General features: G+C 69.6%; 52 protein-coding genes, 1 pseudogene and 1 riboswitch (2 of these 54 cut by a window edge). Of the genes and pseudogenes, 9 read left to right on the forward strand and 44 right to left on the reverse strand.

Annotated elements, in window-relative coordinates:
• Both ACIRF8_RS26415 and rlmN read right to left on the reverse strand, forming a co-directional pair.
• Positions 1-548 carry the 5' portion of a thiamine ABC transporter substrate binding subunit gene (locus tag ACIRF8_RS26415; RefSeq protein WP_404218418.1) on the reverse strand. The gene continues 541 nt to the left of window position 1, outside the view, so only the first 548 of its 1089 coding nucleotides appear in the window; it begins with the start codon at positions 546-548; its stop codon lies beyond the left edge, outside the window.
• Positions 549-626: 78 nt separating this feature from the next.
• A riboswitch (TPP riboswitch) is annotated at positions 627-743 on the reverse strand.
• A 30-nt stretch (positions 744-773) separates the two neighbouring features.
• A complete protein-coding gene (gene rlmN / locus ACIRF8_RS26420) occupies positions 774-1880 on the reverse strand; it encodes a 23S rRNA (adenine(2503)-C(2))-methyltransferase RlmN (protein WP_404218420.1) in 1107 nt (368 codons plus the stop codon).
• A 310-nt stretch (positions 1881-2190) separates the two neighbouring features.
• Between rlmN and ACIRF8_RS26425 the strand changes: the two genes are divergently transcribed.
• Together ACIRF8_RS26425 and ACIRF8_RS26430 are read left to right on the forward strand one after the other, a co-directional pair.
• On the forward strand, positions 2191-3915 hold the full coding sequence (locus ACIRF8_RS26425) for an ATP-dependent nuclease (protein ID WP_404218422.1): 1725 nt from the start codon (positions 2191-2193) through the stop codon (positions 3913-3915).
• Positions 3916-4294: 379 nt separating this feature from the next.
• Positions 4295-5257: pseudogene (locus tag ACIRF8_RS26430) on the forward strand (tyrosine-type recombinase/integrase); the annotation flags it as partial.
• A 448-nt stretch (positions 5258-5705) separates the two neighbouring features.
• On the opposite strand, the gene ACIRF8_RS26435 reads toward ACIRF8_RS26430, so the two are convergent.
• From ACIRF8_RS26435 to rpsB, 5 genes are all read right to left on the reverse strand, one after another.
• On the reverse strand, positions 5706-6884 hold the full coding sequence (locus tag ACIRF8_RS26435; RefSeq protein ID WP_404218425.1) for a phosphatidate cytidylyltransferase: 1179 nt from the start codon (positions 6882-6884) through the stop codon (positions 5706-5708).
• A gap of 32 nt (positions 6885-6916) precedes the next feature.
• Positions 6917-7474: a ribosome recycling factor gene (frr, locus tag ACIRF8_RS26440; protein WP_356493230.1), complete on the reverse strand. Its 558-nt coding sequence runs from the start codon at positions 7472-7474 to the stop codon at positions 6917-6919.
• 179 nt (positions 7475-7653) lie between these two features.
• A complete protein-coding gene (gene pyrH / locus ACIRF8_RS26445) occupies positions 7654-8424 on the reverse strand; it encodes a UMP kinase (RefSeq protein ID WP_404218427.1) in 771 nt (256 codons plus the stop codon).
• A 167-nt stretch (positions 8425-8591) separates the two neighbouring features.
• Entirely contained in the window at positions 8592-9428 is an 837-nt protein-coding gene (tsf, locus tag ACIRF8_RS26450) for a translation elongation factor Ts (RefSeq protein ID WP_404218429.1), read from the reverse strand.
• Positions 9429-9545: 117 nt separating this feature from the next.
• The gene (rpsB, locus tag ACIRF8_RS26455; RefSeq protein ID WP_404218431.1) at positions 9546-10463 is read right to left on the reverse strand and encodes a 30S ribosomal protein S2; all 918 of its coding nucleotides are present in this window, start codon (positions 10461-10463) and stop codon (positions 9546-9548) included.
• A 279-nt stretch (positions 10464-10742) separates the two neighbouring features.
• On the opposite strand from rpsB, the gene ACIRF8_RS26460 reads away from it, so the two are divergent.
• Positions 10743-11291 (forward strand): murein hydrolase activator EnvC family protein, encoded by a 549-nt coding sequence (locus tag ACIRF8_RS26460; protein ID WP_404218433.1) that lies wholly within the window; start codon positions 10743-10745, stop codon positions 11289-11291.
• A 12-nt stretch (positions 11292-11303) separates the two neighbouring features.
• Here the strand turns inward: ACIRF8_RS26460 and ACIRF8_RS26465 are convergent, their stop codons facing one another.
• The 18 genes from ACIRF8_RS26465 to proS form a co-directional block, all read right to left on the reverse strand.
• On the reverse strand, positions 11304-11861 hold the full coding sequence (locus tag ACIRF8_RS26465; RefSeq protein WP_404218435.1) for a TetR/AcrR family transcriptional regulator: 558 nt from the start codon (positions 11859-11861) through the stop codon (positions 11304-11306).
• Positions 11862-11987: 126 nt separating this feature from the next.
• Positions 11988-12827, reverse strand: coding sequence for an RNA polymerase sigma factor WhiG (gene whiG / locus ACIRF8_RS26470; protein WP_404218437.1), 840 nt, complete (start codon positions 12825-12827; stop codon positions 11988-11990).
• A gap of 390 nt (positions 12828-13217) precedes the next feature.
• On the reverse strand, positions 13218-14399 hold the full coding sequence (dprA, locus tag ACIRF8_RS26475) for a DNA-processing protein DprA (protein WP_404218439.1): 1182 nt from the start codon (positions 14397-14399) through the stop codon (positions 13218-13220).
• Positions 14396-16015 carry a YifB family Mg chelatase-like AAA ATPase gene (locus ACIRF8_RS26480; RefSeq protein ID WP_404218442.1) on the reverse strand — a complete coding sequence of 540 codons (1620 nt, stop codon included), beginning with the start codon at positions 16013-16015 and terminating at the stop codon, positions 14396-14398. Before ACIRF8_RS26480 ends, dprA begins: the two co-directional genes overlap by 4 nt.
• Positions 16015-16374 carry a YraN family protein gene (locus ACIRF8_RS26485; RefSeq protein WP_404218776.1) on the reverse strand — a complete coding sequence of 120 codons (360 nt, stop codon included), beginning with the start codon at positions 16372-16374 and terminating at the stop codon, positions 16015-16017. The genes ACIRF8_RS26480 and ACIRF8_RS26485 overlap by 1 nt, the downstream gene beginning before the upstream one ends.
• 186 nt (positions 16375-16560) lie before the next feature.
• Positions 16561-16869: a DUF2469 domain-containing protein gene (locus tag ACIRF8_RS26490; RefSeq protein ID WP_005311352.1), complete on the reverse strand. Its 309-nt coding sequence runs from the start codon at positions 16867-16869 to the stop codon at positions 16561-16563.
• Positions 16870-16924: 55 nt separating this feature from the next.
• Positions 16925-17434, reverse strand: a complete 510-nt coding sequence (locus ACIRF8_RS26495) for an NUDIX hydrolase (protein ID WP_404218444.1) — start codon at positions 17432-17434, stop codon at positions 16925-16927.
• A complete protein-coding gene (gene lepB, locus ACIRF8_RS26500; RefSeq protein WP_404218446.1) occupies positions 17427-18167 on the reverse strand; it encodes a signal peptidase I in 741 nt (246 codons plus the stop codon). The genes ACIRF8_RS26495 and lepB (ACIRF8_RS26500) overlap by 8 nt, the downstream gene beginning before the upstream one ends.
• Before the next feature lie 90 nt (positions 18168-18257).
• A complete protein-coding gene (gene lepB, locus ACIRF8_RS26505; protein ID WP_404218448.1) occupies positions 18258-19118 on the reverse strand; it encodes a signal peptidase I in 861 nt (286 codons plus the stop codon).
• A 4-nt stretch (positions 19119-19122) separates the two neighbouring features.
• Positions 19123-20235 (reverse strand): signal peptidase I, encoded by a 1113-nt coding sequence (lepB, locus tag ACIRF8_RS26510; protein ID WP_404218450.1) that lies wholly within the window; start codon positions 20233-20235, stop codon positions 19123-19125.
• Positions 20228-20935 (reverse strand): signal peptidase I, encoded by a 708-nt coding sequence (gene lepB / locus ACIRF8_RS26515; RefSeq protein ID WP_404218452.1) that lies wholly within the window; start codon positions 20933-20935, stop codon positions 20228-20230. Before lepB (ACIRF8_RS26515) ends, lepB (ACIRF8_RS26510) begins: the two co-directional genes overlap by 8 nt.
• Before the next feature lie 66 nt (positions 20936-21001).
• On the reverse strand, positions 21002-21352 hold the full coding sequence (gene rplS, locus ACIRF8_RS26520) for a 50S ribosomal protein L19 (RefSeq protein WP_015657568.1): 351 nt from the start codon (positions 21350-21352) through the stop codon (positions 21002-21004).
• A gap of 132 nt (positions 21353-21484) precedes the next feature.
• Entirely contained in the window at positions 21485-22306 is an 822-nt protein-coding gene (gene trmD, locus ACIRF8_RS26525; protein WP_404218454.1) for a tRNA (guanosine(37)-N1)-methyltransferase TrmD, read from the reverse strand.
• Positions 22303-22893 (reverse strand): ribosome maturation factor RimM, encoded by a 591-nt coding sequence (gene rimM / locus ACIRF8_RS26530; protein ID WP_404218456.1) that lies wholly within the window; start codon positions 22891-22893, stop codon positions 22303-22305. The genes trmD and rimM overlap by 4 nt, the downstream gene beginning before the upstream one ends.
• A gap of 128 nt (positions 22894-23021) precedes the next feature.
• Positions 23022-23261 (reverse strand): RNA-binding protein, encoded by a 240-nt coding sequence (locus tag ACIRF8_RS26535; protein ID WP_324767399.1) that lies wholly within the window; start codon positions 23259-23261, stop codon positions 23022-23024.
• A 2-nt stretch (positions 23262-23263) separates the two neighbouring features.
• A complete protein-coding gene (gene rpsP / locus ACIRF8_RS26540; protein WP_399063212.1) occupies positions 23264-23689 on the reverse strand; it encodes a 30S ribosomal protein S16 in 426 nt (141 codons plus the stop codon).
• A gap of 189 nt (positions 23690-23878) precedes the next feature.
• On the reverse strand, positions 23879-24475 hold the full coding sequence (locus ACIRF8_RS26545; RefSeq protein WP_404218459.1) for a hypothetical protein: 597 nt from the start codon (positions 24473-24475) through the stop codon (positions 23879-23881).
• Between the two features lie 259 nt (positions 24476-24734).
• Entirely contained in the window at positions 24735-26150 is a 1416-nt protein-coding gene (proS, locus tag ACIRF8_RS26550) for a proline--tRNA ligase (protein ID WP_404218461.1), read from the reverse strand.
• 254 nt (positions 26151-26404) lie between these two features.
• Between proS and ACIRF8_RS26555 the strand changes: the two genes are divergently transcribed.
• Positions 26405-27268: an SAM-dependent methyltransferase gene (locus ACIRF8_RS26555; protein ID WP_404218463.1), complete on the forward strand. Its 864-nt coding sequence runs from the start codon at positions 26405-26407 to the stop codon at positions 27266-27268.
• Positions 27269-27276: 8 nt separating this feature from the next.
• Here ACIRF8_RS26555 and ftsH read toward each other — a convergent pair whose 3' ends face one another.
• The 6 genes from ftsH to ACIRF8_RS26585 all read right to left on the reverse strand — a co-directional run bounded on the left by ftsH (position 27277) and on the right by ACIRF8_RS26585 (position 37108).
• The gene (gene ftsH / locus ACIRF8_RS26560; RefSeq protein WP_404218465.1) at positions 27277-29217 is read right to left on the reverse strand and encodes an ATP-dependent zinc metalloprotease FtsH; all 1941 of its coding nucleotides are present in this window, start codon (positions 29215-29217) and stop codon (positions 27277-27279) included.
• A gap of 174 nt (positions 29218-29391) precedes the next feature.
• Complete coding sequence (ffh, locus tag ACIRF8_RS26565; protein WP_404218467.1) at positions 29392-30948, reverse strand: signal recognition particle protein; 1557 nt, start codon at positions 30946-30948, stop codon at positions 29392-29394.
• Between the two features lie 127 nt (positions 30949-31075).
• Positions 31076-33580: a [protein-PII] uridylyltransferase gene (locus ACIRF8_RS26570; protein WP_404218778.1), complete on the reverse strand. Its 2505-nt coding sequence runs from the start codon at positions 33578-33580 to the stop codon at positions 31076-31078.
• Between the two features lie 39 nt (positions 33581-33619).
• Positions 33620-33958: a P-II family nitrogen regulator gene (locus tag ACIRF8_RS26575; RefSeq protein ID WP_100595057.1), complete on the reverse strand. Its 339-nt coding sequence runs from the start codon at positions 33956-33958 to the stop codon at positions 33620-33622.
• Entirely contained in the window at positions 33955-35307 is a 1353-nt protein-coding gene (locus ACIRF8_RS26580; RefSeq protein WP_404218469.1) for an ammonium transporter, read from the reverse strand. Before ACIRF8_RS26580 ends, ACIRF8_RS26575 begins: the two co-directional genes overlap by 4 nt.
• 319 nt (positions 35308-35626) lie before the next feature.
• Positions 35627-37108, reverse strand: a complete 1482-nt coding sequence (locus tag ACIRF8_RS26585) for a hypothetical protein (protein WP_404218471.1) — start codon at positions 37106-37108, stop codon at positions 35627-35629.
• Positions 37109-37589: 481 nt separating this feature from the next.
• On the opposite strand from ACIRF8_RS26585, the gene ACIRF8_RS26590 reads away from it, so the two are divergent.
• On the forward strand, positions 37590-38258 hold the full coding sequence (locus tag ACIRF8_RS26590; RefSeq protein ID WP_404218473.1) for a bifunctional DNA primase/polymerase: 669 nt from the start codon (positions 37590-37592) through the stop codon (positions 38256-38258).
• 149 nt (positions 38259-38407) lie between these two features.
• Here ACIRF8_RS26590 and ftsY read toward each other — a convergent pair whose 3' ends face one another.
• Positions 38408-39616 carry a signal recognition particle-docking protein FtsY gene (gene ftsY / locus ACIRF8_RS26595; RefSeq protein ID WP_404218475.1) on the reverse strand — a complete coding sequence of 403 codons (1209 nt, stop codon included), beginning with the start codon at positions 39614-39616 and terminating at the stop codon, positions 38408-38410.
• Between the two features lie 206 nt (positions 39617-39822).
• On the opposite strand from ftsY, the gene ACIRF8_RS26600 reads away from it, so the two are divergent.
• Positions 39823-41268, forward strand: coding sequence for a cytosine permease (locus tag ACIRF8_RS26600; protein WP_404218477.1), 1446 nt, complete (start codon positions 39823-39825; stop codon positions 41266-41268).
• Between the two features lie 63 nt (positions 41269-41331).
• Entirely contained in the window at positions 41332-42330 is a 999-nt protein-coding gene (locus tag ACIRF8_RS26605; protein WP_404218479.1) for an LLM class flavin-dependent oxidoreductase, read from the forward strand.
• 66 nt (positions 42331-42396) lie between these two features.
• Here ACIRF8_RS26605 and ACIRF8_RS26610 read toward each other — a convergent pair whose 3' ends face one another.
• From ACIRF8_RS26610 to ACIRF8_RS26625, 4 genes are all read right to left on the reverse strand, one after another.
• Entirely contained in the window at positions 42397-43821 is a 1425-nt protein-coding gene (locus ACIRF8_RS26610; RefSeq protein ID WP_404218482.1) for a sugar porter family MFS transporter, read from the reverse strand.
• Between the two features lie 257 nt (positions 43822-44078).
• Positions 44079-47726: a chromosome segregation protein SMC gene (gene smc, locus ACIRF8_RS26615; RefSeq protein WP_404218484.1), complete on the reverse strand. Its 3648-nt coding sequence runs from the start codon at positions 47724-47726 to the stop codon at positions 44079-44081.
• Positions 47727-47959: 233 nt separating this feature from the next.
• A complete protein-coding gene (locus ACIRF8_RS26620) occupies positions 47960-48163 on the reverse strand; it encodes a hypothetical protein (protein WP_404218486.1) in 204 nt (67 codons plus the stop codon).
• A gap of 380 nt (positions 48164-48543) precedes the next feature.
• The gene (locus ACIRF8_RS26625; RefSeq protein WP_404218489.1) at positions 48544-48825 is read right to left on the reverse strand and encodes an acylphosphatase; all 282 of its coding nucleotides are present in this window, start codon (positions 48823-48825) and stop codon (positions 48544-48546) included.
• A gap of 140 nt (positions 48826-48965) precedes the next feature.
• On the opposite strand from ACIRF8_RS26625, the gene ACIRF8_RS26630 reads away from it, so the two are divergent.
• Positions 48966-50084, forward strand: a complete 1119-nt coding sequence (locus tag ACIRF8_RS26630; protein WP_404218491.1) for a CAP domain-containing protein — start codon at positions 48966-48968, stop codon at positions 50082-50084.
• A 124-nt stretch (positions 50085-50208) separates the two neighbouring features.
• Positions 50209-50589 (forward strand): winged helix-turn-helix transcriptional regulator, encoded by a 381-nt coding sequence (locus ACIRF8_RS26635; protein WP_404218493.1) that lies wholly within the window; start codon positions 50209-50211, stop codon positions 50587-50589.
• Here the strand turns inward: ACIRF8_RS26635 and mutM are convergent.
• The 8 genes from mutM to recG all read right to left on the reverse strand — a co-directional run.
• The gene (gene mutM, locus ACIRF8_RS26640) at positions 50562-51431 is read right to left on the reverse strand and encodes a bifunctional DNA-formamidopyrimidine glycosylase/DNA-(apurinic or apyrimidinic site) lyase (RefSeq protein ID WP_404218495.1); all 870 of its coding nucleotides are present in this window, start codon (positions 51429-51431) and stop codon (positions 50562-50564) included. The two genes, ACIRF8_RS26635 and mutM, sit on opposite strands and share 28 nt — an antisense overlap.
• A gap of 108 nt (positions 51432-51539) precedes the next feature.
• Entirely contained in the window at positions 51540-52358 is an 819-nt protein-coding gene (gene rnc / locus ACIRF8_RS26645; protein WP_404218497.1) for a ribonuclease III, read from the reverse strand.
• 7 nt (positions 52359-52365) lie between these two features.
• On the reverse strand, positions 52366-52539 hold the full coding sequence (rpmF, locus tag ACIRF8_RS26650; RefSeq protein WP_030361955.1) for a 50S ribosomal protein L32: 174 nt from the start codon (positions 52537-52539) through the stop codon (positions 52366-52368).
• A 2-nt stretch (positions 52540-52541) separates the two neighbouring features.
• On the reverse strand, positions 52542-53198 hold the full coding sequence (locus ACIRF8_RS26655; RefSeq protein ID WP_404218780.1) for a YceD family protein: 657 nt from the start codon (positions 53196-53198) through the stop codon (positions 52542-52544).
• Positions 53199-53366: 168 nt separating this feature from the next.
• Positions 53367-54467: an ATP synthase F0 subunit B gene (locus ACIRF8_RS26660; RefSeq protein ID WP_404218782.1), complete on the reverse strand. Its 1101-nt coding sequence runs from the start codon at positions 54465-54467 to the stop codon at positions 53367-53369.
• Positions 54468-54567: 100 nt separating this feature from the next.
• Positions 54568-55047 carry a pantetheine-phosphate adenylyltransferase gene (gene coaD / locus ACIRF8_RS26665; RefSeq protein WP_404218499.1) on the reverse strand — a complete coding sequence of 160 codons (480 nt, stop codon included), beginning with the start codon at positions 55045-55047 and terminating at the stop codon, positions 54568-54570.
• A 26-nt stretch (positions 55048-55073) separates the two neighbouring features.
• Positions 55074-55670: a 16S rRNA (guanine(966)-N(2))-methyltransferase RsmD gene (gene rsmD, locus ACIRF8_RS26670; RefSeq protein WP_404218501.1), complete on the reverse strand. Its 597-nt coding sequence runs from the start codon at positions 55668-55670 to the stop codon at positions 55074-55076.
• A gap of 72 nt (positions 55671-55742) precedes the next feature.
• On the reverse strand, positions 55743-56990 hold the 3' portion of the coding sequence (gene recG, locus ACIRF8_RS26675) for an ATP-dependent DNA helicase RecG (RefSeq protein ID WP_404218503.1). The gene runs 960 nt beyond the window's last position; the window shows 1248 of its 2208 coding nt (coding positions 961-2208); the start codon falls outside the window, past its right edge; the stop codon is at positions 55743-55745.

Below are 56990 nucleotides of genomic sequence, written 5' to 3' on the forward strand. Positions count from 1 at the left end.
GACGAGGTGGCCGCGTTCTCGGTGACCAGCAGGTTCTTGTACCGCGGCTCGGCGAGATCGGCGAAGGAGGACGGCGGCTTCAGCTTGTGCTGCGCGAAGTACTTCTTGTCGTAGTTGACGCAGATGGCGCCCGTGTCGACGGGCGTGACGCGGTGTTTGCCGGCGTCGAGCTGGTAGGCGCCCTTGACCGCACCGAGGTTCTTCGCCTCGTACGAGGTGAAGATCCCGTTGTCGAGCGCCCGGGACAGCAGGGTGTTGTCGACGCCGAAGAAGACGTCGCCCTGCGGATTGCCCTTGGACAGGATCGCCTTGTTGACGGCCTGCCCGGCGTCACCGTCCTCCAGGACCTTCACCGTGTAGCCGGACTTCTTCTCGAAGTCCTTCAGTACGTTCTTGGAGACCGCCCACGAGTCGTGGCTGACGAGGGTGACGGTCTTGGAGCCGCCGGCGGAGTCCGTGTCGCCGGACGACCCGCACGCGGACAACGTGACGAACCCGAGCCCCACCGCCACGGCGATGGCCCCGTACGTCGTCTTGCTCGTTCGCATTCGAATTCCTCCTGGAATGACCAGGAGAAGACGCGGCCCTGCCCGGGGACCTCGAAGATCCCGGGCAGGGCGCAACAGCATGAGTGGTGACCGAACTTCCTACCCGGAATGACCCGGGCGAGGTTCAGAGGGTCTGCGGCCTGCCTTGCTCTGGTGCCGCACTCTCAGCGCTGTGGCGCTCCCCTGTCGGAATATGCAGATGTGGGTACTGGTACTGGCGTAAGGCTACCGTTCGGTGGCGGCGAGCTGACCACACGCCCCGTCGATCTCCTGCCCACGGGTGTCCCGGACGGTCACCGGTACGCCGTGCGCGGCGACGGCCTCGACGAACGCCTTCTCGTCCTCGGGCCGCGACGCCGTCCACTTCGACCCCGGAGTCGGGTTCAGCGGAATGAGATTGACGTGCACCGGCTTGCCCCGCAGCAGGCGGCCGAGCCGGTCGCCGCGCCACGCCTGGTCGTTGATGTCGCGGATGAGGGCGTACTCGATGGAGAGCCGCCGCCCCGACTTCGCGGCGTACTCCCACCCGGCGTCCAGCACTTCCCGCACCTTCCAGCGCGTGTTGACCGGTACGAGGGTGTCGCGCAGCTCGTCGTCGGGCGCGTGCAGCGAGATGGCGAGACGGCACTTGAAGCCCTCGTCGGCGAACCGGTGGATGGCGGGCACGAGCCCGACCGTCGACACGGTGATGCCACGCTGCGACAGCCCGAGCCCATCCGGCTCGGGGTCGGTGAGCGCCCGGATCGACTGCACGACCCGCTTGTAGTTGGCGAGCGGCTCGCCCATCCCCATGAACACGATGTTGCTCAGCCGGGCGGGCCCACCAGGAATCTCCCCGTCTCGCAGCGCCCGCATCCCGTCGACGATCTGGTGCACGATCTCACCGGTCGACAGGTTCCGGTCGAGCCCCGCCTGCCCCGTGGCACAGAACGGGCAGTTCATCCCGCACCCGGCCTGCGACGAGATACACATCGTCACCCGGTCCGGGTACCGCATCAGCACCGACTCGACGAGCGTCCCGTCGAACAGCCGCCACAGCGTCTTGCGGGTGGTGTCCTGGTCGGTCGACAGATGCCGCACGACCGTCATCAGCTCGGGCAGCAACGCCTCCCGCAGCTTCTCCCGCGACCCGGCGGGGATGTCGGTCCACTCCGCGGGATCGTGCGCGAACCGCGCGAAGTAGTGCTGCGAGAGCTGCTTGGCACGAAACGGCTTCTCACCGATCGCGGCAACGGCTTCCTTCCGCTCGGCAGGCGAGAGGTCAGCAAGGTGCCGCGGCGGCTTCTTGGCTCCGCGGGGGGCGACGAATGTGAGTTCTCCGGGCTTAGGCATGGCACTCCCAGTGTCGCAGATGAACGGGGGTGACCTGGGGTCGTCGCGTTGGCCGCCTGTCGCTGGCGGTCGCGGTTGGTCACTGTTGAGCGGCCCTGGACGGCCCACAGACGGCCCCGAAGTGGGGGCTTCACGACGGCCTGACCAGCAAACACCTCGTCTAACGCAGGGCGCGGGGCCTTGTGCGGCTGAGTTGGCAAAACCAGGATCATCACACGGGTGCCCGCATCTCCGCTGAATCAGAGCACATGCGAGCCCTTTCGGGAGTAAATTCTTACTACAGCCTGGTTCAACAGCCGATGGAGTCGACATGCCCAGTCTCATCTTCCCTGGCCTTGGCATTTCTGGATACAGAAGCTTCGGGACGGAGATGCAGCACAGCGGGACAATGGGGCCCGTCACTCTGTTGGCTGGTCAAAATAACGCCGGGAAATCGAACTTCCTGCGATTCCTGAAGGGAGTTCTTTTGCAGCAACAACTCGACCTCTCCGCTCTAGATCGCCCGCAGGGTATGCGCGATGTTCCTTGTCAATACTCGATTGCTACACCAGTTCCGAAACTGCTGGCGGCACTCACCAGGGAAGGGGAACGCGTAGAGGAACAGGTTCGTAAACTCCTCACGCACCCGGAACTTCGGAAAACCGAAGATGACTTGGCTTGGTTTACTTATGACGAGCATAAGCAAATTTCGTTAGACCAATTCAAGCCCATCGCGCATGATATCGGCCCAATGGTCGACATGTCTCGAACCGTCACGGGAGGATGGAACGAGGGACCGAATGCCGGCCGAAAAAACGCGCAGGCGGTGTCACAATGGCTTCTCAACAAGGCCGCATCCAAAATCCCAATTGCCAGTATTGAGTCCTTTCGACAGATCCTCCCTTCCCGGGAAGATTCTATGATCGAATCGCATGAAGGGGTCGGGCTGCTTGGGAAGCTCCAAAAATTGCAGAATCCGAGCGCGGAAGATTACCTGCGCGACTCTGCACGTTTCTCCTCCGTAAATCGCTTCCTGCAAAACGTGCTGGACGATGCGACCGCACGCCTAGAAGTGCAACACAATGCATCCAAGTTGAATGTGCATCACGCTGGTAAGGTGCTCCCTCTGGAGCACCTTGGTACTGGAATTCATCAGGTCGTGATCCTTGCTGTCGCGGCAACAGTCCTGGACGGCACGGTAGTTTGCATCGAAGAACCAGAGGTGCATCTACATCCTGTACTCCAGCGCAAATTTATCCGCTACCTGGCGAATGAGACGAGCAACCAGTACGTAATTGCTACCCATTCGGCGCATCTTCTCGATTATCGAAGAGCTTCGGTGCTGCACGTCTGGCATGACGGAGAGCACACTCGATTGACTTCAGCTTGCGCACCAGCAGAGCTTTCTGACATCTGCTCGGACTTGGGATATAGACCGTCTGATCTATTGCAGACGAACTCAGTAATTTGGGTGGAAGGCCCATCGGATCGAGTGTATCTAAAACACTGGATCGAGCAGGTCGACAGTGACCTAATCGAAGGAATCCATTATTCCATTATGTTTTACGGTGGGGGATTGCTTAAACATCTCACGTCGGAAGATTCGGAGGTTTCCGACTTTATTCGCCTACGGCGACTTAATAGGCACCTAGCTATCGTAATCGATAGCGATAAGAACCATGCAAGAGCACGTATAAATGAAACAAAGAAGCGGGTTCGAGACGAGTTCAACGGAGATCGCGTCCAAGGATTCGCCTGGATCACCGACGGGTACACCATCGAAAACTATGTTCCAGCAGCAATCTTGAAAGACGCTGTGAGCAGAGTGCACCCCAAAGCCGCGCCCCTTGCCTGGGACGGAGACAAGTGGTCGAATCCCTTGCAGCTTGTGGGGAGACGAGGCGGTGTCGCTTCACCCGACAAAACCAAAATTGCACGCCTCGTCTGCGAGAGGTGGACGACTCCCCCCTCGCCACGAGAGCACCTGGGAAAAATGGTGAGAGAATGCGTCGAATTCATCAAAAGAGCCAACGCAGGAGTCGAACAGGAATATTAGAACTGTTTCAATCTTCTGCGAGCAGATCACCAGAGGTCGGTGGAGCGGCTTTGGGCGGGAGCTGCCATGGGGCGAGTGATCATGGCCCCGTAAGCTGATGGCGCGTCGGGCAGTTTGTGGAGCTGCCCGGTAAAACACGACATTGGGGCCATGATCTTCGAGGCTCGCCCCTTGGTGGCTGCCTAAAGCCGTGGAGCCGAACGGCCCCAGCCACGACGGGTTTCCACCATCCTCAAGGGTGCTGCCTGGCAGCGTTGGCCCGTCGATCCCCTCCACCATGATGCGGCCTGATCGGTATCACAAAGCGTCTTTTCCCTCTGGTTGGCAACCCGCCTGTAGCCCCCACGTCCCCGTAGTTATGAGGCCCTCGTTCCACACTGCCAACGTGTCAAGCCAGATCGTCACCGAACAACGGCTACGCCTGCATGCCTTCCCCGTCATCGGTTCTCGCCCGCTGAACTCGTTCTGCCCTGAGCACATCCGGCAACTCACGAGCACCCTGGAGGCCAACCCCGCGGTGAGCGACGCATACGCACGCAACATCTACGGCGACGTTCGTGCTGTGCTGAGTGCGGCCGTGGGCGATAGTCTCCTGTCCCGGCACCCCTGCTCTGCGAAGTCTGTCCGTCCGCCGACGGTCGCGCGTCGACGTGTTGTGCCCTGGCTGCCCACACAGGTGAAGGCCGTTCGTTCGGCTCTCCCCGAGCGCTACCGGACCATGGTGGATACGGGTGCCGGGTGCGGGCTCCGTCAGGGTGAAATCGTCGGTCTGGCTGAGGACGCGATCGACTTCAAGGGCGGCGTCCTGCGCGTGGTCCGTCAGGTGAAGCTCATCCGCGGCAAGGCCGTGTTCGCCGCTCCCAAGTGCGGCAAGGAGCGGGACGTACCGCTACCGTCCTCGGTCGCTGAGACGCTGCGCGTCCACATGGACACCTACAAGCCGGTTGAGACCACGTTGCCGTGGCGGAAGCCGGACGGCCCGAAGGTGTCGGCCCGCCTCCTGTTCACGAATGCCGCGAGCGGGATCGTGTGGCGTAGCAACTTCAACGTCCAGGACTGGAAACCCGCCCTCGCCGTTGCTGGCCTCATTCCGGCTGCCGGACCAGACGGCAAGTACGTATCGGCACGCGAGCACGGCATGCACGCCCTGAGGCACTTCTACGCGTCCGTCCTCCTCGACGCCAGGGAGAGCATCAAGGCCGTGAGTCAGTACCTCGGTCACACCGATCCGGCGCTGACACTGCGGGTGTACGCGCATCTCATGCCGTCGAGTCAGGAGCGCACGCGCAACGCCGTCGACCGTGTATTCCAAGTCGAGCAGTCGGGTACCCGCGAGCAATGACTTCCTACTACGCGGTGTCGGTTCAACTGGCAGAACGCTGGCAAGGCCCCCCGTGGTTCAAGTGGGCCTTCCTAGGTGTGTGGGCGCTCTGTGGTGTGTTCATCCTCTTCAAGCTGCGCCAGAACGGCTGGAAGTTCCCCCGGCGACGCTGACGGGACCAACTGACGGCCCAGAGACGGCCCAGTAACCCACAACGGGCCCCTGATCCGCGCTTAACGCGCAGGTCGGGGGCCCTTCTGCTGCCCGGCTACTGCTAGTTCTCCGGGCTTAGGCATGGCTCATCCAGTGTCGCACGCGCCGCCCGTCACCCCAGAATCGTGCCGAACACCAGGTCGACCCGCGCCCCGTCCACCCATGAACCGGGCCCTACGACAACGACAACGACAGCGGGCCCCCACCCGAAGGTGAAGGCCCGTGTCGAAGCGGAAGCGGCGAAGGGGCGAGGGGGCTACGAACCCACGAACAGCACCAGCAGCAGCCAGACCACCGGCGCGGTCGGCAGCAGGGAGTCCAGGCGGTCCATGATGCCCCCGTGCCCGGGGAGCAGCGTGCCCATGTCCTTGATGCCGAGGTCCCGCTTGATCATGGACTCGCCGAGGTCGCCGAGGGTCGCGCTGGCCGCGACGCAGACGCCGAGGACCAGCCCCTGCCACCAGGTGCCGTCGTCGACCAGGAACTCCATGCACAGCACACCGGCCGCCATGGCGAACGTCACCGCGCCGACCAGGCCCTCGCGGGTCTTGCCGGGGCTGATGCGCGGCGCGAGCTTGTGCTTGCCGAAGCGCCAGCCGATCGCGTACGCCCCGGTGTCGCTGACCACGGTGAGGATCAGGAACGTCAGGACGCGCCACGCCCCGTCGTCCGCAGTGAGCATCATGGCCACGAAGGTGGCGAGGAACGGCACGTAGAACGCGGCGAAGACCCCCGCCGTGACGTCCTTCAGGTAGCCCTCGGGCGGCTCGGTCATCCGCCACACCAGGACGGCCAGCGCGGTCAGCGCCATCGCCACCCAGGCGCCCTCGGCGCCGCGGACGTAGCCGGCGACGACCATGGCCGCGCCACCGACGGCGAGCGGCACCAGCGGCGCCTTGATGCTCTTGCGCTCCTCCAGCCGCGACGTCAGCTCCCACAGGCCGACGACGACGGCGACCGCTATCACGCCGACGAAGACGGCCTTGACGATGAAGAGCGACGCGACGATCACCGCGCCGAGTCCGACACCGACCCCTATGGCCGCCCCGAGGTCCCGGCCCGCGCTCTTCTTCTGCTGCGGCTGGGGTTGCGGCCGCGACGACGCGGGAGCCGGTGCGGGCTGCGGTGCTGCGCTGGGCATGGGCTCCTGCGGCGTGTCGTCGCGGACCGGGGGGCCGCTCGGCCGAGCGGCCCCCCGGTCGACGTCCTGGTCACCGTCCCCGCCACCGGCGGGCACGTCAGGCATCTCGGGCACGATGGGCATGGGCCGAGTCTCCTCAACCGCGTGCCGTTCGTACGCGGGACCCGCCGGAGCGTGTCCCGGGTCGTACGCGGGCCCCTGGTCGTACGTGGGGCCCTGACCGTAGGCGGGCCCCTGGCCGGAAGGCCCCCAGTACCCGGGCCCGGACGGCGCTCCCCAGGAAGAGTCGTTCACGGATTCCTCGAACCTCGATGTTCCGCGCTCGCTCAGACTTCGAGCAGCTCGGCTTCCTTGTGCTTGAGCAGCTCGTCCACCTGGGTCACGTACTTGGCGGTGGTGTCGTCCAGTTCCTTCTCGCCGCGACGGCCCTCGTCCTCGCCGATGTCGCCGTCCTTGATCGCCTTGTCGATGGCGTCCTTGGCCTTGCGACGCACCGAGCGGATGGAGACCTTGCTGTCCTCCGCCTTGGTCTTGGCGACCTTGATGTAGTCGCGGCGACGCTCCTCGGTGAGCTCGGGGAACGTCACTCGAATGATGCTGCCGTCGTTGCTCGGATTGACGCCGAGGTCGGAGTCGCGGATGGCCTGCTCGATGTTGCGCAGCGCGCTCTTGTCGAACGGGGTCACCACGGCCATGCGCGGCTCGGGAACCGAGAACGAGGCGAGCTGGTTGATCGGCGTCAGCGCGCCGTAGTAGTCGGCCACGATCTTGTTGAACATCGCCGGGTGCGCACGACCGGTGCGGATCGCGGCGAAGTCCTCCTTGGCCACGACGACGGCCTTCTCCATCTTCTCCTCGGCCTCGAGGAGGGTCTCTTCGATCACCACTTGCTCCTGCGTGTCTTGAGTGAGGCCCGGCTTGCACGGGGGCGGCCGGCTGCGTCGCGTGTCTGTTTCCCGCGCGGTTTCCTGCGGTGTCCTTGCATGGTGTCCTTGCACGGTGTCCGACCGGCAGGACATTGTCCATCCCTCTGGTGCCCTGGCGGGCGTCAAGGACGAGAGGGTCAGGCGCGGGTGCTCTGGTCGCCCACGAGCGTCCCGATCTTCTCACCCTTGACGGCCCGGGCGATATTGCCCGACGCCAGCAGCTCGAAGACGAGAATGGGCAGCTTGTTGTCGCGGCACAGGGTGATAGCGGTCATGTCGGCGACCTTCAGGTCGCGGGTGATGACCTCGCTGTAGCTGAGCGCGTCGAACTTCACGGCCTCGGGGTTCGTCTTCGGGTCCGAGTCGTAGACGCCGTCCACCCCGTTCTTGCCCATGAGCAGCGCCTCGGCGTCGATCTCCAGGGCGCGCTGCGCGGCGGTGGTGTCGGTGGAGAAGTAGGGCATGCCCATACCGGCGCCGAAGATGACGACGCGGCCCTTCTCCAGGTGACGTACGGCGCGCAGCGGGATGTACGGCTCGGCGACCTGGCCCATCGTGATGGCGGTCTGTACGCGGCTGTCGATGCCTTCCTTCTCCAGGAAGTCCTGGAGGGCCAGGCAGTTCATGACGGTGCCGAGCATGCCCATGTAGTCGGAGCGGGCCCGGTCCATGCCGCGCTGCTGGAGTTCCGCGCCGCGGAAGAAGTTGCCGCCGCCGATGACGACGGCGATCTGCGCCCCGCCACGGACCACGGCAGCGATCTCCCGGGCGATGGCGTGCACCACGTCGGGGTCGACACCCAGACCCCCGCCCCCGGCGAACGCCTCGCCGGAAAGCTTCAGCAGAAAGCGGCCCGCGCCTTTGCCGTCGTCGCTCTTGTCACCGTTGTCGGCCTGGGTGGTGGTCATGGAGTTCTCGCCTCTTTTACTTGGCACACATACGAAGAAGGCCACTGCCGGTGGGGTGTTCGCATCCCATGCGCGGCAATGGCCTCCTCGTCACATCTGCGGTCGCCGGTGCGGGCCCGGCGACTGCTGTCGACCCTAGCGGGGTCTCGCGGCTGTCGCGTACGGACTCAGATGCCGACCTTGATGCGCGAGAAGCGCTTCAGGGTGACACCGGCCTCCTGGAGGACCTTCTCGACGGACTTCTTGTTGTCGAGGGCGTACGGCTGACCGAGCAGCGTCGCCTCCTTGAAGAAGCCGTTGACGCGACCCTCGACGATCTTCGGGAGCGCGGCCTCCGGCTTGCCCTCGGCGCGGGTGGTCTCCTCGGCGACGCGACGCTCGGACTCGACGACCTCGGCCGGCACGTCCTCACGGGAGAGGTACTTCGGCGCGAAGGCGGCGATGTGCTGCGCGATGCCCTTGGCGACCTCGGCGTTCTCCTTGTCGAGCTCGACGAGAACACCGATCTGCGGGGGCAGGTCGGGCATGGTGCGGTGCATGTACGCGGTCACGTAACCACCGGAGAACTGCGCGAAGCGGTCCAGGACGATCTTCTCGCCGAGGGAGGCGTTGGCCTCGTCGACGAACGTCTGGACGGTCTTGCCGGCCTCGATCTCGGAGGAGAGCAGGGCGTCGATGTCAGCCGGGCTCGTCTTGGCGACGTGCGCGGCGAGCTGGTTGGCGACCGACTGGAACTTGTCACCCTTGGCGACGAAGTCCGTCTCGCACTTCAGCTCGACGAGGACACCGGAGGTGTTGTCGTCGGCGATGAGGGAGACCACGGCGCCGTTCTCGGCGGAGCGGCCCTCGCGCTTCGCGACGCCCTTCTGACCCTTGATCCGGAGCGCCTCGACGGCCTTGTCGACGTTGCCCTCGGCCTCGTCGAGCGCCTTCTTGCAGTCCATCATGCCGGCGCCCGTGAGCTCGCGGAGCTTCTTGACGTCAGCGGCGGTGTAGTTCGCCATGATCCTGGTTTTCTCTCTACGAAGTCTGGAGACGAAGGTCACGGGCGACGGCGGGGGCCACGATCGGCCCCCGCCGTCACCTCATGAAACCGGTGTTGATGCCGGTACCCGTAGGGGTCAGGCCTGCTCGGCGTCCGCGGCCGGGGCCTCGGTGGCGGGGGCGTCGGCGGCGGGCGCCTCGGCGGCCGGAGCCTCGGCGGCGGGGGCCTCGGCAGCAGCGTCGGCGGCCGGGGCCTCAGCCGTGTCGTCAGCCTTCTTCTCGCCCTCGAGCAGGTCGCGCTCCCACTCGGCGAGCGGCTCGGCAGCGGCCTTCTCGCCCGGCTTCTGGTCGCCGGTCGCGGCGCCGGAACGGGCGATGAGGCCCTCGGCGACGGCGTCGGCGATCACGCGGGTGAGCAGGGTGACGGAGCGGATCGCGTCGTCGTTGCCCGGGATCTTGTAGTCGACCTCGTCGGGGTCGCAGTTGGTGTCGAGGATCGCGACGACCGGGATGTTGAGCTTCCGGGCCTCACCGACCGCGATGTGCTCCTTCTTGGTGTCCACGATCCAGACGGCGCTGGGCACCTTGGACATCTCGCGGATACCACCGAGGGTCTTCTCCAGCTTGGCCTTCTCGCGCGAGAGCACGAGAAGCTCCTTCTTGGTGAGACCCGACGCGGCGACGTCCTCGAAGTCGATCTGCTCGAGCTCCTTGAGGCGCTGCAGACGCTTGTAGACGGTCGAGAAGTTGGTGAGCATGCCGCCCAGCCAGCGCTGGTTCACGTAGGGCATGCCGACGCGGGTCGCCTGCTCGGCGATCGCCTCCTGCGCCTGCTTCTTCGTGCCGACGAACATGACCGTGCCGCCGTGGGCGACGGTCTCCTTGACGAACTCGTAGGCGCGGTCGATGTACGACAGCGACTGGAGCAGGTCGATGATGTAGATGCCGTTGCGCTCCGTGAAGATGAATCGCTTCATCTTCGGGTTCCAACGACGGGTCTGGTGACCGAAGTGGACGCCGCTTTCCAGCAGCTCCCGCATCGTGACGACGGCCATGGCCGTACTCCTTGTGTGTTCTCGGTTGTTTCCTGACGCCCCGCTGCGCGCCTGCCACGTACGTATCCGTACGGGACCGATAGGCGCCTGACACGAAGCCCATGAGGTCATGGGACCCGGTGTCGGGGCGTGCGAAGTCGATCCGGTGGCCCGGATCGCCACATGAAGTGTACGGGACCCGCGAGGTGGGGGGTGACGCCACTGTCCACAACCGCCCGGTAGTCCACGTTTCCCGGCCATGATCCCCCGGATCCGGTGCGGACGGGGATCGTCTGAGCCATGCGAAAAACACTCTGCGTGACGCTGCTGCTTCTCGTCTGGTCCCTTCCGCACGGCGCGGTCGCGGCCGGCTCCCGGTTCTGGCCGGTGGGCGACCACCCCGCGGTGGTACGCCCCTGGGCTCCGCCCACGACCCCCTACGGTCCGGGCCACCGCGGCGCCGATCTGGCCGCGCCCATCGGCGCCCCGGTCCGCGCGGTCGCGGCGGGCCGGGTCTCGTTCGCGGGCGAGGTGGCGGGCCGGGGTGTGGTGTCGGTCGAGCTGGCGGACACGGGAGATCCGCCCTTGCGCACGACGTACGAGCCGGTGACGGCGACGGTCGAGAAGGGCGCGCGGGTGGCGCCGGGCGAGCCGATCGGGGTTCTGCAACTGCCGACGGGCCACTGCCCGGCCTCTTCGCCGTCGTGCCTGCATTGGGGTCTCCGGAGAGGGGCCACATACCTGGACCCGCTGTCCCTGCTGGACCCTTCGCAGCGGGACCAGGGTCCCGCGAGGCTGCTGCCGGTGTGGGGGTGGCCGCGTCTGTTCCTCAGTCGGCCCGGCTCGTGACGGGGTCCGCACTCAGCCGCGAACGCCCCGCAGTGCCATCCCCACAGCCGCGTCCACGATCACGTCCGGCTCCTCCGCGGCGCCGAGCTCGATCCGCCGCACCGCCGCGTCCACCACACCCTGCAACAGCATCGCGGCGAGCCGGGGCTGCTCGTGCCCCAGTTCCGCGAGCGCCTCGACGATCATGGCGACGAGGCCGCCGTGCGCGGCCCGGATCTTCTCGCGCGCCCCCGCGTCCAGCTCACTCGCCGAGATGGCCACCACGGCGCGGTGGCGCCGGTCGCCCACCAGGGCCAACTGGACCCGCACATACGCCTCGACCTTGCCCTCGGGGGTGGCGGCCCGCGCCATCCCGTCCTCGACCTCCGCGGCCCACACCGGGAAGTCGACCTCGCACAGCTCCTCGACCACGGCCGCGCGGGACTTGAAGTACTCGTACACGGACGACCGCGCCAGCCCCGTGCGCTCAGCCAGCGCGGGGAACGTCAGCGCTTCCGTCCCCCCTTCGGACAAGAGGGAACGCGCGGCGTCCAGAAGGGCGCCGCGCTGCATCGACCGGTGCTCGGCCACAGAGGCCGCTCGAATCCTTGGCACAGCTCCACTTTACGGACGGGCCGCCCGTCAGGGGAGCCTCAACGGCCACCGGTCCGGCAGGCACCCTTCCCCACCAGCGGAAACGGCCCGGCCTTCGTCCGTTCATCGTCCGAAACTGGCCAGCTTCGCCCTGAGCTGCAACACCGACTTCGTGTGGATCTGACTGACCCGGCTCTCCGTGACCCCGAGCACGTTGCCGATCTCGGCGAGGGTGAGGCCCTCGTAGTAGTAGAGCGTCACCACGGTCTTCTCCCGCTCGGGCAAGGTGTTGATCGCCCGCGCCAGGAACCGTCGCAGCTCCCGGTCCTCGGCGACCTCCACCGGATTGTCCGCCGCGCGGTCCTCAAGGGTGTCCATGAGGCTGAGCCGGTCCCCGCCCTCGCCCCCGACGTGCAGCAACTCCTCCAGCGCCACCACGTTGGCCAGCGACAACTGGCTGAAAACGGCGTGCAGTTCCTCCAGCGCGACACCCATCTCCGCGGCGACCTCGCTCTCCGAGGGGCTGCGCCGCAGTCGGGCCTCCAGCGTCGCGTAGGCCCGCTCCACATTGCGCGCCTTCTGCCGCACGGAGCGCGGGATCCAGTCCAGGGCCCGCAGCTCGTCGATCATCGCCCCCCGGATCCGGGTGATCGCGTACGTCTCGAACTTGATCTCGCGCTCGATGTCGAACTTCTCGATCGCGTCGATCAGGCCGAAGACCCCGGAGGAGACGAAGTCGGCCTGCTCGACGTTGGGCGGCAGCCCGACGCTGACCCGGCCGGCGACATATTTCACCAGCGGCGAGTAGTGGAGGATCAACTGCTCGCGCAGCCGCTCGTCGCCGGTCGCCTTGTACGACCTCCACAGCTCCTCTAGGGAGGAGGGAGCCGGAGGCCGCACGCTGGAGCCGCGGGCGGCGGGAGGTACCGCCGCCCGGTCGGACCCGGAGGTGTGCTGTGGCATGCGCCGCCTTGTGCCGTTCTGCTGCGTACCGAGGGAGTCGGAGAGGGGGCCGGGGGGAGAGCCGGGGAGCGAACCCGGGCGAGTGGCCGAGGCTGATGTGGTCGTCGGTGTCGCTTTGCTGGTGAAGATGGAGTCTTGCCCGTCTGGATGGTGACTGGTGCCGAACCGCCTGCCTGATTCCGGATTGAGGGGACGAACCCGAATCCTGGTGAGCGTAGCGTGACTGGAGTGTCGCAGTGCGCGAAGGGCATGGGATCGTACGCGCGCAGATACGTTCCGTTGGGGGACTTGCGCAAGCGCTTCCGTCGCCGTACGTGATCGGGCCGCGGCGTCAACTCCCCGAATTGCCAAGGTCATCGGGGGATCATCCGGACGGCGCAATACTCTGCGTCAGGAAGCCCCTCCGTCCGAAAACACCGAGCGGATCGCCTGGCGTGTCAACTGCCAGCCGTCGCCGTGTCGTTCGACGAACCCCAAAGAGCGCAGTTCGTACAGTCTCCCGATCGTGTCGTCCGCACTCGTGCCGGCTCCGCAGGCGATCTCCGCGACACTGAGCACGCCTCTCGCCGGCAATGCGGCGAGCACCCGCGCCGTGGCCCGCGGCAGCAGATCGCGCGGCAGCACGGGCCCGTGCCGCTCCGGCGCCAGCTCTCCCATCTCGCCGACCAGTTCGACCACTTCCTCGGCGTCGGTGACCAGCACTCCTTCCTTGCGGAGCAGTTCGTGCACCCCGGCGGAGACCGCGCTGGTCACCGGCCCCGGCACACCCATCGCGTGCCGCCCGAGGCGCTGTGCCCAGCGGGCCGTGCCCAGCGCCCCGCTGCGGTAGGCCGCCTCGACGACGACCGTGCCCCTGGTGAGCGCGGCGATCACACGGTTGCGCAGGATGAAACGGCTCGGTGTCGGGTGATCACCGGGCGGCAACTCGCCCACCACGAGTCCCTGTTCCGCGATCCTGTCGATCAACTGGGCGTGCCCGCGCGGATAGGCCCGGTCGACCCCGCAGGCGAGCACCGCGATCGTGGCCCCGGCCGCGCCGAGCGCCCCCCGGTGCGCCGCCGCGTCGACCCCGTAGGCGCCCCCGGAGACGACGACCCAGCCGCGCTCGGCCAGCCCGGCGCCGATGCTCGCGCCCATCCGCACCCCGTAGTCCGTGCAGGCCCGCGCGCCCACCACGGCCACCGAGCGCAGCGCCCACATCCGCAGGCCGGCCCCGCCCCGCACCCACAGCCCGAGGGGCCGCTCGTCCCCCAGGTCGTCCAACTGCCCGGGCCACTCGGCGTCCCCGGGGCAGACGAACCGCGCCCCGATGTCCTCCACCCGCGCCAAGTCCCGCTCCGGGGGCGGCGATTCGCGGGCGCGGGCGAGGAGCCCGGCCCAGCGCTCCGCCCGCACCCCCGGCAGCGGCATCGGCCCGTCGGCTCCCGCGTCGGCCTCGTCGATCCGCCGTACGGTCTCCACCGGCCCGAACTCCCTGAGCCAGCGACCCGCCACCTCCCAGCCCGGTTCGACGATCCGGGTCAGCCGGACCCGCGCAAGCCGCGCTTCTTCATGGGCCCGCGCCGCCGTCACGAGGCGGCTCCGATCATCAGGGGGACGCCGCGGGAGATCCCGGTCCGCAGTTGCAACGCGAGCGCCACGTCCTGGGCGAACGGCCGGTCGCGCCCCGAGAGGTCGGCCACGGTCCAGGCCACGCGCAGGACCCGGTCGAGCCCGCGTGCGGTCAGGAATCCGCGCTCCAGATCCATCTCGGCCTCGTCCAGGGCGCCGGGTGCGGCGGGCCATCGCGTCCGCAGCGCGTGCCCCGGCACTTCGCTGTTGGTCCGCCACGGAGTGTCCGCGAGCCGCGCCACGGCCCGCTCCCTGGCCGCGCGCACGCGGTCGGCGACGACCTGGGTGGACTCGCCGCGCGGCGCGTGCCCGGACAGTTCGCTGCGGGTGACGGCGTCCACCTCGACCCGCAGGTCGACCCGGTCGAGGAGCGGACCGGAGAGCCGCGCCTGATAGCGCCGCACCGAGGCCGGTGGACAGTCGCATTCGCCGCCCAGGGCTCGGAACTGCCCGCAGGGACAGGGGTTCGCGGCGAGCGCCATGAGGAAGCGCGCGGGCAGCCGCACCACGCCCGCGCTGCGGGCGATCACCACGTGCCCCGCTTCGAGCGGCTGGCGCAGGGCGTCGAGCGCCTGATGACTGAATTCAGGCGCCTCGTCCAGAAAAAGTACGCCTCTATGAGACAAAGACACCGCTCCCGGTCGCGCCACACCGGGCCCGCCGCCGACGAGCGACTGCATGGTCGACGAGTGGTGCGGTGCGCAGTACGGAGCCGTGTCGATCATGGATTTGCCGGGTGGCAGCATGCCCGCCACCGAGTGGATCGCCGTGACCTCCAGGGATTCGGCGCGGGTGAGCGGCGGCAGGACGGCCGGCAACCGCTCGGCGAGCATGGTCTTGCCCGCGCCCGGCGGGCCCGAGAGCATCAGGTGGTGTCCGCCCGCGGCGGCGACCTCGATCGCCGTACGGGCCGATGTCTGCCCGACGACATCGGCGAGGTCCATGGCGTGTCCGTCGTTCGACGGTCCGCCGAGCCCCAGGCCCGCGCCGCTTCCCGGCACGCTGAGCCCCGCGAGCATGGGATCGGGACGGCCCCGGTCGTCCGGGGGCTCGTCCGGCACCGGCTGGTCCGTGAGCACGGCGATGAGCTGGCGCAGGCTGCGGACGCCGAGGACGGAGACGCCCGGTACCAAAGTCGCCTCGCCCGCCGTGCACTCGGGGACGACGACCTGCTCGTACCCGGCGTCCGCCGCGGCGAGTACGGCCGGCAGTACACCTCGCACCGGTCGCACCCGCCCGTCGAGTCCCAGCTCCCCGATCATCACGATGTCGGCGAGCACCCGGGGGTCGATCCGCTCGGCCGCACCGAGCACGGCACACGCCACGGCGAGATCGAACCCGCTGCCACTCTTGGGGACGGACGCCGGGCTCAGCCCGACGGTGAGCTTCTTCTGCGGCCAGTCCGCCCCGGAGTTGACCACCGCGGCCCTGACCCGGTCCCGGCTCTCGACGAGGCTCTTGTCGGGCAGGCCCACGAGCGTGAACGCGGCGATACCCGGTTCCAGATCCGCCTGCACCTCGACGACGACGCCCTCGACACCGACCAGGGCCACGGAGCACGTACGCGCGAACCCCATCAGGACACCCCCCGCACGTGCTCGACGCGCGGGGCTCCGCACCCCGGGAGCAGCACACCGACCAGGTCGATGCGGACGCCGCCGGGTGGCGCTCCTCCGTGCTCCTGCACCCATCGCTGCGCGAGTTCCCGCAGCCGACGGGCCTTTGCCGGGGTGATCGCGGCCATGGGGTGCTCGAAGGCCTCACCCTCCCTGCCGCGGCCCCTACGGGTCTTGACCTCGCAGACGACGATCGCGTCGCCGTCCCGCGCCACGATGTCGAGCTCGCCCGTCCGTCCCGCCCGCCAGTTCCTCGCGAGCACCGTCATCCCGGCGTCGGTCAGCCGCCTCGCGGCCAGTTCCTCGCCGTACTTGCCCATTGCGCCCCGTGCGTTCACGTCGGCACCACCTCCGACGCCCACGCTGACGCACGGGCCCGCCCGAAGTGGATCTTGGTGAACTACTCACGGGTTGTGGAAAACCCCGTCACACGTCCGAGGGAATCGTCCGCGGGATCCGCTCGGGGGAATCGCTCGGGGGAAGCTCGGCTACCGCGAGGGGCAGCCTCAACTGCCCGGAAGCTCCAAGTCGCTCTTGTTCAGCTCCTCGATGTTCACGTCCTTGAACGTCAGGACGCGTACCTGCTTCACGAACCGCGCCGGCCGGTACATGTCCCAGACCCACGCGTCCGCCATCGACACCTCGAAGAACACCTCGCCCTGGACCGAGTGCACCTGCATCTCGTAGTCGTTGGTGAGGTAGAAGCGGCGCTCGGTCTCGATCACGTATTTGAACAGCCCGACGACGTCGCGGTACTCCCGGTAGAGCTTCAGCTCCATCTCGGTCTCGTACTTCTCGAGGTCCTCGGCGCTCATGGCATGTTCCCCTTCAGCCGTGCGTCCCCCTATTGTGCGCCAGCCCCTGGGACCTCTAGACGATTTCCGTGTCGAGGACGAGCGGCCTGCGCGGGGGGCCTTCGTCGAGCAGCCGGTTCAGCAGCTCGGCGAGTCTGGTCGGGTACACCGTCTCATGCGCCTCGGCCAGTTCCCGGTACGTCCACCAGCGTGCTCCGGCCACGCTGCGTCGTTCCAGGTCGGTCAGGCCCTCCTCATTGATCGCCGCGCCCGCCGCGATGGACGTCGTACGCGCCAGGAAGTACCACTCGTCCTGGTCCCAGCGTCGGCCGTCGAACGGGAACGAGCAGATCCGCCGCCACAGCACGGGGCCCAGCTCCACATCGGTGATGCCGGTCTCCTCCGCGAGTTCCCGCAGCGCCGCCTGTTCACGCGTCTCGTCGCCCTCCAGGCCGCCGCCCGGCGTGAACCACCAGTCGTCCTTCTCGTCACCGGGCTCGTGTCCGTGCAGCAGCAGGACGCGATGGTCGGGATCGAGCAGGACGACGCGGGCCACCTTGCGCAGTGCGGGGCCCAGCTCAGGCACGGACCGGCTCCGCGGATTTGGGGCGGGGGCGCCGTCCGCGCTTGGCGAGCGGTCCGTAGGCCGCCCCGGCGAGGACGAGGACCGCGCCCGCGACCACAGCCGTCAGCATCAGCTTGAGCGGCCCCGGGTGGGAGATCCCGCCGGGCAGCGCCTCGAAGCCGGTGGGCTTGGGCAGCATCCCGTCCATGGGCCAGGCCACCGCGTCGACCCGGGCCCGCACGGCATCGCGCGCCACCGAGCCGTGGTCGATGTCGTCGAGGTGCACGGTGGAGTCGAGGGAGCCACTGCGCTCGTCGCCGAGGAAGAACAGGCGACCCGCGGGGACGGTCGTGGACTTGATGCCGGTGACGGAGGCGGTCTGCCGCCCCTGAAGATACGGTTCTTCGATCTTCTTGCCGTTGACGGTCAGCTTGCCGTCGGTGCAGCAGGCCACCCGGTCGCCGCCGATGCCGACGACGCGCTTGACCATCGGCAGGTCGCCCCAGCTCTTGTCCTGGAAGACGACGACGTCACCGCGCTTGATCTCGCTGCCGTCGATGCGCTCCGCGAGGACCCGGTCGCCCGCGCCGATCGTCGGCGTCATCGAGTCGGTGGGCACCGTGTACGGCTGGTAGACGATGGCCCCCCAGATGAATCCGCCGAGGAACAGCACACAGCCGAGGGCCACGGCTATGCCCGACAGCACGCTGCCGACCCGGCCGTGGCCCTCACCCGTACGACGTGTCGTGCTCATCCCAGTTGCTCCCCGCTTCGGAGAATGCGATCCCCGCGGTGGCCTCGAAGCGGCACGGACCTCGGAAGATCGGCGATCTGGGACGGCACCCTACCCGGCGGTACCGGTCCCAGAAACCCTGGTGTTCCCCTCGGTAAGGCGCTGGTTGATCTTGCGCCTGCGCCACAGGACCAGCGGCACCGCGCCCGCGAGGCCGAGCGCGCCCGGAGCCGCGCTCGCCGCGGCGTTGATGCCCGACTGGTCGAAGGTGTCCGGCACCGGCAGCGTCGACCAGTGCGTGGGCGGCCAGGCGACGACGATGGCGCGGCCCACGACGTTGCCGACCGGCACGAAGCCGTTGTTCTTGTCGTTCTGGTGGTAGCGGGAGTCCATGGAGTCCTGGCGGTGATCGCCCATGACCCAAACTTTGCCTTCCGGAACCTTCACCTTGTAGGTTCCGCCCGCGTTGTCAGGCGTGCACGGGGTGTTGCCCGCGTACACGTACGGCTCGTTGAGAGCCTTGCCATTGACCTTGAGCGGCCCCGTGCCGCTGCACTCCACGGTGTCTCCGCCGACGCCGATGACGCGCTTGATGAGGTCCTTCTCGTCGGCGGACGGCATCAGGCCGACCCAGCTCAGGACCTGCTGCACCGCGTTCGGCTCCGCGACGGGCTCGCCCTCCAGCCACCCGTCCGGATCATGGAAGACGATGACCTCGCCGCGCTCGGGCTCCGCGCCGAACCACGGCGTGAGCTTGTCGACGAGCACGCGGTCGCCGATCTGGAGCGTGTTCTCCATCGAGGCCGAGGGGATCGAGAACGCCTGGACCAGGAACGTTTTGATCACCAGCGCGAGGACGAGCGCGATGACGATGAGGAGCGGCAGCTCCTTCCAGAAGGAGCGGGGCTTCTTCTGCTTGCTCTCCGACTTGTCGCCACCGGCTCCCGCCGCGCCCGCGGGCGCCTGGTGCATGCCGTCACCGTCCCCGGGAGCGCGGTCCGTCACGGCCGGACTCGCCGCGTCGCCGGATTGCTCGGGTTGCTCCTCGGGCCCATGCCCTGACCGTGCGCCGACCGCCAAGTCCCCCACATCCACTCCTCACTCCGTGCCGCTGCCTGATCCCTACGCGATGCAGGCCCACCATTCCCATAACGAGCGGGAGTTCCGCAGGGCTCGGGAGGGGGATCAATCCGTCCGAATTCGGTGCGTTCGAACTCGGTACGGCGCTGTTCGCAGTCGCCAGCCTATGCGACGTACCGGAAGCCGCGGTCGATCCGGCACCACGCGCACCCGTCACCGCCGCGAACGTGTCCGGCTCCCTGAGCCCCGTCCAGTGCCCGACGGGCCACACGATCCACCGTGCGCGCCCCACGACCGACTTCTCCGAGACGGTCCCGTGGAAGGCCTCGGTGAGGTGGTAGCGCGAGTCCGCCGAATTGGCGCGGTGGTCCCCCATCACGAACAGCCGCCCCTCGGGCACCTTCACCGAGAAGTCGAACGAGGAGGGGGCGTTGCCCGGATGGATGTACGAAGCCTCGTTGAGCGGAACCCCGTTGACCGTGACACGGCCTTGCTTGTCGCAGCACTTCACGGTGTCGCCGCCGACCCCGACGACCCGCTTGATGAGGTCGCGTTCGTTGTCGGACGGCAACAGTCCGATCCAGGTCAGTCCCGCCTTGATCTGCTTCACCCCGACGGGGGCTTCCTTCTTCTGCCCGGTCTCCTGCTCCAGCCACTTGCCGGGGTCCTGGAAGACGACGACGTCGCCGCGCCGCACCTCGGCACCGAACCAGGGGGTGAGCTTGTCGACGACCACCCGGTCACCGATCTTGATCGTCTGCTCCATGGAACCCGACGGGATCACGAAGGCCTGCACGAGGAACGTCTTCAGGACGAGGGCGATCAGCAGGGCCACCCCTATGAGCAGAGGTATTTCCTTGATCGCGGAGCGCCGTCGGCGACGCTTCACCTTGCGGGCGAGCTTGCGCCGCTCGGCGCGGCCGGGCAGCGGCCGGCCGCTCGTGGGGCGGCTGCCGGTGGGCAGTTGGTCGTCGGAGCTGTGGCCGGAGACCTTGCCACGCCTACCCATGGACACCGCCGGCGGGTGCGGGCACGCGCGCGTAGACGTCCGTACGCGACAGGGAGTGCCAGTGTCCGGCGGGCCAGGCGATCCACTGCGCCTTGCCGATCACCTGGTCGACGGGGACGAAGCCGCCACCGGGGGCGCCCAGGTAGTCGCGGGAGTCGCGGGAGTCGCTGCGGTGGTCACCGAGCAGGAAGAGTGTGCCGTCGGGGACCTCGATGTCGAAGGGCACCTCCGAGGGAGCGTCCCCGGCGTGCAGCACGGCGCGCTCGTCCACGGACTGCCCGTTCACCTCGATCCTCCCCCTGCTGTCGCAGCAGACCACGCGGTCTCCCCCGGTGCCGACGACGCGCTTGACGTAGTCCGCGTCACCGAAGTACCCGCTGCCGTCGAAGACGACCACGTCCCCTCGCCCCGGTTCGGCACCGAAACGGTACGCCAACTTATTTACGAGAACGCGGTCCCCGACCCTCAATGTGCTCTCCATCGAGCCGCTGGGGATCTGGAACGGCTGCATCACGAAGACGCTGCATGCCAGCAGCAGCGCCAGGCACACCAGCAGCGTGAGCGTGACGCGGCCCCCGGGCAGCCAGGCGACGACCCCGGACAGCAAAGAGGAGCGCGACCGGTCCTCCTCGCCCGTCGAGGTGTTCTCCGAGGGCTGGGAGGAGCGGTCGCGCTCCCTGTGCTGTGCTTCGGTGTCCATCGGAGCCAGATGCTATCCGGCCGCGCTGTGACGCCGTCCGCGAGAGGTGCTCCCGCGAGCGCGAGATCAGTTCTCGCGCTTCTCCTTGATCTTCGCGGCCTTGCCGCGCAGCTCGCGCAGGTAGTACAGCTTGGCGCGGCGGACGTCACCCTTGGTGACGAGCTCGATCTTCTCGACGATCGGCGTGTGCACCGGGAAGGTGCGCTCGACGCCGACGGAGAAGGAGACCTTGCGGACCGTGAAGGTCTCGCGGACACCGGCGCCCTGGCGACGGATGACTACGCCCTTGAACTGCTGCACACGGGAGCGGTTGCCCTCGATGACGCGGACGTGGACGTTGACGGTGTCACCCGGGCGGAAGGCCGGGAGGTCGCTGCGCAGCGACGCGGCGTCGACGGAGTCGAGCAGGTGAGACATGATCGTCTGCTTTCTTCGCCGATGCCACAGGTCATCGGCGGGAGGTATGCGATGAGTTTCGGTAGCTGATCGCGTCGGGCCGAGCGTCGTTCCCCCTGTGGCAGGGGCGCGGGCTGGACGTACAGCAGCGGCCTATTCTTCCACGGCCTCGGGCGTTGGCCCAAATCGTCCGTCGGGACCAGGCCGCCAGCCGAGGATCGAGAGCATTTCCCGGTCCTTCTTGTCGAAGGCCTTCGGGTCCGTGCGGCCGATCAGGTCGGGCCGGTTGCGCACGGTGCGGCGCAGCGCCTCGTCGCGGCGCCAGCGCGCGATCTTGCCGTGGTGGCCGCTGAGGAGCACGTCCGGGATGTCCCGGCCGCGCCACTCGGGCGGCTTGGTGTAGACGGGGCCTTCCAGGAGGTTGGCCATGGCGCCGGGCGCGAAGGAGTCGTCCTGGTGCGAGGCGGCGTTGCCGAGCACGCCGGGCAGCAGGCGGGCGACCGCCTCCGTGATCACGAGCACCGCGGCTTCCCCGCCCGCGAGGACGTAGTCGCCGATGGAGACTTCGTAGACGGGCATCCGGGTCGCGTACTCGTCGATGACGCGGCGGTCGATGCCCTCGTAGCGCGCGGGCGTGAAGACCAGCCAGGGGCGCTCGGAGAGCTCCACGGCGAGCTCCTGGGTGAAGGGGCGCCCGCTGGGCGTGGGGACGACCAGGACGGGCCCCTGGGCCCCGTTCTCGTACCCGTCGGCCAGGACGTCGTCGAGGGCCGCGCCCCAGGGCTCGGTCTTCATGACCATGCCGGGGCCGCCGCCGTAGGGGGTGTCGTCGACCGTGTTGTGCCGGTCGTACGTCCACTCCCGCAGGTCGTGCAGGTGGACATCGAGTTGCCCACGCGCGCGTGCCTTGCCGACGAGGGAGACGTTCAGCGGTTCGAGGTACTCGGGGAAGATCGTGACGACGTCGAGCCTCATGCGGGCTCGTCCCGCGCGTCGTCGTCGGCGTCGGCGTCGGCGTCGGCGTCGGCGTCACGGCTGGAGACGATCTCCGCGCGGTCGTCGATGAGGCCGGGCGGCGGCGTGATGACCGCCTTCTGCTCCTCGAGGTCGATCTCGGTGACGATCTCCTCGACGAAGGGGATCATGACCTCGCTGCCGTCAGGGCGCTCCACGATGAACAGGTCCTGCGAGGGCAGGTGCGAGATCTCCGTGATGCGGCCGACCTCGGTGCCGTCGGCCGTGACGACGTCGAGGTCCATGAGCTGGTGGTCGTAGAACTCCTCCGGGTCCTCCGGCAGCTCCTCCGGGTCGACCTCGGCGATCAGGAGCGTGTTGCGCAGCGCCTCCGCCTGGGTCCGGTCGCGTACGCCCTCGAAGCGCAGCAGCAGCCGGCCGCTGTGGACCCGGCCGGACTCGATGGTGAGGGGCCCGGTGGAGGCGGGGTCGGTGGCGAGGACGGCACCGGGGCCGAGCCGCAGCTCGGGCTCATCGGTCCGCACCTCGATGGTGACCTCGCCCTTGATGCCGTGGGCGCGGCCGATGCGCCCGACTACCAACTGCACGATCGCTGACTCTCCTGTTCATGCCTGTCATACGAGGGGGCCCGTACGTACGGCTGGTGTCCGTACATACGACTAGGGCCGGGGACGGCTCGTAAGCCCTCCCCGGCCCGAGCCGGTGTTCAACTTGCTCAGCGAGCCTGGTCGACGTCGACGAGGTCGACGCGGACACCACGGCCGCCGATGGCACCCACGACAGTACGCAGAGCGCGCGCGGTGCGGCCGTTACGGCCGATCACCTTGCCGAGGTCGTCGGGGTGGACCCGGACCTCGAGTACGCGCCCACGCCGCAGGTTGCGCGAGGCGACCTGCACGTCGTCGGGGTTGTCGACAATGCCCTTCACGAGGTGCTCAAGAGCCTCCTCGAGCATGCTCAGGCCTCGGTCGACTCGGACGCAGCGGCCTCGGCCGTGTCGTCCTTCTTCTCAGCCTTCTTCTTCTGGGTGATGGCCTCACCCTTGGGCTCGTCGGCCGTGGCAAGCGCCTCGAACGAGGGGCGGGCCTTCTTCGGCTCGGCGACCTTCAGCGGCTCCGGGGCGGGCAGACCCTTGTGCTTCTGCCAGTCGCCGGTGAGCTTCAGGATGGCCATGACGGGCTCGGTCGGCTGCGCGCCGACGCTCAGCCAGTACTGCGCGCGCTCCGAGTCGACCTCGATGCGCGACGGGTTCTGCACCGGGTGGTACAGGCCGATCTCCTCGATGGCCCGGCCGTCACGGCGGGTACGGGAGTCGGCGACGACGATGCGGTAGTGAGGCGCGCGGATCTTGCCCAGACGCTTCAGCTTGATCTTGACTGCCACGGAAGTGGTGTCTCCTGGTCTTGACGTGGGTGGGCACGGCGAGATTGCCGCGTGGGGTTGCGGTACCCGAGTGCCCGATGGACGCGTCAGCCGGAGGAGAGAGGGGTCCTATGCGACTGTCGAGTACAGCTAGCCATTGTGCCATACCTCGTCAGGGCGGCCGACCGCTCCCCCACGCCCCTGCCGGCGTCAGCCCACGGCGGCCCCGACGACCTCCGGGATGCGGAACGGCTTGCCGCATCCGCCGCACACGATCGGGGCCTGGGCGAGCACCGACGGTACGACGCGCACATTGCGGCCGCAGTCGCAGACGGCCTTGACGCGGACACCGCCCCCGGAGGAGCCGTGCCGGGCGGCCGGACCGCGGAAGCTGCGCTTGGTGTCCGCCGCGGTGGCGACCGTGTGCGCCTTCAGTGCGCGGTGCAGCCGCTCGATCGTCTGCCGGTAGCGCTGCTTGGCCTCGGGGTTGAGCGTGACCAGTGAGAAACCACTGCTGGGGTGGGGTTCCTCGGGGTGGTCGAGGCCCAACTCCTCGGCGATGGCCAGGAATCTGCGGTTGTGGTAGCGGCCGGCGCGCGACGTGTCGCGGATTCCGCGGGCTGCCGCGATGCCATGGACTGCCTCATGGAGGAGTCGCTCGAAGGAGAGCTCGTGCCCGCAGGCGGACGACGACTCCCCGATCAGGGATTCGGGCGCGGCGAGATCCGGCAGTTCGGGGTGGTGCCGCTGAATGTCGGCCCACGCCCCTGCCAGCTCTGCGGCGAGAACAGGTGGTGTCGTGCTCACGTCGTGACAACGAGCCTGGGTGCCTCTGTGTTCCTATTCCGGGGCATCCCAAATATTTTGCACGTACCAGTCAGTTGCCGCTCATGCATCCGGACGAGGGCGGGTGCGCTGATCTGCGGAGAAGCCTCACAGCTCGCATCAAGGTGGTGCGTAGCCACACGTACGCCCCGGCGTGCAAGCGGCCCGCTCGCGCCGGGGCGTACGTATCTGTCCGGTGCGCAAGAGGCGTTTCGGACTCTTGCGCGTGACGGAAGGTCGCTCAGTAGGCGCGTGCCACGACCGCGACGTTACCGGGTGCGTCATCGGCCTCCGGCACCGACCCGTCCGCGGCGAGCAGACACCGTACGGAGACCGCGTGCTCGGCGAGGGCCGCCTCGCCCTCCTCACCGAGGGTCGCCCACGGGATCCGGGCCCAGCCGCCCGCGGCGGTCGCCTCGACGGCCTCCTGGATGGTCGCGACATCGCTGGTACGGGACTCGCGGCGCTCCCGCGACTGCCGCAGGAGCAGCGCCTGGTCCTCTTCGAGGAGGGTGGGCAGCAGGGCGGCCAGGGCGTCGACGGCCACCGCCTCCTTGCCGCCGGGGATGCGGCGGGCGAGCATCGCGGTGCCGTTCTCCAGGTCGCGGGGGCCGACCTCGACGCGTACGGGGACGCCCTTCAGCTCCCAGTCGACCGCGCGACGCCCGAAGGGGATGTCGGTGCGGTCGTCGATCCGGACGCGGACGCCGGCCGCCTTCAGGGCGTCACCGATCTCGCGCACCTTGGTGAGCACGGCCTCGTCGCCCTTGATGGCGAGGACCACGACCTGGACGGGGGCGAGCCGGGGCGGCACGCGCAGCCCGTTGTCGTCGCCGTGCATCATCACCAGGGCGCCGATCATGCGGGTGGTGGAGCCCCAGGAGGTCTGCCAGACGAGTTCCTGCTTGCCTTCCTTGGACAGGTAGCGCGTCTGGAACGCCTTGGCGAAGTTCTGGCCGAGTTCGTGGCTGGTGCCCATCTGGAGGGCCTTGCCGTCGCCCATCATCCCTTCGAGGGTGAGGGTGTTGATGGCGCCCGCGAAGCGCTCCTTGGGCGTCTTGCGCCCCAGGACGACATCCATGGCGAGCACGTCCTCCATGAAGTCGGCGTAAACGTGCCGGTGGATGCGTGCCGCGAAATCGCGCGCCTCCTCATATGTCGCGTGCGCCGTGTGGCCTTCCTGCCACAGGAATTCGGTCGTCCGCAGGAAGAGCCGGGGGCGCAGTTCCCAGCGCACCACGTTGGCCCACTGGTTGATGAGGAGCGGCAGGTCGCGGTAGCTCTGGACCCACTTGGAGAAGTAGTCGTTGACGATCATCTCGGAGGTGGGGCGCACGACGGCGGGCTCCTCCAGCTCCTTGCCGCCGCCGTGGGTGACCACGGCCAGTTCGGGCGCGAAGCCCTCGACGTGGTCGGCCTCCCTGGCCAGGTAGGACTGCGGGATCAGGAGCGGGAAGTACGCGTTCTGCGTGCCCGTCTCCTTGATGCGGGCGTCCATGTCCTGCTGCATCCGCTCCCACAGCCCGTAGCCGTACGGTCGGATGACCATCGTGCCGCGCACCGGTCCGTTCTCGGCCAGTTCGGCCTTGGAGACGAGGTCCTGGTACCAGCGCGGGAAGTCATCCGCCTGGGGCGTGAGTACAGGTGCTTTGGCCATGGCGCGCATGCTACGGCGCGGGCCGCGGCGCACGGGAACCCTTTTCGCCCGGATGCCCGCGCCGGCCGCGCGGCCGGTCCGGGGGCGCACGACGGAGCACGCGCGCATTGTCGGCACACGGGCCAAACACCCCCTAGACGTGACGGACGATGCGGAGTTCTCTGGCTTACGGGGGGAGTGCGAGCAGCGCGCGAACACGGTCGAAAACCACTGCGACAACTCTCGGCATCTCTCGGCGGATTGGGGCACTTTCGATGACACCTACGCTCGTGCGGCGACACCTTCCTCACGCGGCCCCCGTGCCGCGCGTGGACCTGTGCGCACGCGCGCGTGACTGGTCAGAGATCCAGGAGCGGATGCTGGTCCCTGTCTATGAAGCGGTGTACCAGCGGCTCGAGGTCGGCTCGGGCTCCCGGCTCCTCGGACTCGACTGCGGCACCGGACTCGCTCTGCTCATGGCGGCCTCGCGCGGCGCCGCCGTGACGGGCGTCGAAGCGACGCAACCCGAGCGTCTTGCGCTCGCCCGGGACCGGTTGCTGCCCGCTGCCGGGGACGAACGCGGTTCCCGGGCCGTCCGGCTGACGGACGGCGGCGATGACGGCATCGCGGTGGCCGGTGCCGACGGGCGCCCGTACAACGTGATCACGGCCTTCCAGCCGATCGGCTGCATGGCCGGGGACTCGGCCGGTCTGTCCGCGCTGCTGGAGAGCGCGGCGCCGCTGGCGGAGCGCGGCGCCCCCGTGGTGCTCGTCGGCTGGGGCCCGCCGGAGCGCTGCACCACCTCGTCCGTGCTGCGGGTGGCCAGGAAACTCGCCGACCCGCTGCGCAGTACGGGGAGTTGGCGGCCCGCGCTGCGGGACGACCTGGAGGAGGTGGCCCAGCGGGCGGGGCTGCGGCCCGACGGCTCGGGACGGGTGGCGTGCCCCTTCGGTTACGCCGACGCGGAGAGCGCGGTGCGGGGGCTGCTGTCCACCGGGCTGTTCGACGCGGCGGTGGAGGCGACGGACCCGGCGCAGGTCGACAAGGAGGTGACCGAGGCGTTGCAGCCCTATGTGCGCGCGGACGGCACCGTGTGGATGCCCAACGTCTTCCGGTACTTGATCGCCCGTATCAGGTGAGACGTGCGTCAGTCCTTGGCGAGGCGGGCGATGCCGGCGACCCTGTAGGCGTCCGCCTCTTCGAGGGTCTCGTTCTCCAGCAGGGCGGCGGCCAGCGCGTCGAGCCGGTCGCGGTTCTCGCGCAGCTTGTCGCACGCCTCCTCGTAGCACTCGTCCACGATGCGGCGCATCTCGCCGTCGATCGTGTCGAGGGTGTCGGGGGCCGCCGCGAGCCCGTACGCCTGCTGGGTGTCGTTGGGGAGGGCCGACAGGCGGCCGACCTTCTCGCTCATGCCCCAGCGGGCGACCATGCCGCGGGCGATGTTGGTGACCTGTTCGAGGTCGTTCTCCGCGCCTGTGGTGACGACCCCGTAGACGACCTGTTCGGCCGCCATGCCACCGAGTGCGCCGATGATGCGGCCCCGTAGGTACTCCTCCGTGTACGCGTACTTGTCGGCGTCCGGGGTGGACAGTGTCACGCCGAGGGCCCTGCCGCGCGGCACGATCGTGATCTTGCGGACGGGGTCGGCGCCGGGCCTGAGCATGCCCAGGAGGGCGTGGCCGCTCTCGTGGTAGGCGGTGCGGCGGCGTTCCTCGTCGGGCATCACCAGGGGCCGTTCGGCGCCGAGCTGGACCTTCTCCAGCGCTTCGGACAGGTCGCTCTGGGTGACCTGCTCCTGCTTGCGCTTGACGGCCAGGAGGGCGGCTTCGTTGGTGAGGTTGGCGAGTTCGGCGCCGGTCATGCCCGGGGTCGTCCGCGCGACCTGGGCGAGGTCGACGTCGGGGGCGAGCGGGATCTCCCGTGCGTGGATCTTGAGGATGGCCTCGCGGCCGCCTCGGTCGGGCGGCGAGACGTTGACCACGCGGTCGAAGCGGCCGGGCCGGGTGAGGGCGGGGTCGAGGACGTCGGCGCGGTTGGTGGCGGCGATGACGATGACGCCCTCGGAGCCGGTGAACCCGTCCATCTCGGTGAGGATCTGGTTCAGGGTCTGCTCGCGCTCGTCGTGGCCGCCCATGCCGCTGCCGCCCCCGCGCGCGCGGCCGATGGTGTCGATCTCGTCGATGAAGATGATGGACGGGGCGACCTTGCGCGCCTCGGCGAAGAGTTCCCGGACGCGGGAGGCGCCGACGCCGACGATCATCTCGATGAACTCCGAGGCGGAGGCGGAGAAGAACGGCACTCCGGCCTCGCCCGCCACCGCGCGCGCGAGCAGCGTCTTTCCGGTGCCGGGCGGGCCCGCGAGGAGGACACCGCGCGGCATCTTGGCGCCCATCCTGCGGTACGCGTCGGGGTTCTTGAGGAAGTCGACGACGTCGTTGAGTTCGCCCTCGACCTCGTCGATGCCGGCGACGTCCTCGAACGTGGTGCGCTTCTTGCCGGGTTCCAGCTCGACCGGTTTGGGCGGCTGCTTACGGCCGAGCATCCCGCCGGCGCCGCCCATCCCCTGGCTCATGCGCCGCGCGATGAAGATCCACAGGACGACCAGGAGCAGCATGGGGGCGAGCGAGATGAGCAGGTTGGAGAGGAAGCTGCGCTCCTGGACGACCGGTTCGGCCGTCACGACGACGTCGTGCTTCTCCAGGTTGGCCCAGAGGTCGTCGTCGGCGAAGGAGGGCCGCTGTGTCGTGAACTTCGTGTAGTTCTTGCTGCGGCTGTCGCTCTCGTCCGGGGTGGGCTGCTCCTTCTTGAGCTGTCCCTGGATCGCGTCGCCCTTGGCGTAGATCTTGGTGACGTTGTCGTCGGCGACCTGTTTGCTGAACTCGGTGTACGAGATCGTCGGCTCGTCGCCCTGATTGAAGAACGACAGCACCAGGTTGGCGATGAGGTAGACGACCAGGGCTGTCAGGACGAGTCCGCCCCAGCCTCCGGGCATCTTCCGCTTGGGTGTCTGCTGAGGGGGCGGTGGCGGCGCGCCCTCGGAGCGCCAGGGCTGGTCGGTCCGGTCGCGCGGGGGTACGGGGTTCGCCACGCCTGTTCTCCTCCTGCGCGCTGCCGCCGCCGTCCATGGGCCTTGGGCCCATGACCGCACAGATCCCGTCCTCCCGCCAGTTCGGGGTTCTCCCGGTGGGCCGCATGCGTGAGGGGCGCCCGCACCGGCGAGCGCCCCTCGTACTTCTGGCCGGTGGGTCACCGGCTCATGGCATCAGCCCATGAACTTCTTGAACTCGTCGGGCAGTTCGAAGTTCTTGCCGCCCTGGTCGGCACCGGGCAGGCCGAGCGCGCCGCCCGCCTCCGCGGCGGCGGCCCGCCTGGCGGCCTCCTCCTGCTCCTGCTGCTTGCGCTTCATCGGGTTGCCGGAGCGCTGCTTGCCCTTGGCCTTCTTCGCCTGCTTCTTCTGCCGGCCGGGGCCGCCACCCATCCCGGGGATGCCCGGCATCCCGGGCATGCCGCCGCCCTGGGCCATGCGGGACATCATCTTGCGGGCCTCGAAGAACCGCTCGACGAGGTTCTTGACCGCGCTGACCTCGACACCGGAACCCTTGGCGATACGGGCGCGGCGCGAGCCGTTGATGATCGTGGCGTCGGCGCGCTCGGCCGGGGTCATCGACTTGATGATGGCGGCGGTGCGGTCGACGTCGCGCTCGTCGAGGTTGGCGATCTGGTCCTTCATCTGGGCCATGCCCGGCAGCATGCCGAGCAGCTTGGAGATGGAGCCCATCTTCCTGACCTGCTCCATCTGCGCCAGGAAGTCGTCGAGCGTGAAGTCCTGGCCCTTCTTGGAGGCCAGCTTCGAGGCCATCTTCTCGGCCTCTTGCTGCGAGAAGGTCTGCTCGGCCTTCTCGATCAGCGTGAGCATGTCGCCCATGCCGAGGATGCGGGACGCCATGCGGTCCGGGTGGAACGCGTCGAAGTCGTCCAGCTTCTCGCCGTTGGAGGCGAACATGATCTGGCGGCCGGTGACGTGCGCGATCGACAGCGCCGCACCACCGCGCGCGTCACCGTCGAGCTTCGACAGGACGACGCCGTCGAAGCCGACGCCGTCGCGGAACGCCTCGGCGGTGTTGACCGCGTCCTGACCGATCATCGCGTCGACGACGAACAGGACCTCGTCCGGCGAGACGGCGTCGCGGATGTCCGCGGCCTGCCGCATGAGTTCCTGGTCGATGCCCAGGCGGCCGGCGGTGTCGACGATGACGACGTCGAAGACCTTGGACTTCGCGTACTCGATGGAGTCCTTGGCGACCTTGACCGGGTCGCCCACCCCGTTGCCCGGCTCGGGGGCGTAGATGCCGACGCCGGCGCGCTCGGCGACGACGCTGAGCTGGTTCACCGCGTTGGGGCGCTGGAGGTCGCAGGCGACGAGCAGCGGCGAGTGGCCCTGGGACTTGAGCCAGTGGCCGAGCTTGCCCGCGAGGGTCGTCTTACCGGCACCCTGAAGACCGGCGAGCATGATCACGGTCGGCGCGGTCTTGGCGAAGCGCAGGCGCCGGGTCTCGCCGCCGAGGATGCCGATGAGCTCCTCGTTGACGATCTTGATGACCTGCTGGGCGGGATTGAGCGCCTGGGAGACCTCGGCGCCTGCCGCGCGCTCCTTGACCTGCTTGATGAAGGCGCGGACGACCGGCAGGGCCACGTCGGCTTCCAGCAGGGCGATCCGGATCTCGCGCGCCGTGGCGTCGATGTCCGCCTCGCTGAGGCGACCCTTGCCGCGGAGATTCTTGAATGTCGCTGCGAGGCGATCGGAAAGAGTGTCGAACACGGCGGTCGCGAATCCTCGGGTCGGGTGGCTCTACGGACGGGTGGCCTTCCAGGGTATCGGTCGCGGCCGAATGGGTCAGCGCCCCGTCGGGGGCGCCGGGTGTCCGGCCGCGACGGACCCCTTCCCGTCAGACGTCCGAGGGGCTCGTCTGGAGGGCCTTCTCCACCGACCGCGCCACCGACACCGCCTCCTCCGCGGGCAGGAGCGCTCCCTTGTCGCCGGTGACGTAGAAGGCGTCCACGGCGTTGGCGCCCAGCGTGGAGACGTGTGCGGAGCGCACCCGTACGTCGGAGGCCTCAAGGGCCCGCCCGATCCGGTGCAGCAGCCCGGGGGCGTCCTGGGCCCGTACCTCGATGACGGTCGCGAGGCGGGAGTCGGCCGAGGCGACGGTGACCCGGGGCGGTGGCGCCACCACGCCGCGGCGCCGCGGGTAGGCCGCGTCCCGCTCGGCGAGCCGCGCCGCGATGTCGAGCGACCCGTCGAGGGCCCGTACGAGGTCGGCGCGGAGCCGGGCGGCCTGGGGCAGGGAGCCGTACTCGGCGGAGACCCGCCAGTTCAGCAGCAGGACCGAGCGTCCGTCCCGGCCGCCGGGGCGGGCGCCCTGGCCCCAGGCGTCGGGCAGCGTCAGGGAGCGCAGCTCCGCCGTGCGCACGGCCAGGCGGTGCATCGCGAGGACCCCGGCCACCGCGGGGAGCACCCCGGGCTGGTCCGGCACCGCGATCAGCAGTTCGACGCCCAGCGGCTCGGGCCCGGCGATCTCGGAGGCGTCCTCCGCCCCGGGCACCGCCTCCGTCTGCGCGCGCAGCGAGAGCACGGGGCCGCCCGTGCGGAACGCCTCGACGGCGAGCCGCTCCTGCTCGGCGGTGGGCTCGGCCGCGTCGGGCGCGTCGGGGTCGGCGGGATCGTCGCCCGCGAGGACCGCGGAGACCCGCTTGGCCAGGTCGGCGACGAGCGATCCGCGCCAGGTCGACCACGCGGCGGGGCCGGTGGCCAGTGCGTCCGCCTCCGTCAGGGCGTGCAGCAGTTCCAGCGTGCCCTGTGAGCCGACCGCGTCGGCGACGGCCCGTACGGTCGCCGGGTCCTCCAGATCGCGCCGGGTGGCGGTCTCGATGAGCAGCAGGTGGTGGCGGACGAGGCAGGCGAGCACGGCGACGTCGGCCCGGTCGAAGCCGATCCGGGCCGCGACGTCCCGCGCGATGACCTCACCGGCGACGGAGTGGTCGCCGGGCCAGCCCTTGCCGATGTCGTGCAGGAGGGCCGCCACCAGCAGCAGGTCGGGCCGGCCGACGCGCCGGGTCAGCTCGGAGGCGCGCACGGCGGTCTCGACGAGGTGGCGGTCGACGGTCCAGGTGTGGACGGCGTTGCGCTGCGGGCGGCACCTGACCCGCTCCCAGTCCGGCAGCAGGCGCGTGATCAGCCCTTCGGCCTCCAGCGCTTCCCACACCTCGACAGTCGTGCGGCCCGCGCCGAGCAGCGTCACGAGCTGTTCGCGTGCCTCGGCGGGCCAGGGCGTGGGGAGCGGCCGGGCTGCCGCGGCCATCCTGCGGACCGCGTGCAGCGACAGGGGGAGGCCGGCCTGGGCCGCGGCGGCGGCGGCGCGCAGCGGCAGCACCGGGTCCCGTTCGGGCCGGGCCGCCCGCGCGAGGACGACCTCTCCGTCCATCTCGACGACGCCCTCGGCGAGCGGCGAGCGTTCCACGGGCGCGGACTTGCCGCCCAGCATGGCGCGCAGCCGGGGGCGTACGGAGCGGGACTTGAGGACCCGGCCCACCTCGCGCCAGGTCACGTCGCTCGCGTAGGAGATGGTGCGGGCCGCTTCGTAGACCTGTCGCAGCAGCGTGTCGGCGTCCAGCAGGCCGAGTTCGGCGGCGACCTGGTCCTGTTCCTGGAGGGCGAGCCGGTCGGTGGCGCGGCCGGTCGCCAGGTGCAGCGCGTCGCGTACGTCGAGGAGGCGGCGGCGGGCGTCGGCGAGGCCTTCGCGCGGGGCGTCGGCCAGCCAGGAGGCGGCGACGGCGCGCAGGGCGGTGGCGTCCCGCAGGCCGCCGCGCGCTTCCTTGAGGTCGGGTTCGAGGAGGTACTGGAGTTCGCCCTGGCGCGCGGCTCGTTCCTCGCACAGCTCGCGCAGTTCCGGCAGGCGCTTGGGTGCCTGGTTGCGCCAGTCCGCGAGGACGGCGGTGCGCAGCCCCGCGGTGAGGCCGAGGTCGCCCGCGAGGTGGCGGGCGTCGAGCAGCCCGAGGTGCACCTTGAGGTCGTCGCCCGCGGTCTTCCGTGCTTCGGCGGGGGTGCGCACGGAGTGGTCGAGGGCGAGGCCGAGGTCCCAGACGGGGTACCAGATGCGGTCGGCGAGGGCGGCGACCGCGGCGGGGTCGGCGGTGCCGTCGTGCAGGAGCAGCAGGTCGAGGTCGCTGCGCGGGGAGAGTTCACCCCGTCCGTAGCCGCCGACGGCGACCAGGGAGACGCCAGGGCCCGGCGTTCCGGCGCCGAACAGGTCGGCGAGCCAGTCGTCGGTGAGTTCGGCGAGGGCGGAACGGCGCGGCGGCCCGGACCGCGCCTCGTCCTGGAGGAGGCGCAGCCGGGCCGCCGCGTAGCCGCTGGGTTTGTCGTCCGTTGCTTCGGTCTGTCCGTCGTTCACACTCGTCACCCAGCGACTCCCGTCCGTCGGTCGAATCGGTTACAGCGCGTCCGGGCCGCGCTCGCCGGTCCTGACCCGCACGGCTGTCTCGACGGGGACCGCCCAGACCTTGCCGTCGCCGATCTTGCCGGTTCGTGCGGCCTTGACGACGACGTCGATCAACTGCTCGGCGTCGTCGTCCTCGACCAGCACCTCGATACGGATCTTCGGCACCAGGTCGACGGTGTACTCCGCTCCACGGTAGACCTCGGTGTGGCCGCGCTGACGGCCGTAGCCGCTGGCCTCCGTCACGGTCAGGCCCTGGATGCCGAAGGCCTGGAGGGCCTCCTTGATCTCGTCGAGGCGGTGCGGCTTGACGACCGCGGTGATGAGCTTCATGCGTCAACCTTCTTCGTGTCCTGAGCAGCCGTGGGGGCCGGGGCGGGTACGGCCGTGCGGGCCGCGGTGCCACCGCCCGCGCCGCTGAAGTCGTACGCGGTCTCGGCGTGCTCGGCCTGGTCGATGCCGGCGACCTCGACGTCCTCGCTGACCCGCATGCCCATCGTCTTGTCGATGACGAAGGCGAGGAGCGCGGAGGCGATGAGCGAGTAGGCGAGGACGCCGCCGACGCCGGCGCACTGCTTCCAGAACTGGGTGAGGCCGCCGCCGTAGAAGAGACCGGCCACGTCGGACTGGCCGCCGCCGGTGGCGAAGAAGCCGATGAGCAGGGAGCCGGCGATGCCGCCGACGAGGTGGACGCCGACGACGTCGAGGGAGTCGTCGTAGCCGAGCTTGTACTTGAGGCCCACGGCCATGGCGCACAGCACACCGGCGATGGCGCCGACGGCGATCGCGCCGAGCGGCGAGACGGCACCGCCGGAGGGGGTGATGGCGACGAGACCGGCGACCGCGCCGGAGGCGGCGCCCAGCGAGGTGAACGCGCCGTGGCGCAGCTTCTCGTAGGCGAGCCAGGCGAGCATGGCGGCGGCGGTGGCGACCTGGGTGTTGACGAACATCAGGGCGCCGACGCCGTCGTCGTTGCCGAGCCAGGAGCCGGCGTTGAACCCGAACCAGCCGAACCACAGCAGACCGGCGCCGAGCATCGTCCACGGCAGTGAGTGCGGCCGCATCGGGTCCTTCTTGAAGCCCGCCCGCTTGCCGATGACGAGGATGACGCCGAGCGCGGCGGCACCGGCGTTGATGTGCACGGCCGTACCGCCGGCGAAGTCGATCACGCCGAGGTCGAAGGCCCAGCCGCCGGTCCCCCAGACCCAGTGCGCGACCGGGAAGTAGACGATCGTGGCCCACAGGGTGATGAACAGGGCCCACGCGGTGAACTTGACGCGGTCCGCGAGGGCGCCGCTGATCAGCGCGGGCGTGATGATGGCGAACATGAGCTGGAAGACGGCGAAGACGTAGACCGGGACGGTGTAGCCGTCCCAGAGCTGGGTCAGGCCGATCCCGCTGAGACCGACGAAGTCACCGTCCCAGCCGATCAGCGACCCCTTGTCGGTGCCGAACGCGAAGGAGAAGCCGTACAGCACCCACAGGATCGTGACGATCCCGAGGCTGATGAAGCTCATCATCAGCATGTTCAGGGTGCTCTTGACGCGGACCATGCCTCCGTAGAAGAAGGCCAGGCCCGGCGTCATGAGCATCACCAGGGCGGAACAGATCAGCATGAAGCCTGTGTTCGCGGCAGAGAGCTTGGGTGCTTCTGCGGCGAGCGTGATGGCGGCTGGTGCCATCGGCGTCTCCTCGTCATTGGTACGGCCCCGTGCGGGCGAAGCCTGATGCGGTCATGAGGGGTGGGCCGGTTATGCGCCAGAACATTGGCGCAGCGCGGTTTCCGTGGGGGCCCCTCGATGTTTCGCCGCAGTGACGAAGAGGTCCTGGGTGTTACGCGTGGATGACGTGCCGGATGGCGGCGGCGTCCGATCGCTGTCGTGACGCGACCGGACGCCGCTACGAGGACCGGCCACGGCCCACCGTCCTCGTTGACCTGGCGTAGGGGAGCCGAGTCGGGCTGTTGAGGGACGGTCGGCCGTGGCCGGTGCTTGTGGGGTGTCAGACCGCCGCTTCCACGGTCTCGGGCAGGTGGACGGCGAGCTGCTCGGTGAGCTGGATGACGTCGGCGACGTCGCCGAATTCGCGTACGGCGGTGTCCACCGTCTTGCGGATACGGGTGTTGACCCGCTCGGAGCGCACCTTCCTGGCGATGCCGAGCGCCTGCTCCGCCATGACGGTGGCCTGCTCGGGCTCCTTCTGGATCAGGTGCACCGTGGCCATGCCGATCAGGTTCAGTGCGTACGAACGCTGGTGCTCGGCGTCCTTGCCGAACAGCTCGACGGCCCTGCGCATCAACGGCTCCGCCATCGAGGCGTACGTGGGGCTGCGACCGGCCACGTAGGCGAGGTCGCGGAAGGAGTGGCTGTTCTCCCCGTGCAGTTCGGCCTCGGAGAAGAAGCGGATCCAGTCGGGGTCCGGGTCGTCCCAGTCGTCGGCGTCGGAGAAGGTGTCCTCGGCCATCCGCACGGCGCGCTTGCACTTGCCGGGCTGGCCCATGTTGGCGTAGGCGCGGGCCTCCATCGCATACAGCATGGCCTGGGTGCGCGGGCTCGCGCAGTCGCGGCTGCCGTACTGGGCGAGGTGGATGAGTTCCAGGGCGTCCTCGGGGCGGCCGAGGTGGATCATCTGACGGCTCATGCTGCTCAGGACGTAGGAGCCGAGCGGCTTGTCGCCCGCTTCCTTGGCGGCGTGCAGGGCGAGCACGAAGTACTTCTGCGCGGTGGGTTGCAGGCCCACGTCGTAGCTCATCCAGCCCGCCAGCTCGGCCAGTTCGGCCGCGACCTTGAACAGGCGCTTCGTCGTGGCCTCGGGCTGCGGCTCCTGGAGGAGGTCGGTGACCTCGTGGAGTTGTCCTACGACCGCCTTGCGGCGCAGACCGCCGCCGCACTGGGCGTCCCACTGGCGGAACATGACGGTGGTGGACTCCAGCAGGTCGAGCTCCGGCCTGGAGAGGCGGTTCCCGCGGCGATGGGCGGCGGACTCGGGCTCGGACCCGGGCGCCGCGCCGCCGGGGCCCGGTACCAACCAGCGCTGCATGGGCTCGATGAGGGAGGGCCCGGCGGCGAGCGCGAGCGAGCTGCCGAGGAAGCCGCGGCGCGCGAGCATCAGGTCGCTGCGCGAGAACTCGCCGATCAGCGCGACCGTCTGCGGTCCCGTCCAGGGCAGGTCGACACCGGACACGGAGGGCGCCTGGTGCGCGGCGCGCAGCCCTAGGTCCTCCACGGCGACGACGCAGCCGAACCGCTCGGAGAACAGCTCGCTGAGGATGCGCGGGATCGGCTCGCGCGGGTTCTCCCCGTCGAGCCAGCGCCGCACCCGCGAGGTGTCGGTGGAGATGTGGTTCGCACCCAACTGCCGTGCCCTGCGGTTCACTTGGCGCGCCAGCTCGCCCTTCGACCAGCCACTGCGCCCGAACCACGAGCCGAGCAGTTCGTTCGGGCGCTTCTCAGCGTTCGTCACGCTTCCGCCGCTGCCGCCCACTGGAACGCCCCCATCCCTCAAGATCCCTCGACCCGCCCAAGACGCTCGACGCCACCGGCGCCACGTTCTGTCGGCCGCTCTTGTCCGCAAGCCCTATCAGAATGCCGTCAACTACGGACCCGCGTCCGGCAGTTGTCACCCCTCGAACAGGGAACCGACTTGCCTGCGGCATACCCACGAGTGCACTTACTCCAGCGGTCCGTGTACTGAAAGTAATCCTACGATCACCCCTCCGGCGAGGGCGAACCTGGAAACGCCACCATTCGCCACCCCTTCGAATGAACTCAGGGGCCCCCACACGCGATTCACTTGACATAGGACAGCCGGAAGTAGGCGAAGCGGTGCGCGCCGGGGCGCGTGACGCCGCGCGCACCACCCCCCACGCGATGCGGCGCCGCCGCTGTCGAGGGGAACGAGCACACTGGGTCACGATCCGATTCCGTCGCGTGACCACCGGCGCGCAGGACCCGTTGGAGGGGGCATGGGCTTCACGATCGGCGGCATTCGCGAGATCCGTTCCGGGACACGTCGCCGGGGCCGCACCACAGGGCGGGCTTCGGACTGCACCACGGTGGCGGAGTTCACCGGCCTGTGGGGCTGGGACGTGGTGCCCGGCGCGCGTGCCGCGGGACCGGAGTGCTCCTGCGGCAAGGCGGACTGCCCGGCGCCCGGTGCCCACCCTCTCGACCCGGCGGCGGTGGTACCCGCGGGCGCCACGCTCGACGAGGTGACCGAGGCCTGGGGCCGGTTCCCCGGCGCCTCCGTGCTGCTCCCGGTCGGCCGCGCCTTCGACATCATCTCCGTCCCGGAGCCGGCGGGCCGTCGCGCCCTGATCCGGCTGGAGCGGATGGGCCTGCCGCTCGGCCCGGTGATCGCCACCCCCGAGGGCCGCGCCCACTTCTTCGTGGCTCCTGGCGCCGCGGTGCAGCTCCCCACCCTGCTCTACCGCACGGGCTGGGACGACGCGACCCTGGACCTGCACGCGCTCGGCCCGGGCTCGTACGTCACGGCCCCGCCCTCCGACCGCGCGGGGCTCGGCCCGGCCATCTGGCTGCGCGCGCCCGCCCTGGACACGGCGACGCAGCCGCCGCAGGCGCGGCTGCTGCTGGGGACCCTGGCCTACGTCGCCCACCGCTCGCCCTGCGCGTAGCCCCACAGGGACCGCACACAAAAGATGCGGGGAGTCTTCGAGCCGGTTCGACCGGCTTCGAGACTCCCCGCACCTTCTTCGCGCCCGAGCGCCCGAGCGCCCGAGCGCCCGAGCGCTCAGCCACCCAGGCGCCCGCGCGTGAGGACCGGCTACTCCCCGATCAGCGCGTCGACGAACGCCTCGGGCTCGAACGGCGCCAGATCGTCCGGCCCCTCGCCGAGACCGATCAGCTTCACCGGCACGCCCAGCTCACGCTGTACGGCCACGACGATGCCGCCCTTGGCCGTACCGTCCAGCTTGGTCAGCACGATGCCGGTGATGTCGACGACCTCGGCGAACACGCGGGCCTGGACCAGCCCGTTCTGCCCCGTCGTCGCGTCGAGCACCAGCAGGACCTCGTCGAGCGGCGCGTGCTTCTCCACGACGCGCTTGACCTTGCCGAGCTCGTCCATCAGGCCGGTCTTGGTGTGCAGCCGGCCCGCGGTGTCGATGAGCACGACGTCCGCACCCGCCGCGATGCCCTCCTTGACGGCGTCGAAGGCGATCGACGCCGGGTCGCCGCCCTCGGGCCCGCGCACGGTACGGGCGCCGACCCGCTCGCCCCACGTCTGCAACTGGTCGGCGGCGGCGGCGCGGAAGGTGTCCGCGGCGCCGAGCAGGACGTTCTTGCCGTCGGCGACGAGCACGCGCGCGAGCTTGCCGGTCGTGGTGGTCTTGCCGGTGCCGTTGACCCCGACGACCATCACGATGCCCGGCGTCTGGCCGCCGGCGACCCCCTCCGTCTTCACGGTGCGGTCGAACTCGGGGACGAGCAGCGCGAGAAGCTCCTCGCGCAGCAGGGCGCGCAGCTCCTCCGGGGTGCGTGTGCCGAGCACCCGTACGCGCTCGCGCAGCCGCTCGACCAGCTCCTGGGTGGGCTGCACGCCGACATCGGCGGTGAGCAGCGTGTCCTCGATCTCCTCCCAGGTGTCCTCGTCGAGGTGCTCGCGGGACAGAAGCGTGAGCAGCCCCTTGCCGAGCGCGTTCTGCGACCGGGACAGCCGGGTGCGCAGCCGCACCAGGCGGCCGGCGGTCGGCTCCGGCACCTCGACCTCGGGGGCCGCGGGCGCCGGCGGCTCCTCTTCGGTGACCGGTTCGGCGACCGGGAGGTCGACCTCCTCGATCGTGCGCCGCGCTTCGTCGCGCGGCGTCTCGGCCTCGTCGCCGACGTGCGGCTCGGTGGGCGGGGCGGCGGTGATGTCGGGCGCCGAGGGCAGCGGGGGCGGCAACTGCTTCTTCTTGCGGCTGCCGACCACGAGCCCGCCGAGCGCGCCGATCACGACCACGGCGATGACTACAGCAAGGATGACGATGTCCATAACGCGTCCAGTATCAGTCATGAGGCTCCGCCGGGGCCGCTCCTGTGCCTTCCTCCAAAGGACAAAGGTCTCCAGAAGGCATTACTCGGACTAAACTACGATGGTAGAGGTCGCATCAACGCGCGTAGAGTCCATCGCAATCTCCCCACCCCACACGCGATCCCTCCTCCCCCGCCCCACCCCACAGAGGCACGGAACCCCACCGCATGAGCAAGACCGCCGAATCCGAAGGCGCCCTGGAGACGCGCGGCATCGAGCCCGTCCCCGACGCGGAGCGCACCGCCAAGACCCGCGAGCTGTTCCCGACGTGGGTCGCGGCCAACATCAGCGTGCTGCTGCTCACGATGGGCGCGAGCCTCGTCGTGGCGTACAAACTCAACTTCTGGCAGGCCGTCGTCGTCGCGATCGCGGCGCCCGTCGTGTCGTACGGGCTGGTCGGCCTCATCGGCATCGCGGGCAAACGCGGCGGCGCCCCCGGCATGGCGCTGTCCCGCGCGGTCTTCGGCCAGCGCGGCAATCTGCTGCCCGGCTCGCTGATCTGGGTGGCGCGCTGGGGCTGGGAGACGATCAACGCGGTGACGGGCGCGTACGCCGTGCTCACCGTCCTGGACATCCTGTTCGGGATCAAGCAGAACGACGTCCTGGTCATCGTCACGCTGCTGGTCTTCGTGGTCGCCACGTTCGCGATCTCGGGCCTCGGCATCAATGCCGTGCAGAAGTGCAACAAGTACGCGACCTACCTCTTCGGCCTCTTCACCGCCCTGGTGCTGGTCTTCCTCATCGTCGACACCGACTGGTCGGAGGTCTTCGACCGGCCCGCGGGTCAGACGTCCCTGATGGTGGCGGGCATCGGACTGATCGCCGCCGGTGGTGTGAGCTGGATCCCGGCCTCGCCCGACTTCACCCGCTACCTGCCGCGCACCGCCTCCTCCAAGGCGATCGTCCGCAACTCGATCGGCGGCGCCGGCATCGTCGTACTCCCCATGGTCCTGATGGGTGCCGTCATGGCGGTGTCCACGCCGGACCTGGCGTCGGCCGCCGACCCGGTCTCCTTCCTCGGCGAGATCCTGCCCATGTGGATCGCGGTGCCGTATCTGCTGATCGCCCTGGTCGGCATGTTGCTGATCAACGCCATGTCGATGTACTCGGCGGGCTTCACGGCGCAGACGCTCGGCTTCAAGGTCCCGCGCCACTGGGCCGTCTCGGTGAACGCGCTGATCTCGCTGGTCTTCGGCGGTGTCCTGATGCTGGTGGCGACGAGCTTCATGGGGTCGTTCATCGCCTTCCTCTCGCTCCTCGCCGTCGCCTTCTCGGCCTGGGTCGGCGTCTTCGGCGCGGACATGTTCACGCGCAAGCACTACGACGGCGCCGCCCTGCTCGACACCGGCCGCACCAGCGCGTACTGGTACAAGGGCGGCTTCTCCCCCGCGGCCGTCGCCGCCTGGGCCGTCGGCCTCGTCGCGGGGCTGCTGTTCACGTCGTCGGACTGGTTCACCGGGCCGCTCGCCACGAACAACTTCCTCGGCCGCTACGGCCTCGGCTGGGTCGTCACCATCGTCGTCTCGGGCCTGCTGTACCTGGCTCTGCCCAAGCCCGCCGACACCACCACGGCTGCGGACGAGAGCGAGAAGGCCGCCGCCCTGGCTGTCTGACGCCTCGTCAGCTACCGTCCCCCTTCACACGAGCCCGAGCCCGCGTGAAGGGGGACTTTTTCGATGCCCGTCTCCGTCGTACGGTTCAATCTGGTCGACCCGGCCGGTACCCCCGAGTCGCTGAGCGCCCGCTACCGGGCGGCGGTGGAGATGGCGGCGTACGCCGATGAGCGGGGCGTCGACACGGTGCAGACCGAGGAGCACCACGGGGCCGACAACAACTGGCTGCCCTCGCCGTTCACCTTCGCGGGCGCCGTCTTCGGGGCCACGCACCGCATCGCGGTCACCGTCTCCGCGATCATCGGCCCGCTGCACGATCCGCTCCGCCTCGCCGAGGACATCGCCGTACTGGATCTGCTCAGTGGCGGCCGGCTGGTGACCGTGGCCGGGATCGGTTACCGGCCACAGGAGTACGCGCAGTTCGACGTGGAGTGGAAGCGGCGCGGCAAGCTCCAGGACGAGCTGCTCGAAACGCTGCTCGCTGCCTGGTCGGGCGAGGAGTTCACCTTCCGCGGGCGTCAGGTGCGGGTCACTCCGCGCCCGCTCACCCAGCCGCATCCGCTGCTCCTGGTCGGTGGTTCCTCGCGGGCGGCGGCGCGCCGGGCGGCCCGGCTCGGACTGCCGTTCTTCCCGAGCGCGCATCTGCCGGACCTCGACCTGTACTACAAGGAGCGGCTCGCCGAGTACGGCACCGAGGGCTGGACCATGATGCCCGCGCGGACCACGCCGCTGCTGCACCTGTCCGAGGACCCCGACCGCGCCTGGGCCGCGTACGGGAAGCACTTCCTGCACGAGGCGCGGACCTACGCCTCCTGGCAGTCCGCGGACATCCGGTCCGCCGTGAAGTCGGCGGCGACGACGGTGGACGAGCTGCGCGCCGAGGGCGTCTACCGCATCCTCACGCCCGACGCGTGCCTGGCTCTGGGCCTCGACTCCTACGTCCTGCACCCGCTGTCGGGCGGTATGCCCATCGAGGAGGGGTGGCGCGGTCTGCGCCTGTTCTGCGAAAACGTACTGCCCCGGCTCAAGGACCTGTCACAGGTCGGTGAGCCGGGGCAGTGACGTGAACGGGGAGATGGCAGCGGGGACTTGATCCATCTCCCCGGGTCTCGCGGGGAGGGGCCGGGGTCAGCCCATCTCCTCCAGGGCCTTGCCCTTGGTCTCCTTCACGAACTTCATGACGAACGGGATGGAGATCGCGGCGAAGGCGCCGTAGATGATGTACGAGCCGGTCAGGCTCCACTCCGACATGCTCGGGAAGGTCTTGGTGATGGCGAAGTTGGCCAGCCACTGGGCCGAGGCCGCCACACCGAGCGCCGCGGCGCGGATCCGGTTGGGGAAGATCTCGCCGAGCAGCACCCAGACCACCACGCCCCAGGACAGGGCGAAGAAGAGCACGAAGGCGTTGGCGGCGATGATCGCGGTCAGGCCCTGCGCGTTCGGCAGGGAGACGTTGTCACCGGTGCCGGTCCGGTAGGAGAAGGCCCAGGCGCAGGTGAACAGGGCGAGCGCCATACCGGTGGAGCCGATGATCGCGAGCGGCTTGCGGCCGATGCGGTCGACGAAGACCATCGCGATGACCGTACCGATGATGTTCACGATCGACGTCTCGAACGAGTACAGGAACGAGCTGGAGGGGTCCTTGCCGATGGACTGCCAGAGCTGGTTCGAGTAGTAGAAGATGACGTTGATGCCGACGAGCTGCTGGAAGATCGACAGGAAGATGCCGATCCAGACGATCGGCAGGAAGCCGAACTTGCCACCGAGCAGGTCCTTGAAGGACGACTTGTCCTCGCGGTGCATACCCACTTCGATCTCGTGGATACGGGCGTCGACGTCGACGCCGTCGCCCTCCACCTCGCTGAGGACCTTCGCGGCCTGGTCCTTGCGTCCGACGGAGATCAGGAAGCGGGGCGACTCGGGGATCGCGAAGGAGAGCAGGCCGTAGAGCAGGGCCGGGATGACCATGACGCCGAGCATCCACTGCCAGGCTTCGAGGCCGCCGAGCTTTCCGCGCTGGTCGCCGTCGGCCATGTTGAGGATGCCCCAGTTGACGAGCTGGGAGATCGCGATGCCGATGACGATGGCGGCCTGCTGGAACGAGGCGAGCCGGCCGCGGTACGCGGGCGGGGCCACCTCGGCGATGTAGGCCGGGCCGATCACCGACGCCATGCCGATGCCGAGGCCGCCGATGACACGCCACATCGTCAGGTCCCAGGCCGCGAACGGCAGGGAGGAGCCGATGGCGCTGATCGCGAAGAGGAAGGCGGCGATCTGCATACAGCGGATACGACCGATGCGGTCGGCGATCCGTCCGGCGATGGCGGCACCGACGGCGCAGCCGAGCAGCGCGGACGCGATGATCCAGCCCAGGGTGTCGGCGCTGACATCGAACTTGTGCTGGATGGCGACGGTCGCGCCGTTGATCACGGAGCTGTCGTAGCCGAACAGGAAACCGCCCATCGCGGCTGCCGCCGTGATGAAGATGACGTGCCCGAGATGATCGGGCTGGGCGTTCCTGGCTCCTGACGAAGGTGCCTCAGTGCTGGTCACGTGTACTCCTCGGGCCACCGGCCTCGCTGCCGGGGGTGGGGGCGAGCCCTTCCAGTGGCGCACAACTGCACGCCGCCCACCACCTGAAGGTAAAAGCAACGTTGCAGAGACTATGCCTTCAAGTAACGAAGTCAAGACTTCGATCGATGTGAGTTTTCAGGCATAGGCGTGGCGCCTTGAGTTCAAGTATTGAAGTCTGCTATCCGCTGCCGAAGTGTCACCCCGGGAGGGGTGTCCGGTGCTGCGGTGCTGCGGGGCTAGCGCAGCCGCTGGCTGATCACCTTCGACACCCCGTCGCCCTGCATGGAGACTCCGTACAGTGCGTCGGCCACCTCCATCGTCCGCTTCTGGTGCGTGATCACGATGAGCTGCGAGGCTTCCTGCAACTCCTGCATGATGCGGATGAGGCGCTGGAGATTCGTGTCGTCGAGAGCGGCCTCCACCTCGTCCATCACGTAGAACGGGCTGGGCCGCGCCTTGAAGATGGAGACCAGCAGGGCCACTGCCGTCAGCGACCGCTCGCCGCCCGAGAGCAGGCTCAGGCGCTTGACCTTCTTGCCCGGCGGGCGGGCCTCGACATCCACGCCCGTGGTGAGCATGTTGTCGGGATCGGTCAGGATCAGCCGTCCTTCACCACCTGGGAACAAGCGGCTGAAAACGCCCTCGAACTCGCGTGCGGTGTCGCGGTAGGCCTCGGTGAAAACCTGCTCGACCCGCTCGTCCACCTCCTTCACCACCTGAAGGAGGTCCGTGCGGGTCTTCTTCAGGTCCTCCAACTGCTCACTGAGGAATTTGTGGCGCTCTTCCAGCGCCGCGAACTCCTCCAGGGCCAGCGGGTTGACCTTCCCGAGCTGCTGGTACGCGCGCTCCGCGGACTTGAGTCGCTTCTCCTGCTCCGAACGGACGAAGGGCCGCGGCCTGTTGCGCGGATGCTCCGGGTCCTCCGGCAGTTCCTCGCCCTCGGCGGGGAGCGAGGGCGGCACAGGCTGACCGGGACCGTAGTCCGCGACGAGCCCGGCCGGTTCGACACCCAGTTCCTCCAGAGCCTTGGTCTCGAGCTGCTCGATGCGCAGCCGCTTCTCGGCTCCTAGTACCTCGCCTCGGTGAACTGAATCAGTCAGCTTGTCGAGTTCTGCCTTCAGATCGCGACCGCGGGCCCGCTCGGCGACCAGGTCCCGCTCCCGCTCGGCCTTGGCCCGCTCCGCCAGGGTCCGCTCCTCGTCGGCCCGGGCGAGGGACACCTCGACGTGCGCGAGGAGCTGGCGGGCGCCGGCCGCGACCGCGCCGGCGACCGCGGCCTCGTGCGCCAGGCGGGCGCGCTGTCGCTCGGCACGCGCGCGTGCCTCGCGTTCGGCGCGGGCCGCCCGGTCGAGCGAGTCGGCGCGTCCGGCGAGCCCCTTCACCCGCTCCTCGTGCGTACGCACCTGGAGGCGGGCCTCCATCTCGGTCTGGCGGGCGTTGGCCCCGTCGGCCGAGAGCCGGTCCCGCACGGAGGTGTCCGGTTCCTCGTCCCCGCCGTCCCCGAAGGGGGCCTGCTCCTCCGCCACCGCGAGCCGCTCGGCCAGCTCCTGGGCGTCCATGGCCGCCTGCTCCAGCGCGTCCTGCGCCTTGGCCGCCGCGGCGGCGCTGCGCTCGGCCTCCCCCACGGCGCCGCGCGCCTGCCCGGCGAGCCGCCCGAGCTCCTTGGCACGCCCCGAACGCTCCCGCTCTATGGCGCGCTGCCGCTGCCCCAGCTCCTCGACGAGCCCCGCGCACTCCTTGCGCCGCTCGGCCGCCGCGTGCTGCGCCTCGGCCAGCTCCTCGCACTGCGCGGCCAGCCGCTCCAGCTCGGCGGCGGCCTCGTCGACGGACGCCCGCACCTCAAGGAGGCTGGGCGCCCCGGCGGAACCGCCCTGCGCGAAGTGCGCCCCGAGCAGATCCCCTTCGGCGGTCACCGCGGTCAGCTCGGGCCGCGCGTACACCAGGTCCTCGGCGTCCTCCAACGTCCCCACGACCACGATGCCGCGCAGCAGGTGCCGCACGGCGGGCATCAGCTCGGCGGGGCCGCGGACCAGGTCGGCGGCCGGGGGGTGGGCGGGAGGCGGGTCGTTCTGCGCGTGTCCGGTCAGGGTCGCGGCGGACAGGGTGCTCAAGGACCCCTCTTCGCGCGCATTGCTCGGCGACAGCCCCTCGTAGGTCCCCGCCGGGTCCCCGGCCAGGAGCAGGGCGGCGCGCCCCGCGTCCTGTTTGCGCAGCAGGCGAATCGCTTCCGCGGCCGAGGCGGGCGTGGTCACGGCGATCGCGTCGGCCGCCGCGCCGAACGCCGCCGCCACCGGCACCTCGAACCCCGGCACCACCGACAGCAGTTCGGCGGCGGGCCCGAGGACCCCGGTCAGCCGCTCCCTCGCCCCGAGCAGCGCCCCCGTGCCGTCCTTCCTGCGCAGCCCCAGTGCGAGCGCCTCGTGCCGCGCGGCGACCGCGGCCCGTCTGCGCTCCGCGGACGTCGCCGCCTCGCGGGCGGAGGTCAGGGCGGACTCGGCATCGGCGAGCGCGGCCTTGGCGTCCTCCAGCCGGGTCGCGAGCTCCTCGTCCCCGGCGTCGAGCCCGTCGACCTCGGCCTTGAGCTGCTCGTACTCCTCCTGCGCGGCCTCGGCCCGCTGCTGTGCCCCGTCCCGGGCGGCGGCGAGCCGGCCGATCTCGGCCTGCGCGGACGCGGCGCGCGAACGGGCGGCGTCGACCTGGCCACGGAGCCGGGCCAGACCTTCCCTGCGATCGGCGACCGCGCGGGCCACGTCCCTGAGGCGACGCTCCTCGACCGCCAACTCCCGCTCCAGGTCGGCCCGGTGGGCGACGGTCTCGTCGAGCGCGACCTGGGCGGCTTCGAGCGCCGCGGCCAGCTCGGCCTCCTGCTCCCGCACCCGGGCGGCCTCCCGCTCCAGATCCTCGGGCTCGCGTCCGCGCCGCTCCTCGACCGGGACGGAGGTGGCGCTCTTGACCCGCGCGTCGGCCAGCGAGATCGTGCCGCGGACCCGCTCGGCCAACTGCGACAGTTCGTACCAGCTCTGCTGCGCCCGCTGGAGCCGGGGCGTCAACTGCCGCACCTGGTCCTCCAACTGCCCCTCGCGCAGCAGCGCCTTCTTCAGCTCCTCCTCGGCCGCTTCCTTGCGCTGCTTCAGCGCGGCCTCGTCGGCGATCTCCGTGCTGAGCGCTTCCTGGAGCCGTACGAGGTCGTCGGCGAGGAGCCGCAGCCGGGCGTCGCGCAGGTCGGCCTGGATGACAGCGGCCCGGCGGGCGACGGCGGCCTGTCTGCCCAGCGGCTTCAACTGCCGCCGCAGTTCGTCGGTCAGGTCCTGGACGCGGGCGAGGTTGGCCCGCATCGCGTCCAGCTTCCGCAGCGCCTTCTCCTTGCGCTTACGGTGCTTGAGGACGCCCGCGGCCTCCTCGATGAAGGCGCGGCGCCCCATGGGATCGGCGTGCAGGACGCCGTCGAGCTGCCCCTGTCCGACGATGACGTGCATCTCCCGCCCGATGCCGGAGTCGGACAGCAGGTCCTGGATGTCGAGCAGCCGGCAGGTGTCCCCGTTGATCTGGTACTCGCTGCCGCCGTTGCGGAACATGATCCGCGTGATGGTGACCTCGGCGTACTCGATGGGCAGCGCGCCGTCGGAGTTGTCGATGGTGAGCGAGACCTCGGCCCGTCCCAGCGGGGGGCGCCCGGTGGTGCCGGCGAAGATGACGTCCTCCATCTTGCCGCCGCGCAGCGACTTGGCGCCCTGCTCCCCCATGACCCAGCTCAGGGCGTCCACGACATTGGACTTGCCGGAACCGTTGGGGCCCACGACGCAGGTGATGCCCGGCTCGAACCGCAGCGTGGTGGCCGAGGCGAACGATTTGAACCCGCGCAGGGTCAGAGCCTTGAGATGCACGCCGTCGGACTCTACCGGGCGCCCGTGTCTCACTGCATGAACCAACGGTTTCGCCGAGGAGGGTGCAGGGCACATCAGACGTTAAGAAAGAGCCGGGGCGTGCGGAGGGGAGCGAGGGCACCGGCCGCGGGGCACGGGAGGAAAAAGAAAGAAGGGACGCCGAAGCGTCCCTTGCAGATTTCTCTAGAGCGGCTGGTTACGAACAGCCTGCTCACGCGCGTCTCTGGGCGTGATCAGGTGAGCGCCGGCTCCGCCTGGGGTACGTCGATGCTCTCCATGAGAGAGTCGTGAGAAGCGGCAGCCGCGAGCGCGTCGTTCTCGGCCTGAATCCTGCCGAGCTCGGATTCGAGGTCCTGAACGCGCTGCTGGAGCCGTCGCATCTCGGCGAGGAGTCGCGGGTCGCTGCCGCCGACGTAACCGAGAAGCGCCTTTGCCATGATGGATGGTCCTCCACACTGAGTGACCGACGAAGCGGTGTGGGTTGTGAGGGAATCGCACCCGCGGTGCTTGGCACTTATTGTGTCCTGCTGCCGTTCTCACATGCCAAACGACTGCGGTGCGCGGGAATTCCAGAGTCTCACCAAAAAGTTTGACGGTCAACACGATCACGCCCCGTATTGGCGGGCAACCCGGTGCTTCGCGCCATGGATCCTGCGGCGCGGCCTGTCCTTCGGGGCCCTGGGGGCGTACTGATCATCCGTCCCGCAGGAGCCTGCCATGAGCGCCCCGCGTTGGCAACCACCAGGGCGTTTCTCCCCCGCACCGCTCCGGGAGGGACCCTTTTCCGGGGGCGCGCGGGCTCCTTCGCGGCGACGGCTCAGCGGATGGCGAACCCGTCGTAGCCGCCGCGGGGCGTGTCCCAGATCTCAGTGACGCCATCGACGCGGCCGGGTGTGTCGCTGCCGTGGAGCCAGTCGAGCAGTTGTTGGCACGCCTGCCGCTGCCCCTCGGCGACCACTTGGACGCGGCCGTCCTCCAGATTGAGAGCAAAACCACTCAGGCCGCCGATCTCCAGGGCCCGCGCCCGGGTGAACCAACGGAAACCCACACGTTGGACGCGTCCTCGCACCCAGGCGGTGAGCCGTACGTCTTCGTTCATGACTGCACGCTAACCGGCCAATTGCACTCGGGGCACTTCACCCCCTTGCGTCGTGCGGTACCGTCGCGGACCGATGAGCCTCACCCGTACGGGTGAGCCACATTGTCGACCGCGACCGCGAGGACGAGGAAGGCCAACACATGGGACGCCACCGACGCTCCGCCGCCGGCCGCGCCGCGGGCACCACGGAGACCTGTCCCGGGGGAACGTACGCCGAAGAGGCCGGAGACCACGGCGAGACGTACGACCAGACGTACGGCGCGGTTCAGGCGGGTCGGTACGCGGCCGAGCCCCCGCAGCGGCCGTCCCCTCGCGACCCGTACACATACGGACACACGTACGAGCACGGGTACGCGGACGACGCCACCGTGACCGGCCTGTACGGCTCCGTATCCCCGGCCGGCGGCGCGCCCCAGGAGTCGGCCGCCCGCTCCCACCGGCGCAAGAAGCGCGCCGCCGCCCCCGTCCGCACCGGGCTGCTCGGCGTCTCCGCCGCTGTCGCCATGGGCGCGGTCGCGGTGGCCTCCGGACTGATCCCGGGCCTCGACACCTACAAGCTCGGCGGCGATCACGACGGGAACAAGGTGCAGGCCGCCGACTCTCCCGCCGTCGAGGCGCAGGGCGGCACCGACGGCACGGTCGAGGGCCGCGCCCCGTCGGCCGCGAGCCGCGACACCGCACGCGCCACTCCGTCGGTCTCCCCTGCCACGTCCGCGTCGGCCAAGCCGTCCGCGAAGCCCTCGAAGGAACCGGCGCCGTCCAGGACGCCCTCCGCGGGCGGTGGCGGCGGTGGGGGCGGTACGACCAAGAGCGCGGCCCCGTCGACCGCGGCTCCCGCGAAGACGAAGGCGCCCACCGCCGAAGCCCCCGCCACGCCGCCGCGGGGCACGCCCGCGGCGCAGGTGCTGAGCCTCGTCAACCAGGAGCGCGCCAAGGTCGGCTGCGCCCCGGTCACCGCCGACAGCGGCCTCGCCTCGCTGGCGACCGCCTTCAGCGAGGACATGGCCGCGCGGGACTTCTTCGACCACACGGACCCGGACGGCGCGACCCCCTGGGACCGCGCCGAGAAGGCCGGAATATCGGACCTCGGCGGCGAGAACATAGCCCGCGGCCAGGCCACCGCCCAGTCCGTGATGGAGGCCTGGATGAACAGCCCCGGCCACAAAGCGAACATCCTCAACTGCGACTACAAGACGCTCGGCGTGGGCGTGCACTTCGGCTCCGGCGGACCTTGGTGGACGCAGGACTTCGGCTTCTGAGTCCTTGAGGAGTCATTGAGGAGTCACCGTCGGGCAGGGCCGCACACGCGGCCGTCGCGCCTAACGCGCTAACTGTCGGATAGCGCACCCCGACAGGTTGCGCTGGGCGCAGTATTCTCGGCGTATGGACTCCACTGACCTCGCCTACGACGTGTTCTCCAGGGCGTGCCCCTCCCGCGGCACGCTGGAGCATGTCACCGGCCGCTGGGGCGCGCTCACGCTCGGGGCGCTGCACGAGGGCTCGTTGCGCTTCAACGAGCTGCGCCGCCGCGTCGACGGGGTGAGCGAGAAGATGCTGTCCCAGACACTGCACGCGCTGGAGCGCGACGGCCTGGTCCACCGTGAGGCCCAGCCGACGAACCCGCCGCGCGTGGACTACGAGCTGACGCCGCTCGGCCAGGACGTGGCCGAGCGCCTGCTGGGCCTCATCCGCTTCGTGGAGGGGCGGATGGACGACGTCCTGGCGGCGCGTGAGCGCTACGACGCCGGGCGCGGGGGGCGCTGACAGCGCGGGCAGTAGTAGCTCGACCGGTTCATCCAGGGCCTGCGGCGCATGGGTGTGGCGCACCGCCGGCACGGCAGGCCCTCGCGTCCGTACGCGTCCAGGGACCGGTCGAAGTAGCCCGACTCCCCGTTCACGTTGACGTAGAGGGAGTCGAAGCTGGTGCCGCCGACGGCGAGCGCCGCGTTCATCACGTCCCGTACGTGGCCGAGGAGTTCGGCCGTGCGGGGGCGCGTGAGGGTGGCGGTGGGGCGCTCGTAGTGCAGCTTCGCGCGCCACAGGGCCTCGTCCGCGTAGATGTTGCCGACGCCGCTGATGAGCGACTGGTCGAGCAGCGCGCGCTTGATGGTGGTGCGCCTGCGGCGCAGCGCCTCATGGAAGGCCGCGTCGCCGAAGAGCGGGTCCAGGGGGTCGCGGGCGATGTGCGCGATGACGTCGGGCAGGCCGTCCGGGCTGTCGGCGGCGGTCTCGTGCAGTGAGAGGCCGCCGAAGGTGCGCTGGTCGACGAAGCGCAGTTCGGTGCCGAGGTCGTCGGCGAAGCGGACGCGGATGCGCAGGTGCTTCTCGTCCGGGGCGTCGTGCGGCTGGACCAGGAGCTGGCCGCTCATGCCGAGGTGGGCGAGCACGGACAGGTGCGCGGTCTCCAGCGGGAGCCAGAGGTACTTGCCGCGTCGGCTCGGCTCCCCGATGCGCTGCCCCTTGAGCCGCTGCGCGAAGTCGTCGCCGCCCGCGATGTGGCGGCGTACGGAGCGCGGGTGCAGGACCTCCGCGTCGGCGACGGTCCGGTGCGCCACCCAGCGGGCGAGCCCGCGCCGGACGACCTCCACTTCGGGCAGCTCTGGCACGGGTTCCTCCGGACGGCGGTGTGAGGGGCGGACGGGGTCGTGGGGGTGTGAAAAACGCCCGTCCCCGTCGGCCGGGGCCGGTGGGGACGGGCGCAGGAAGCGCAGCGGTTACGCGCCGGAGGCGGTTTCGGCTGCCGCCTCCTCCGGGACGGTGGCCGAAGCCACGGCCGCGGCCCGCTCGTCCGCGGCGGCGCGAATCGCACGCCACGCGGACTCAGCGGCCTGTTGCTCCGCTTCCTTCTTGCTGCGGCCGGTGCCGGTGCCGTACGAGACGCCTCCGACGCGGGCGGCAGCAGTGAAGGTCTTCTCGTGATCGGGGCCGGTCTCGGAGACCAGGTACTCGGGAACGCCGAGCCCCTCGGTCGCCGTGAGCTCCTGGAGACTGGTCTTCCAGTCCAGGCCGGCTCCGAGATTCGAGGACTTCTCGATCAGCGGGTCGAACAACCGGTGCACCAACTCACCGGCCGCGTCCAGCCCCTGATCCAGATAGACCGCGCCGATCACCGCTTCAAGGGTGTCGGCCAGAATGGACGCCTTGTCCCGGCCGCCCGTGCCTTCCTCGCCCCGGCCGAGCCGGATGAAGGAGCCCAGGTCGAGACCGCGACTGACCTCCGCCAGCGCACGCGAATTGACCACCGCGGCCCGCAGCTTGGCCAGTTGGCCCTCGGGCAGGTCGGGGTGGGTGCGGTAGAGCGTGTCGGTGACCACGAGGCCGAGCACGGAGTCACCGAGGAACTCCAGGCGCTCGTTCGTGGGCAGTCCGCCGTTCTCGTACGCGTACGAGCGATGCGTCAGCGCACGCACCAGAAGGGCGGACTCGAGCTTGTACCCGAGCCGCCCTTCCAGAAGCGTGTGGGACGAGGCTGTGGTGTCGGCCTTTTTCTTGGCGTCATCCGCCGGTTTATGGCTAGCCACTGTGCCTCTCACCAGCCGCTCAGACCTCGAGGACCTGGCGCTTGTTGTAGGTGCCACAAGCGGGGCACGCGATGTGCTGCAGCTTGGGCTCCTGGCAACGCTCACACGAAACCAAGGTGGGGACCGCAGCCTTCCACTGCGACCGGCGGTGGCGCGTGTTGCTGCGCGACATCTTCCGCTTCGGAACAGCCACGGCTACTTCTCCTGCTTCTCGTCGACGTGCGCTGATCGGTGCGCGTCGCCGCTCATCTCGTCCTTCTCGCCGTCCTGGATGGATCCAGCGAGTCCCTGCAAAGCCGCCCAACGGATGTCGACGGCGTCATGATGATGTCCCGGTTCGTCCGCGAGCCGCACCCCACACTCGGAGCACAGTCCCTCGCAGTCGTCCTGGCACACCGGCTGCATCGGCAGTGCGAGCACCACCGCATCACGCAGCACGGGCTCGAGGTCGAACAAGCCGTCCTCGAGAAAGAGCCTGTCCTCGTCCTCTGGGGATTCCCCGGCGTCGTCGGCCGGTTCCGTGCGGACACGGCCCCGGTCGTCGGCGTCAGGGTACGAGAACATCTCCTGGAAGTCCGCTTCGGCGTCGAGGCCGATCGGCTCCAGACACCTTACGCACTCCCCCTTCGCCAGTGCACGGGCGGTGCCTGTGACAAGCACCCCTTCCATGACCGACTCAAGACGGAGTTCGAGCTCCACCGGGTCGCCTTCCGGCACCCCGATGACTCCCTGGATACCGAGGTCCTTGGGAGCGTCGACCGTGCGGGACAGCCGCTGCATGGCACCAGGACGCCGACCCAGCTCGTGTGTGTCGAACACGAGTGGGTTGCGGTGGTCGAGGCGAGTACTCAGGGCTGTTCCTGCTTTCGATCTTCGAAACTCATGGGGATCGCCGCCGCGAGATTTCGGGGCAGCTTGAGATCACACGTGTACGCGCGACCGAAGAACCAGGGTACTGGACCTTTCGCTCTCGGCCCAATCCGGCCCCGGCCGCCCCGGTGCCACCCCGTGGGGGCGGCGTCAGCGGCCCTGTTCGTACTGCCGCATCTGCTCCAGGCTGATCATGCTCGTGTCGAAGAGGCTGGTCTCGTCGAGCGCGCCCGACTGGTCCTGCCCCTGCTCGCGCTGTTCGTGCTGCTGCGGCTCGTGCTGCTGGTACCCGTACGGATCCTGCTGCTGATAGGCGGCGTACGGGTCCTGCTGCGGCTGCTGGTAGCCGTACGCGTCCTGCTGGTACGCGGCGTACGGGTCCTGCTGTCCGTAATCCTGCTGCTGGTACGCGTAGGGGTCCTGCTGCTGCGCGTAGGCCGCGGCCGGCTGCTGCGCGGGGATCTGCGGCGCGGCCACGGGTTCGGGCTGCTGCCGCTCCGGGGCCTGGCTCTGACCCTGGCTCTGGCCGCTCATGTCGGCCAGGCCCGCCAGATAGTCGGCGTCGCTGGTGTGCGCCTGGGCGCCGCCCTCGGCGTCCATGGACAGCGCGCCCAGGTCGTCGCTGGCGATCCGGCCGTGCAGCTTCTGGCGGCCCTTGCCGACGGCCTCCAGGGTCTTGGCGAGCACCGCCTCGAAGGCGCCCAGCTTGGTGTCGACGTAGGCGTCGGCGTCGCGGCGCAGCGTCTCCGGGTCGTGGCTGCGCTCGGGGGCGTCCTCGTCCTCGTAGCCCTGGGCATCCGTGCCGGGGCCGGTGCCGAGGAGTTTCTCGCGGCCGCGGCCGACCGAGCCGAGGGTCTTGGTGAGCACGACCTCGAAGTTGGCCAGCTTGGAGTCGACGTAGTCGTCGGCCTCCGCGCGGACCTCCTCGGCCTCCTGGCGGGCCTCGGCGAGGATCCGGTCGGCCTCCTCCTGCGAGCGGCGGGCGATCTCGGTGTCGGCGATCAGGGAGCCGCGCTCGGCGTGCGCGGTCTCGATGATCCGGTCGGCCTCCGCCCGGGCCTGCTCGACCATCTGCTCACGGCCGCCGATGAGCTCCTGGGCCTGGGCGAGCGAGCCGGGCAGCGCCTGGCGCACCTCTTCGAGCATCGCGAGCAGCTCGGCGCGGTTGACCACGCACGAGGCCGACATGGGCATGGACCGGGCACTGCCGACCGTGGCGACGATCTCGTCGAGCTTCTTCTGCACGTCCACCGTGTGCTCGCCACTCTCTCGTCTTGTCACTGTCGTTACTGGGCTGACAGGGGGTTTGGAGACGGACGGGACGACTGTATGCCCAACCGGCGCCTGGGTGTCACTTCTTGGGCAGGCGCTCGGTCAGGGCCCGGTGCACCAGCGGCGGGACCAGGTGCGAGACGTCGCCGCCCCAGGCCGCGACCTCCTTGACGAGCGAGGAGGACAGGAAGCTGTAGGTGGGGTTGGTGGGGACGAAGAGGGTCTCGACGCCCGAGAGGCCGTTGTTCATCTGGGCCATCTGCAACTCGTAGTCGAAGTCGCTGACCGCGCGCAGGCCCTTGACGATGGCAGGGATGTCGCGCTCCTTGCAGAAGTCGACGAGGAGGCCGTGGAAGGACTCCACCTCCACGTTGCCGAACTCGGCGGTGACCTCGCGGATCAGGTCGATCCGCTCGTCGACCGTGAAGAGGCCCTTCTTGGACTGGTTGATCATCACCGCGACGTGCACGACGTCGTACAGCTTGGAGGCTCGGGCGATGATGTCGAGGTGGCCGTTGGTGATGGGGTCGAATGACCCGGGACAGACTGCGCGGCGCACGGGAAGTCCCTCGCTCTCCGGTCCGGTCATCGTGCGTCGTCGCACGTGAGGGTGGTGTTCAAGGCGGCGCGACCGTACCAAAACGTGCCCTCGCCGTAGCGACGGGACCTCAGTCCCTCGAAACCGTCGGGCCACCGGAAATCGCCGCCTCTGGTGCTGCGTTCAACGGTGACGAGCGCGTCGTCCGTGAGCCAGCCCTGAGTGCGGAGTGTGAGCAGGATCTCCCGAAGATCGTCGTCCGAGACGGCGTACGGGGGGTCGAGAAAGACCAGGTCGTAGGGGGTGGCCGGGGGCGGCCCCGCGACGACTTGTTCCGCTTTTCCGGTACGTGCCTCCGCCCCCGGCAGACCGAGCGCGCCGATGTTCTCGCGGACGGTGCGGGCGGCGCGGGCGTCGGCCTCGACGAGCAGGGCGTGCGCCGCGCCCCGGGAGAGGGCCTCCAGGCCGACGGCGCCCGAGCCCGCGTAGAGGTCGGCGACGCGGGTGCCGTCGAGGGTGCCGAGCAGCGCCTGCCAGGTGGAGAAGAGGCCCTCGCGCGCGCGGTCGGAGGTGGGGCGGGTGCCGTTGCCCGGCGGCACGGCCAGGCGGCGTCCGCCGGCGCGCCCGGCGATCACGCGGGTCATCTCAGTCCTTGTCGGCTTGTCGACTCATCTGTGTCTCGGGGCGGACCCGTCGGGGCCCGCCTGATCAGTGTCTCAGCCCTTGTCGAGGTACTGCTCCCGCTCCTCGTCCAGGAGGGCGTCGAGGGCGGTGCGCAGGCCGGGCAGCCGCTCCAGGTCCGGGTCGGCGGCGACCACTCCGGTCGCCTCCTCCCGCGCCTCGGCGATGATCTCCTCGTCCTCGATGACGGTGAGCATCCGCAGGGAGGACCGCACACCGGACTGGGCCTGCCCGAGGACGTCGCCCTCCCGGCGCTGCTCCAGGTCGATGCGGGAGAGCTCGAAGCCGTCGAGCGTGGCGGCGACGGCGCCCAGGCGCGCGCGGGCCGGGGCGGCCTCGGGCATCTCGGTGACCAGGAGGCACAGGCCGGGCGCCGAGCCGCGGCCGACGCGGCCCCGTAGCTGGTGGAGCTGGGAGACGCCGAAGCGGTCGGCGTCCATGATCACCATGGCGGTCGCGTTCGGCACGTTCACGCCGACCTCGATGACGGTCGTCGCCACCAGGACGTCGGTCTCGCCCGCGGCGAAGCGGCGCATCACGGCGTCCTTGTCGTCGGGCTGCATCCGGCCGTGCAGCACCTCGACGCTGAGCCCGTGGAGCGGCCCGCTCGAAAGTTCCTGGGCCACGTCGAGCACGGCGAGCGGCGGCCGCTTCTCGGCCTCGTCCTCGGCGGACTGCTTCTTCTTGCCCTTCTTGGGCTTGTCGTCCTCGTCGTCGCCGATGCGGGGGCAGACCACGTACGCCTGGTGTCCGTTGCCCACTTCCTCGCGCACGCGCTCCCACGCGCGGGAGAGGAAATGCGGCTTGTCGGCGGCGGGCACCACATGGCTGGCGATGGGCGAGCGTCCGGCCGGGAGCTGATCGAGGACGGAGGTCTCCAGGTCGCCGAAGACCGTCATGGCGACCGTGCGCGGGATCGGTGTGGCGGTCATGACGAGGAGGTGCGGGGGCTGCTTGCCCTTGGAGCGCAGGGCGTCGCGCTGCTCCACACCGAACCGGTGCTGTTCGTCCACGACGACCAGACCGAGATCGTGGAACTGCACCTTGTCCTCGATCAGCGCGTGCGTGCCGATGACGATGCCGGCCTCGCCGGTGACCAGGTCGAGCAGGGCCTGACGGCGCGCGGCGGTGCCCATGGAGCCGGTGAGCAGGACGACCTTGGTGGAGTGCTCGGAGCCGCCGAGCATGCCGCCCTGCGCCAACTCGCCCATCATCTCGGTGATCGAGCGGTGGTGCTGCTGGGCGAGGACCTCGGTGGGCGCGAGCATTGCGGCCTGACCGCC

The sequence above is a fragment of the Streptomyces sp. NPDC102406 genome, assembly GCF_044765725.1.
Taxonomy (GTDB): Bacteria; Actinomycetota; Actinomycetes; order Streptomycetales; family Streptomycetaceae; genus Streptomyces.

What these genes read in the sequence shown, in the direction of transcription:
- rlmN (WP_404218420.1), bottom strand. Translation starts at nt 1,880, where the DNA reads ATGCCTAAGCCCGGAGAACTCACATTCGTCGCCCCCCGCGGAGCCAAG.
- ACIRF8_RS26425 (WP_404218422.1), top strand. Translation starts at nt 2,191, where the DNA reads ATGCCCAGTCTCATCTTCCCTGGCCTTGGCATTTCTGGATACAGAAGC.
- pyrH (WP_404218427.1), bottom strand. Translation starts at nt 8,424, where the DNA reads ATGACCACCACCCAGGCCGACAACGGTGACAAGAGCGACGACGGCAAA.
- tsf (WP_404218429.1), bottom strand. Translation starts at nt 9,428, where the DNA reads ATGGCGAACTACACCGCCGCTGACGTCAAGAAGCTCCGCGAGCTCACG.
- rpsB (WP_404218431.1), bottom strand. Translation starts at nt 10,463, where the DNA reads ATGGCCGTCGTCACGATGCGGGAGCTGCTGGAAAGCGGCGTCCACTTC.
- ACIRF8_RS26460 (WP_404218433.1), top strand. Translation starts at nt 10,743, where the DNA reads ATGCGAAAAACACTCTGCGTGACGCTGCTGCTTCTCGTCTGGTCCCTT.
- whiG (WP_404218437.1), bottom strand. Translation starts at nt 12,827, where the DNA reads ATGCCACAGCACACCTCCGGGTCCGACCGGGCGGCGGTACCTCCCGCC.
- ACIRF8_RS26480 (WP_404218442.1), bottom strand. Translation starts at nt 16,015, where the DNA reads ATGGGGTTCGCGCGTACGTGCTCCGTGGCCCTGGTCGGTGTCGAGGGC.
- ACIRF8_RS26485 (WP_404218776.1), bottom strand. Translation starts at nt 16,374, where the DNA reads ATGGGCAAGTACGGCGAGGAACTGGCCGCGAGGCGGCTGACCGACGCC.
- ACIRF8_RS26490 (WP_005311352.1), bottom strand. Translation starts at nt 16,869, where the DNA reads ATGAGCGCCGAGGACCTCGAGAAGTACGAGACCGAGATGGAGCTGAAG.
- lepB (WP_404218446.1), bottom strand. Translation starts at nt 18,167, where the DNA reads ATGAGCACGACACGTCGTACGGGTGAGGGCCACGGCCGGGTCGGCAGC.
- lepB (WP_404218448.1), bottom strand. Translation starts at nt 19,118, where the DNA reads ATGCACCAGGCGCCCGCGGGCGCGGCGGGAGCCGGTGGCGACAAGTCG.
- lepB (WP_404218450.1), bottom strand. Translation starts at nt 20,235, where the DNA reads ATGGGTAGGCGTGGCAAGGTCTCCGGCCACAGCTCCGACGACCAACTG.
- lepB (WP_404218452.1), bottom strand. Translation starts at nt 20,935, where the DNA reads ATGGACACCGAAGCACAGCACAGGGAGCGCGACCGCTCCTCCCAGCCC.
- rplS (WP_015657568.1), bottom strand. Translation starts at nt 21,352, where the DNA reads ATGTCTCACCTGCTCGACTCCGTCGACGCCGCGTCGCTGCGCAGCGAC.
- trmD (WP_404218454.1), bottom strand. Translation starts at nt 22,306, where the DNA reads ATGAGGCTCGACGTCGTCACGATCTTCCCCGAGTACCTCGAACCGCTG.
- ACIRF8_RS26535 (WP_324767399.1), bottom strand. Translation starts at nt 23,261, where the DNA reads ATGCTCGAGGAGGCTCTTGAGCACCTCGTGAAGGGCATTGTCGACAAC.
- proS (WP_404218461.1), bottom strand. Translation starts at nt 26,150, where the DNA reads ATGGCCAAAGCACCTGTACTCACGCCCCAGGCGGATGACTTCCCGCGC.
- ACIRF8_RS26555 (WP_404218463.1), top strand. Translation starts at nt 26,405, where the DNA reads ATGACACCTACGCTCGTGCGGCGACACCTTCCTCACGCGGCCCCCGTG.
- ACIRF8_RS26575 (WP_100595057.1), bottom strand. Translation starts at nt 33,958, where the DNA reads ATGAAGCTCATCACCGCGGTCGTCAAGCCGCACCGCCTCGACGAGATC.
- ACIRF8_RS26580 (WP_404218469.1), bottom strand. Translation starts at nt 35,307, where the DNA reads ATGGCACCAGCCGCCATCACGCTCGCCGCAGAAGCACCCAAGCTCTCT.
- ACIRF8_RS26590 (WP_404218473.1), top strand. Translation starts at nt 37,590, where the DNA reads ATGGGCTTCACGATCGGCGGCATTCGCGAGATCCGTTCCGGGACACGT.
- ftsY (WP_404218475.1), bottom strand. Translation starts at nt 39,616, where the DNA reads ATGGACATCGTCATCCTTGCTGTAGTCATCGCCGTGGTCGTGATCGGC.
- ACIRF8_RS26600 (WP_404218477.1), top strand. Translation starts at nt 39,823, where the DNA reads ATGAGCAAGACCGCCGAATCCGAAGGCGCCCTGGAGACGCGCGGCATC.
- ACIRF8_RS26605 (WP_404218479.1), top strand. Translation starts at nt 41,332, where the DNA reads ATGCCCGTCTCCGTCGTACGGTTCAATCTGGTCGACCCGGCCGGTACC.
- ACIRF8_RS26620 (WP_404218486.1), bottom strand. Translation starts at nt 48,163, where the DNA reads ATGGCAAAGGCGCTTCTCGGTTACGTCGGCGGCAGCGACCCGCGACTC.
- ACIRF8_RS26625 (WP_404218489.1), bottom strand. Translation starts at nt 48,825, where the DNA reads ATGAACGAAGACGTACGGCTCACCGCCTGGGTGCGAGGACGCGTCCAA.
- ACIRF8_RS26630 (WP_404218491.1), top strand. Translation starts at nt 48,966, where the DNA reads ATGGGACGCCACCGACGCTCCGCCGCCGGCCGCGCCGCGGGCACCACG.
- ACIRF8_RS26635 (WP_404218493.1), top strand. Translation starts at nt 50,209, where the DNA reads ATGGACTCCACTGACCTCGCCTACGACGTGTTCTCCAGGGCGTGCCCC.
- rsmD (WP_404218501.1), bottom strand. Translation starts at nt 55,670, where the DNA reads ATGACCCGCGTGATCGCCGGGCGCGCCGGCGGACGCCGCCTGGCCGTG.